Origin of the sequence: Maricaulis sp. (assembly GCF_039978735.1) — a bacterium.
In the GTDB taxonomy this organism is placed as follows: domain Bacteria; phylum Pseudomonadota; class Alphaproteobacteria; order Caulobacterales; family Maricaulaceae; genus Maricaulis.
Genome location: NZ_JBDWAS010000030.1, coordinates 1 through 54186, shown reverse-complemented (window position 1 = coordinate 54186; position 54186 = coordinate 1). Strand labels below are relative to the sequence as shown.

Sequence of the window (54186 nt, the reverse complement as noted above, 5' to 3'; positions counted from 1 at the left end):
GCCGTCAACTGGACATACCCGATACTGTCATCAGAATAGACAGCATCTACCGGAACAAAGTCCGCACCCGATGCTTGACCCATCATAGCCATCTACCGCTCTCTCCCCGGAGCGATCGTCACCCAAGAACGCAATTAAGGGTAACTTTGCCCTAACCCCGCTCTATAAGATCAAATCCCTCGACCGTTTTCAACAGCCTCGCGAGGTAATCCGGCGTCTTCCCCTGCCTGGAGGAGAAGCGGGCGCAGACTGTCCGCGGGGCTCTGAAGCCGGCTCGCAAGCCAGGTGCCAAGTTTTTCGACGTCGAGACCGGAGACGAGTTTCTTGATGGGACCGATGTTCGGGGCAGCCATGGAAAGACTTCGGTAACCAAGGCCTATCAGCACCGCAGCCTCCAGCGGCTTGGAAGCAATTTCGCCGCATACGGACACCGGTGTGTCGTGTTCGGCGCAGATATCGCGTACCCGTTTGAGAAGGTCGAGGGCCGCCGGGCTGAGCACATCGTACCGATCCGAGACACGCGAATTCTGCCGGTCGGCCGCGAAGAAATACTGCATCAGGTCGTTGGCGCCGACGGCGACGAAGTCGACCGTGTCGATCGCGTGCTCGAGCGCCCAGGCCATGCCCGGCGTCTCCAGCATGATGCCGACCTTGACGTCTGACGGCATGACATAGCCGGCCCGTTCGGCATGACGCAGCTCGCGGTCCAGCATGTCGCGCGCGGCACGCACTTCCCAGGGCGCCGAGATCATCGGGAACATGACTTTCAGGGGCCGCCCGGCGGCGGCCAGGATCAGTGAGCGCAGCTGGTAGCGCAGCAGACCGGGACGATCGAGCCCCATGCGGATAGCCCGCCAGCCCAGCGCCGGATTGGGTTCCTTGGTCGAGGGCGCAAAGGGCGCGACCTTGTCGCCGCCCAGATCGAGCGTGCGAAACACGACCGGCCGCTCGCCTGCTGCATCCAGTACCGACTTGTAGACCGCCGACTGGGCCGACAGGCGCGGCAGCGTCTCGGCGACCATGAACTGGAATTCGGTGCGGAACAGGCCGACACCGTCGGCACCGGTCTCGTCCAGCGCCATCAGCTCGATCAGCAGGCCCGCATTCATGTGCAGGCCGATCCGCACGCCGTCGGCCGACACCGCCGGCCCCCGCAGCTCGGCATAGGCCAGCCGGCGTTCCGAAAGGGTCTGGATGCGGGCGTCATAGGTTTCGGTGACATCGACCTGCGGCCGGATGTGCAGCACGCCGAACTCGCCGTCCAGAATGACCGGATCACCGTCCTCGGTCTGGTCGAGCGCACCTTCCAGACGGCCGACAAGCGGGATCCCCAGAGCCTTGGCCACGATGGCCGCATGCGACTGGGCCGAGCCTTCTTCCAGTGCGATGCCCTTGAGTTTCTCGCGGTCGAATTCCAGCAATTCGGCGGGACCGATATTGCGCGCGATGATGATCGCATTATCCGGCAGTTCCGCCGACGACTTGGCGCCGCCATTGAGGTGGCGCAGCAGGCGGTTGGCGAGGTCTTCCAGATCGTGCAGGCGCTCGCGGAAGGTCGGATCCGCCGCCTTCATCAACCGCGCCCGGTTCTCGTTCCGCACGCGCTCGACTGCCGCTTCGGCGGTCAGGCCGCGCCGCACCGCCTCGCGCAGGCGCTCCAGCCAGCCGCGGTCATGGGCGAACATGCGATAGGCCTGCAGCACGTCACGTGTCGGCCCGCCGAACGGGATGCGGCCGCTGTCCAGCATCTCGTCGATCTGGATCCGCAGCGAGGAGATGGCCGTGTCGAGCCGCTCTTCCTCACGGGCCGGGTCGTCGGCAATCAGCCGGGCGGACTCGACATGCGGTTCGAACAGCACGGCGACGCCGCGCGCGATCCCGCCGGAGAAGGCGCCACCCTGGAAGCGTTCGGGCCGCGACTGACGCACGTCCAGCCCGGCCATTTCCTCGGAATCGACGATATCGCCGGAAGCGACGATCTCGGCGAGCACCATGGCGACGGTCTGCAGCGTCTCGATCTCGTCGGTCGCGACCTGGCGTTCCTGGGAGGTCTGGGCGGTCAGCACCCCGACCATGCGGCCACCGCGCAGGATCGGCACGCCGACGAAAGTGTTGAAGGGCTCCTCGCCCGTCTCCGGCTTGTAGGAGAAGGCCGGGTGCGCCCGGGCGTTCGAGGTCGAGAGCGGCCGGGCCCGGCGTGCGACCAGGCCCACGAGGCCCTCGCCCGGCTGCAGGCGCACATGGTGCACGGCCTCGGCCTTCAGGCCGAAGGTGGCGCACAGCTCCAGCGCATTAGACTGGCGGGCCAGATAGATCGAACAGACATCCCACCCCGCCTCTTCCGCGATCATGGCGGTGAGGTGGTCCAGGCGCGCCTGGGCGTTCTCCTGCACCGCCATGAGCTCGCGCATGCGCTTGAGCAGGCGGCGCGGATCGCGCATGGGAGGGGTCTTCAGATCGTCCATGCGGCTATACCCGCTCCAGTCCGTAGGCCGTGTGCAACGCCCGCACGGCGCGCTCGACGGCGTCATTGTCGATAAGGGCGGAAATCTTGATTTCCGAGGTCGCCAGCACCCTGACACTGATCCCCTGCTCGCCCAGCACTGCAAACAGGGAGCGCGCGATATCGGCCCGCTGGCGCAGCCCCGCGCCCACAATAGAGACTTTTGCCAGCCCCGTCTCCGACGAGATATCGGCGCCCGGCAGCCCGGCCTCCAGCGCCGCCTGGGCGCGGGCCAGGTCGCGGTGGGCGACGGAGAACTCGATATTCACACGACCCGGCGTGCGGGTGTGCGCCTGGACGATCATGTCGACCCCGATCTCCGCGTCCGCGAGGATGGCAAATGTGCGAGCGGCGAGCTCCGACCGGTTCGACGCCCCCAGAAGCGCAATCCGCGCCTGGTCCCGCGCATAGGCAACGCCGGACACGATGCGGCGTTCCGCGATGTCCTGCGTCTCGACCACATCCGTGCCGCGGCTTTCGCCGGCTTCGAGGAAGGAGGACAGGACCCGCATCGGCACGCCGCGCGATTTCGCGAACTCGACCGAACGGGTCTGCAGCACCTTGGCGCCCTGAGCGGCCAGTTCCAGCATCTCGTCATGGCTGATCGCATCCAGGCGGCGCGCCGCCGGCTCGATACGCGGATCGGTTGTGTAGACGCCATCGACATCGGTATAGATATCGCACCGCGCGCCCAGCGCCGCTGCCAGCGCGGCCGCCGACAGATCGGTGCCGCCGCGCCCCAGCGTGCGGATCTCGCCCTGCGAGGTGATGCCCTGGAAACCCGCGAGCACGGGAATGACCCCGGCCTGCATCGCCGCCTCCAGCACGGAGACATCCATGCCGGCAATCCGCGACGCACCCGGCGGACCGTCGGTCACCACCGGCAATTGCCAGCCCTGGAAGGAGCGCGCTTCGAGCCCCGCCTCGCGCAGGGCGAGCGCCATCAGTGCAGAGGACACCTGTTCGCCGGCCGCCAGGGCGACATCGGTCTCGACATCGCCAAGCCCTGCGCCGAACGCGCCGGCCAGGCCGAGAATACGGTCGGTCTCGCCGGCCATGGCCGACACGACAACGGCCAGGCTCTCGCCACGGCGCACGGCCTCGGCCACGAGCCCGGCAGAATGCCGGATACGCTCGATCGACCCGACCGACGTGCCGCCGAATTTTGCCACGACGCGTGTCATTCACCCGCCATCCCGAAGCCGTCCCTCAACCTGTCCCTCGCGCTTTTCCTTGCCGGCGGGTGCGCCCATAACGTCGCACCGGGCTCGATTAGCGGCATCGGCAAGGCCATATTAAGACCGGCGCCCATGTCGTCGCGCTCGCGGTTAGGTAAGCGCAGACGGCCGGGCACGCAACGCTCGAACGCAATCGCGGGCACGCTCGCCTGCAAGGAGAAACACGGATGGCAACGGCGACAGCGCCCGACACCCTCACCCGCCCCTCGGTCGATCCGGAGGAAGTCGAGAAGTTCTCGCGCATGGCGGCAGACTGGTGGGATCCGGACTCCAAGTTCAAGCCGCTGCACAAGTTCAACCCCGTACGCTTGGGCTTTATCCGCGACACGATCTGCGAGCATTTCGGCCTGTCCGGCGCGACGCCCCTTGAAGGCCTGCGCATTCTCGATATCGGCTGTGGCGGCGGGCTGGTCTGCGAACCCATGGCGCGGCTGGGCGCACAGGTGACGGGTGTCGATGCGGCCGAAGCGAATGTGAAGACCGCCTCGGTTCATGCCGAGGAACAGGGTCTGGACATCGACTACCGGCACGGTGTCGCCGAACAATTGCTGGAGGCCGGCGAACCACCCTTCGACGTCGTGCTTAACCTGGAAGTGATGGAGCATGTCGCCGACCCGCACGCTTTCCTGGTCGACTGCACCAGGCTGGTGAAACCCGGCGGGCTGATGATCTGCGCGACGATCAACCGCACGCCCAAGGCCTTCGCCATGGCCATTGTGGGGGCCGAGTGGATCATGGGCTGGCTGCCGCGCGGCACGCACCGCTTTGCCAAACTGGTCAAACCGGCCGAAATCCGCACCGCACTGCGCGAAGGCGGGATGCAAATGAGCGAACCGGTAGGTGTGCTCTACAATCCGCTCAACGACCAGTTTTCACTGGGTGAGGATATTGCAGTCAATTACATGGCGGTCGCACAGAAAGCGGCTTGAGACCACGCCCATAGGCTCCTGTACCGCGCCAGCCGTTCCACACACCTGGCCCCGCAGCACCTTTGCACAACGTCGAAACCGCACCGGCCTGATACGGCTCGGAGGTATCAGCGGCGACCCTATGCACAACTTGACTCAGCATTTTTTCGCCACCACCATCTTTGATGGCAAAGCTGTGGGGGATAGCACGTGCGAGACGACACCGGCGGGGCTGCGCCTTTCCCATTTCCAAGGATGGAACTCGCATCGGAGTACCGCCAACTGCACACGCAGGCACACAGGCGGTATCCCGATCAGATCGAGCCACCTTTCCTGACATGGCACATCGTAACGTCATTGACGCAGCACTACGATTCTGATCGCAACCGGAATGCGCCGGACAATCTGGATTCAGCATTCGCCAAATTCGAGGCTGACCAGCAAGCCCGGATCGATGAGGTCAACATCTTCGTAAAATCGATCACTAAGAACACGAGCAGAGTGATCGAACTCGGCTCCAGAGCTGCCGATTCTGCGCGGGCGCCTTTCATCAAGCGGGACGTGATTAGTCACGAGAAGGCCAACTTCAATCATGCGGTCGTTTTCCGGTGCGAGTATCATCGTGAGTTCGTAACATTCTGCTTTTTTCTGCCGATCCAGCACCCCCTGCTCGGTCTGCGGGGCGACCATGCAGAACCACCCGCGGTCGACGAGCCCCCGACTAATGTCGGCCGCCCGTTCAGCAGACGCGACCCGGAAGTCGACAAGCTGGTCTCCGAGGTGTTCACCAACACTTTGATGCAGGACGCAGAGGCCGGAGATCGCCTGGCTTTCCGGAACAGGTCTGCCATCGAATGGGACAAACTCTATGACGAAGCCTGGCGCATCGCATTCCGCAACGCGCCGGGCGAAATAGCCAACAGGATACCGGGGCAGATTCTTGGGAATTTCCGTGGAATAGTTTTGCCACGCATATGGCTGACCAACGCGTACGGACGGCGGGAAGCCGAAATCCACCAGTTCGAATGGAAAGGGCATCAGGACCGGTTCGTCCCAACCGACATTGTAGGCGAGCCTGCCATCACCGATCACGATACACCTTCCCATCATGTCGATGAGCACACACGTCCCAATTCGCCGCGCCGCTGGAACCGGGTGAGTGCCGGTCGCTGCCTGCGCGACAATGAAGGGCTGAGACACGCGATGCATTGGCCCGGCGGCCTCTCTGAAAACGAATCCTCCATGGATCCGTTGGCGCGACGGCGAACTGTCGCTAATCTTGTCCTGAACGGGCGCGCCCTTTATGCGTCTGCCCTTGCCCCGCCCCTTCCCGTCTCCGAGGACGCCTCCGTTGTGGAAGACGCCGCCGCCTTTTCCAATTCAATCAGCCGCTTTTGTGTTTTCTATTGCGAGGAGCACGCAGGACGAGCCCAGGATGGCATCTCGGCGCGGCTCGACCGGCTGATCCTGCGCCTGCACAACCTTGCAAATAACAGGCTGATGGCTTTGCGGGGCATGCAGCACATGTGGAAAGTGATCCAGCGCCTGGACTGGGTCGACCAGAAACTTTCCCGCCTCGAAGCCGAGGCGCGAACATCCAAGCCGCTGCCGGAGCGCGAGATAAAACGGGTCTATGGGGAGCTCACGGATGCCACCTCATCCGAGCTGTTGCCAGGTGGCCTGCTGCTGCGAGCCTCCCGCTCGGATCTTTATGCTTCCAATTTCAAACGCCTACTCCCCTCACTCCACATTCACAGGATCGAAGGGTGGGAGCCCTACGACATGTTTGTGTCCCGCAAGCTCTACGCCCAGTTTGACAATATCCGCAAACTCGGCGAGCGCGCCGAGGCGCTCAGGACCCGGCTCGACAGAGTGGTGGAGCTTGCACAGCTTGAGGCCAGCATCCGGCTGAGCAACCTCAACACAGCTATTTCACGCAGAATGTTCTGGGTCTCTGTGTTCGCGCTAGCAGCTGCTTTCATAAGCCTCATCAAGAACTAGCTCTTCCGGGATTGGCATTGTCGCCCAGACACACGGAAAAGTGGCGCATCCAAGCGGGCGTTCGAGCGGCTTGCCGATCTGGAAACGGCGAGCCAGGAAGTCCTGCGCCTGCTCGACTCGCTCGCCGAGGCACTCGACACCGACCTGCATGACGCGGACAGCCGCAGCTATGCCCGCCGTCCCGTTGAAGGCGTGACCGGGCGCTTCACCTCGTCGGAAAAGGCTGGCGAGATCGTCATTCGTGACATCTCCGAAACCGGTATCGGTGTGGCCGGTCCCAATCTCGGCGAGGCCGGGCGCGCCATGCAGCTGGAAGTCAACGGCCAGACCGTGCTGGGCGAGATCGCCTGGTCGAACGGCCAGGGCGCCGGCATCCGCATCCTGAAAGGCGAAGTCTCGCTCTGACCGGCCCGGCTCCCTGCCGGGCGGTTGACGCGTGTTTCGGGAATTCCGAATGTCGACGGTGACCACGCCGCGAAGGAATTCGTCATGAGCGCCAGCGTTGCCCCATTTCTGATGTTCGAGGGTCAGGCCGAAGCCGCCATGTCCCTCTATACCTCGTTGTTCGAGAACTCGCAGATACTGGACGTCGAGCGTTACGGACCGGAGGGTCCCGGTCCCGAGGGCAGCATCGTGAAAGCCGCGTTCACCCTCAATGGCCGCCTGCATCACTGCATCGACTCGCCGTCAAAACACGACTTCTCCTTCACACCGGCGATATCGCTGTTCGCCGAGTGCGAGACAGAGGCTGAACTCGACCGGTTGTTCGAGGCCCTGTCCACCGACGGACAAATCCTGATGCCGCTCGACACCTATCCCTTCGCCCGCAAATTCGCCTGGATTGTCGACCGGTTCGGCGTGTCCTGGCAGCTGCGCCTGTCCTAGGCCAGGCACTCAGCCGGTCTGCGAGGCCGTGTCCGGCTGCAGGGCCTCGCGCTGGTCGGCCCATTTGAGAAGCGCATCCAGTGCCGGGCAGAGCGCCTGGCCCCACTCGGTGAGGCGGTATTCGACCCGGGGCGGAACCACGGGATAGACCTTCCGGAACACCACGCCATCGCTTTCCAGCTGGCGCAGCTGCTGGGTGAGCATCTTTTGCGTGATGGCCGGTATCGCGCGCTCCAGTTCGGAAAAGCGCATCACCTTGCCGTCGAAGAGATGGAAGAGGATCACCAGCTTCCATCGCCCCTCGACGATGCGCAGCGTGTTGACCACGCCTTCGGCGGCCGTCTCCGCCGTGAAGGCCTCTAACTTACTTTTTGGTGCGTACCAGACTTTATCGTGCGTACTTGTCATTTCCCCAGTGTCGCTCCACTTGCCTTGCAGATCAATCCGGAGGCTTGGCCTCCACCAGCAAGGAGACGGCCATGACACAGACACTTCCCGCTTCCATCGCCGCATATTTCGACGCCGCCAATCGCCGCGATTTCGATCGCGCCGCCGCACAGTTTTCCGCGGATGCCCGCGTCCGGGACGAGAGCCGGGATCATATCGGCAGGGCCGCGATCGAAAACTGGCTGAAGCAAACGGTCGACGCATACGACTTCCACGCAGAACCCGGCCCGGCAGAACACAGGGATGGCGCCGTCTTCGTGTCGGCCAAAGTCTCCGGCAGCTTCCCGGGCAGCCCGATTGCTTTGACCTACCGCTTCGGGATGGACGCCGACCGGATCGCCGCGCTGGAGATTGCCTGATGCCGTACGCCACAACGACTGAATTTGCCGGCAAGCGGGTCCTGGTGACCGGCGGCACCAAGGGAACGGGCGCGGCCACTGTGGACCTGTTCCGCAGTCGCGGAGCCCGCGTCGCCACGGCCGCCCGCTCGACACCGCCCGGCGATGTGAATGCCGACCTGTTCGTGCAGGCCGACCTGACGCGTCCGGAGAGTGTCGGCCCCTTGGCCGATGCGGTCACCGACGCCTTTGGCGGTATCGACATCCTGGTCCACTGCCTGGGCGGATCGACAGCGCCGGCCGGCGGTTTTGCGGCACTTTCGGACGACATCTGGCACGATGAGCTGCAGCTCAACCTGCTCAGCGCCGTCCGGCTGGACCGGGCCTTCCTGCCCGCCTTGCTCGCCCGCCAGGAGGGCGCGATCATCCACGTGACCTCGATCCAGCGGCGCCTGCCCCTTCACGACTCCACCACGGCCTATGCGGCCGCAAAGGCGGCGTTGAGTACCTATTCCAAAGCGCTGTCGAAAGAGGTCGGTCCGGCCGGTGTCCGGGTCAATGCCGTGGCACCGGGATGGATCTATACCGAAGCCGCCGAGGCCCTCGTACAACGCATTGCCGGGAATGCGGGGACCGACGAGGCCGCCGCAAGGCAGAGTATTCTGGACGCGCTCGGCGGGATTCCGATCGGCCGTCCGGCCCGGCCGGAAGAGGTCGCCGAAACCATCGCCTTCCTCGCATCCGACCGCGCCAAAGCCATCCATGGGACCGAAGTGACGATTGACGGCGGCACTGTCCCGACGGTCTGACTACGGTTGGCCTCGCCTGGACACACGGAAAGACGGCGCCGCGTGGGGAGCGGCGCCGTCTTCCCTGCCGGCACGAGGATCAGCGGTGCCGGCCCTCATAGTGCCAGCCCCCCGACCCGTCGCGGCAGCTTTCAAAACCGAAGCTCTGATAATTGCCGTGACTGTCGTAGATCTCCGCTTCACCCGAAGCGCATTCGCGGCCGTGCGAATGATAGCGGCGGCCCGGCTTGATCACACCGCGACGGCCACTGTCCGGATTGTGCCAGTAGGCCGGACGGCCATGGTCAAACGCATCGTACTGGGCGTAGGCAAACTGGCCGCGGTCGCATTCGGTCCAGCTCGAACCGCCGACATTGGCGCCAAGCAGCTCGCTGCCGCCGAGGCTGAGACCCAGCCCGACCCCGCCGGAGGAGCGTGTCCGGCACGCATCGCGATAATAGCGGAAATCATGCCGGTCATAGCCACGCTCATAGTACGAGCTGTGATATTCGAACCGGGCCGAGGAATGATGATGTCCCTGGGCCTGGGCTGTTCCGGCGAGGCCACCGGCCGCCGCAAGGGCGGCAACAGCGCCAAGCGCGGGAATGATTGTCTTCAAGCAGGTCATGTCGTCCTCCTTTTTATCCCTCACACCCTGAAAACGTGCCGGCCGGCGGTTTTCTTCCACAGCGTTCGAAAAAAGTTTCGCGACGGCCGGCGGCGGGGCCGGCACAGCCCGAAGGCTGCGCCAGCCCCCATGGAGAGACAGGGATCAGTGCCTGTCCGGCCCCTCGACGCGCGCCTCGGCGCGGCCATCGACCCGCGTACGGGTGCTGGTATTGCCATTGCCGTCGGCGCGGACCGAATTGCTGGCGCTGGCATTGGCATCGGCCTCGACGGAGGGCGAGGCATTGCGCGCCCGCCGCACTTCGGCGCGGGCACGATTGGCCTGGCGCTGCACTTCCCGGCGGGCCGGACGCGTGTCCGGGGCCGTAATCTCGGCTGCACCGTGCACGGAACCGCGGGCCGCAGCCTGACCGCTCCGGGCGGCCGCACTGCCTGCGATACCGGCATCGGCCCGGCTGCGCGCTGCCGCGCGCTCGGCCTGGCGTGCCTGACGCTCGGCCCGCTCGAGACGCATCTGCTCGATCCGGCTCATGGGCCGGCCGGCATCGAGACGCTGGCGGGCATGACCGCTGACGTCGGTGCGGCTCTGCAGTTCGCCCGGACGCACAGTGTCGAGCCGGGTGTCCTGGGTGGTTCTCGCCGTGGCGTCGGTCACGGAGGACAGCTGGGCGTATCCCGCACCCGTTGCCAGGGCCAGAGCGAGAAGGCTGGCGGAAAGGGTCTTCATGGTTATCTCCCTCATTCAGCGCCGGGTTGGACCGGCTGACAGGAAGACAACGAGCGGCGGACCGGATTTATTCCGTCCGGGATGATTTATTCCCGGCTCGACGCCGTACGCAGTGTAGATCGCCCCACGATTCCATAGCCATAGGTATCGTCGCGGCCACGCCGGCCGGCGTCTTCGGCGCTGGCCGCCAGTGTCTCGATCGCGGATTGCGCGCGCGCCGGATCCGGCCGGTCGACCCAGCTCGCCAGGAGGGAGGCCACTACAGGCGCGGCATAGGATGTGCCGCGCACCCGCACATGCCCGCCGCCTGTTCCGGCGGCCCGGTCGAACGCGCCCGGCGCGGCAAAGTCGACATGCGGCCCCCGGCCCGCCTCCGGCAGTACGCGTCCGCGCTCGCTCACACCCGTCACGCCGATCACGCCGTCATAGGCAGCGGGATAAAGCGGGCGGGCCGAAGCCCCGTCATTGCCCACGGCCGCCACGACGATATGGCCGCGTGCGGCCAGCGCGCCCACCACGCGCTCCAGCAACCGGTTAGGCGGTCCGACCAGGGAGACGTTGATCACCGCCACTCCGCTGTCGGACATCCAGCCCAGCGCCGCAATCAGTGCGTCGGCCGACCCGCCGGTCGGGCCGCCACCATAAATGTCCGCCGAGACCAGCGTCCCCGACACGCTTGTCATCAGCGAAGCGACCGCCGTTCCGTGTTCTGCCGGCTGGTAGGCGCCGCCGTGAAAGGCCTCGCGTTCGAGCCTGAAACCGGCAAGGGCGGGATGGCGGGCATCCACCCCGGTATCCACCAGGCCAATCCGCGCATGCCGCGCCGTGGCATAGCCCTGCAATGCGGCTGCCGAATGCAGCGCCGGACCGCCGGATCGCGTATAGATATGATTGAAGTCGTAAAGCCCCGCCGGATCCAGCTGACGGGCAAGATCGAGCGCGCGGCGCGTCGTCAGGCCCGGCGGTGCCGAAAGCACGAACAGGCTCAGCCCCAGACTTCCCAGCGGCCGTTCGCGCACCAGGCCGAATCCCTGGCCGAGGAGCGGGCCGAGCCCGGAACGGTCGTCTGCGAGGACGGTGATCTGGTTGCGGACGATGACCGATCTGTCCGGTCCCCGCTCTAGTATGTCACGGTTCTGCCGCAACAGGGTATCCAGTGTGTCGCGTCTGACATCGCGCAGCGTTTCCTGAGAGCGCTCACGCGTCCGGTCGACCCGGTCGCGCACGACACCGCCGAGCCGGTCGGCCGTGGCCGGCACATCGGGCACGTCGACCGGCAATTGTGCCCGCGCCCCGCCGGCAGACAGGACTGCCATCGCAAGGGCGGCACACCCGATACGCAACACCCGACCAAACATCGCCAGCCTCCATCGGCCGCAAAAACATTGCTGTTTCAGATAACGCATGGAAGAAACGCTTTCTTCCAGTCGTTGTCGGTACGTGGCATGGGCGCGAGAAACCCACGCGTGGAAAACGAGATCATCAGCTATCTGCCCCGGCTCCGCCGGTTCGCGCGGTCCCTGACCCGCGATGCCGCCGATGCGGACGATCTTGTCCAGATGACGCTGGAACGCGCTATTGCCCGCCTGGATCAATGGCGTGACGGCACGCGCCTGGACAGCTGGATGTACCGTATCATGAAAAACGCCTGGATCGATGAAGTCCGGTTTCGCCAGCGCCGCGACACCCGGTTCGCCCCGGAGGAAGCCGGCGCGGCCGTCGGCCGGGAAGACCCGGAATTCGACAAGCGGATCCGGGCCATGTCGGTGGAGCAGGCAATGGAAACCCTGCCCGAGGACCAGCGCCTTGCCGTCGCCCTCGTTCTTGTCGAGGGCCTGTCCTACAAGGAAGCCGCGGCGGTGATGGACGTGCCGATGGGCACCCTCACGAGCCGTCTCGCACGCGGCCGCGCCGCGCTGGAAGCCATTCTCAACCCGCAACGGGAGGCATCTTCATGACTGTCGAGGACGAGACCCTGATGGCCTATGTCGACGGCGAGCTGGACGCGGCAGAGAACGCCCGCGTCGAGGCGGCCCTGCGAGACGATCCCGCCCTGCGCCGCCGGGCGAAGACGATGCAGTCCCTGCGCGGAACCCTGGCCGGTCATTTCAATCCGGTGCTGAGCGAACCTGTCCCGGACCACCTGGAGGCACTGGTACGCAAGGCCAGCCCGGACCGGGCGCCGGCCGGAACGGATGGCGGGCCAAGCTGGTTGGCCCGCCTGCTGCAGGGCTGGCACGCACCGCATACGATCGCCGTGGCATCGGCGGTCGCGGCAGGCATTCTCATCGGCACCCAGTTAACCGCGCCCGGGTCTCCCGGCGGCCCGTTCGCGTTCGAAAACGGGCGCATGACGGCGGGCAGCCGCCTCGCCTCTGCCCTTGACCGTCCCGGCGCACAGAACGCGTCCTCCCTGGCGGTCCAGGTCAGCTTCCGGCACCAAGACGGCCGCTATTGCCGCACCTTCACGGCATCGGGAACCGCCGGCGTCGCCTGCCGGACCGGCGGCGACTGGCAGATCGATCTTGCGGCTCCGGCAGCGGGAGAAGCCGGAACGGAAGTCCGCACGGCGGGCACGGCCCTGCCGCTGACAGTGCTGGACAGCGTCGACACCTGGATGTCCGGGGAAGCCCTGTCGGCAGCGGAGGAAGAGACGGCTGCCGCGCGCGGATGGCAGCCGGAATAGGCGCTTTCAGTTCGCCTTCTTCGGCGGTGTCGGCGCCATGGCATCGGGGAGCGGGGCGACCGGGACACCGTCATCGACGAGCTTGCGGCTCTCTTCCGGCGTGGTCTCGCCATAGATCAGGCGTTCCGGCTTGTCGCCCGCATGCATCGCCCGGGCCTCGCGGGCGAAATCACCGCCGACATAGTCGTAATTCTTGCGGATATGCGCCTTCACCCGGTCGGCAAGATCGCGGAACTGTGCCTCAGGAGACGCCGCCTCGCGCTTGCGGGAAGTCGAGACAGCCGGCGCCATGAGCGCCTTGTGCACGTCGCTGGATCCGCATTCGGGGCATTGCACCAGATCGCGTTCGATCTGGTCGTCGCAGGCATCGGAATTGGAGAACCAGGCCTCGAATTCATGGTCCCGGTCACAGCGCAGCGCATAGCGGATCATGTCGGCGACGGCATGTCCGGACCGGTGAGATCACGGTCATGTTCCAGGGCGGGAATGCGGCGGCGGGCCTCGGCGACCTTGTCGAGATCGATCCGCGCACTCAGCACGCCCGGCTCGGCATCCTTGCGGACCGCAACCACCTCGCCCCAGGGGCCGATGATCATCGAATGGCCCCAGGTCTTGCGGCCATCCTCATGCAGACCCGACTGCGCCGGCGCGATGACATAGCTGCCCGTCTCGATCGCCCGCGCCCGCAGCAGCACTTCCCAGTGCGCGCGCCCGGTCGGCCGGGTGAAGGCGGCCGGAACGGTCAGGATCTGGGCGCCCGCCTTGGCCAGCCGCCGGTAGAGATAGGCGAAGCGCACATCATAGCAGATCGAAAGGCCCAGCCGGGCGCCGGCGGTATCGGCCACGACCAGCCGGTCGCCGGGCGCGTAATTGTCACTTTCCCGGTAGGTCTCGCCCTTGCCCAGGCCGACATCGAACATGTGCGCCTTGTCGTAGGTCGCCAGCAAAGCGCCATCGGGGCCGAACAGGAAGCTGCGGTTTGCCGCCCGGCCGTCCGGCGTGCGCACGGCGAGCGAGCCGATCAGCAGGGTGATGCCCAGTTCGCGCGCCAGGGCCGAGAAGGCCGGCAGGGCCGGTTCGGTCTCCGGCGCGTGCAGCACCTTGAAGGCTTCTGCGGCATTCTTCTGCACGAGATGCGTGGTTTCCGGCGTGGCGACAAGCTGCGCGCCGGTGGCCGCCGCATCCCGGATCAGGCGGATGGCGTCCTTGATGTTCGCTTCGGGGTCGATCCCCGAGCGCATCTGCACGAGGGCAATGTCGAGTTGGCTCATCAGGCCGCGAGCATATCATCCAGCTTGCCGGCCCGTTCAAGAGCCATCATGTCGTCGCAGCCGCCGATATGGATATCGCCGACGAAAATCTGCGGGAAGGTGCGCCCGCCGTTCGAGCGCTGGATCATCTCGTTGCGCCTGGCCTGATCGAAGCCGGCATCGATCTCGTTGAACGCCACACCCTTCTGCTTCAGCAGGGATACGGCGCGGGCACAATAGCCACACATAGGGCGTGTATAGATTGTCACTTCGGCCATCAAACTACTCCATTACGGGCCAACCGCTGCGGGCGGACGGCCGGAAAATGCGTTCTGCCTATCTAGATAGTGGGATCGGTGGACCTGACAACGCGGCACAGTGTCATAACCGATACATGCGTAGCACCCGCCCGCTTCAGCGTCCGGGCACAGGCCGTCGCTGTCGCACCCGTGGTGAAGACATCGTCGACCAGCACCATGCGGCGCCCCTCGACATGGCTGCGATCCGGCACATGGAAGGCGCCCGCGACATTGCGCTTGCGCGAACGGGCGCTCTGCCCGGCCTGGCTGGGAGTCGCCCGCCGGCGCAGCAGCCAGCCGGTTTCCATCGGCACACCGGACAGCCGGGCCATCGCCGCAGCCAGCAGGGCCGACTGGTTGTAACGGCGCGCCAGAAGGCGCCGCCAGTGCAGCGGCACTGGCAGGATGGCGTCGGCACCGTCAAGGCCGTCACCGCCCGCCGCGATCATCCAGCGGGCGAACTGGTCGATCATCTCGCGCCGGCTGCCATGCTTGAAGCCCAGGACCAGCGGCCGTGAGGCATCATCATACGCCAATGGGGCACGGACGAGGTCGTAAACGGGCTGTTTTGCAACACACAGGGCGCACAATGTTGCAGATGTGGACGCGCTGCCGCCGGGATAGGGAAAGGGCAAACCGCACACGCCGCACAAGGGCGCATCCAGAAAGGTCAGCCGCGCCCAGCCCGCCGCCTGCAGCCGGCCGCTGGCATCGACAGCACGGCCCGTTACCGGGCAGACCGGCGGCCAGGCCAGGTCGGCCAGACGGCTGGCAATCGCGCCAATCACACACCTGCCCCCTTTTCCCGGCGGCCCTTAGACGGCATATCCCGCACCATGAATTCCGACACGCCACCCCGCCTTTTCGACCGGACCCTGCTGCGCACGCGCCGCAACCGAGCTGCGGCACGCCTGGCAGATTACAACTTTCTCGTGCGGCGCGCATTCGACGATATCTGCGACCGGGTGGAGAGTGTCACGCGGGACTTCGAACGCGCCGCCATACTGGGCGGCGGACCGGGTCTGGCCGACGAGCTGATGGCGCGCCCCGCCGGCGGCAAGATCGGCTGGCTGACCAGCGCAGACCTGTCGCCGCAAGTGGCCGCAACGCTGGACCGCCCGGCCCTGGCGCTCGATGAAGAGGCCCTGCCCTTTGCCGAGGAAAGCCTGGATCTCGTCCTGGCGCCCTGGGGACTGCACTGGACCAACGACCTGCCCGGCGTGCTGGTACAGATCAATCACGCCCTCAAGCCGGACGGTTTCTTTGCTGCGTCGATGCTGGGCGGGTCGACCCTGAACGAGCTGCGGCGCTGCCTGATGACGGCGGAGAGCGAGCTGACCGGCGGTGCCGGTGCACGGGTTTCGCCCTATGCCGGCACGTTCGACATGGCTGCGCTGATGCAGCGGGCCGGTTTTGCCATGCCGGTTGCGGATATCGACCGGGTGACCGTGCGCTACAACAATGTCTTCGCGCTGATGGCCGATCTGCGCGGCATGGGTGAGACCTCGATCCTTGCCGACCGGCCCCGGAACCCGGCCTCCCGCGCGCTCTTCATGCGGACGGCAGAGCTCTACGCACAGAAGTTTGCCGACGAGGACGGCCGCATCCGGGCAAGCTTCGAGATCGTGCATGCTGCAGGCTGGGCCCCGCACCCGGATCAGCCCAAGCCGAAACGCCCCGGTTCCGCGACACACCGGCTGGCAGACGCGCTGGGCGTTCCGGAACAGTCGCTGGGAGAAAAGGCCGGCCGCTAGAAGGGCGCAGAGGCCTGGTCAAGCATGTCCATGATGGCCGGACCGATCAGGGTCAGGCCGCCGATGATCATGATCGAGATCAACGCGGCGATGATCGAGTACTCAATCGCCGTTGCGCCGCCCGTATCGTCGCAAAAAGCGGACAGGCGCCGGATCAGAGCCGGTCGCGAATTTCCGCGGCGAGCGACCGGTCCGCCGGCGAGAGCTGGTACTCGCCCAGCTTTTCCTTGCGGACCCAGGCGATCTCCTGCCCTTCCAGCGGACGGGCGAACCCGTCCCAGGTGCGGCACAGGAAGAGCGGCATCACGATGTGAAAGGTTTCGTAGGGATGGGATACGAAGGCGAAGGGATGCAGGCATCGCTCGCATGGCTCCACTCCCAATTCCTCACGGAGCTCCCGGACAACGGTCTGCTCCGGCGTTTCCCCGGGCTCGATCTTGCCGCCGGGAAACTCCCAATACCCCGCCATCGGTTTGCCTTCGGGCCGTCTGGCGATGAGGATCCGACCATCCGGGTCCAGCAAGGCACAGGCGGCGACATGGATCACCGGTTTGGGGCCACCAGCCGACATCGTGCGTGAACTCCTTTAAGATCGGGTGCAGAAACGCGGTGAATACCGGCTTAACCCGGCTCGTCGGGACTGTCGTCCTCGCCGGGCAGATCGCCGTCATGAGCGTCCGGCCCGGCATAGATGTCCGGCTCCTCCCCCGGCTGGGGCTCGATAACGATTTCCGGCCGTTCGATCTGTGCATCGGCCCGCAACCCGTCGATCAGCGCTTCCAGCTGATCGAAGGTGTAGAAGCGCACGATATTGGGCCGCAACGCCTCGATCGAGGGCGGCGGCTGGCGGCGGCGGTCGACCACTTTGAGCAAATGCCAGCCAAACTCGCTGCGGAAGGGCTCGGACACTTCACCCTCGGGTGTCGAGAAGGCCACGGAGCCGAAGGCGGGCAGAATGCCCTCGCGGGTGAAATAGCCCAGATCGCCGCCTTCCAGGCGTGTTGCCTGGTCCTGGCTCATCGCCACGGCAAGCTCGGCAAAATCCCGCCCCTCGGCCAGCAGCTGCGCGATGGCATCGGCCTCGGCGCGCGTGTCGACAAGGATGTGACGCGCGCGCACTTCCTCGCCGAGCGGGATCAGGCGGATCTGTTCGCGATAGATGCGCTGGATGGTTTCCTCGGTGACCGCATCGGCCAGCGCCGTCTCGACCAGCACATTGCCCAGGATACGCTCCTCGGCCAGCGCCATGCGGCGGCGCGCTTCCTCGGACTGGTGCAGGCCGCGCCGGCGCGCTTCCAGTGCCAGCAGGCGCTGATCGACCAGCTCGTCCAGCACCCGTTCGAACTCGACCTCACCCGGTTGCAGTGCCACCTCGTCATCGCCCGATTGCGAACGGGCTTCACGCTCGACATCGGACCGGCGGATCACTGTCCCGTCGACCCGGGCGACCACCGGATCGGCCTCGTCCGGTGCGATGCGCACCGCAGGCTCCACCCCCGGTTCCGCTGTCCGGCGCGGCTCCGGGCCACAGCCCGCGAGGCTCGCAGAGATCAACAACAGTCCTACAAAAAACCGCAGAATGGCCACGCTGACAGTCCTTTACGGGAATATGCCGCATGGCAGGCGCCGCGCGGCTTGATTGACACCCATCCCCCCCATCCTTAAGTCACCCTGACGTTTCAAAGCAATGTTGGCGTCTCCGGCGAGAGGGACGGACTCGAGCGCCGGACGCCGGTCCAGTTGTACGCAAAGCCAGAACACATGCTGTCTATAGCCCGCAAGATCTTCGGAACCGAGAACGACCGCAAACTTCGCCGCATGCGGCCGATGGTCGAAAAGATCAACGCCCTGGAGCCCGACTTCCAGGCACTCTCCGACGACGCCCTGAAGGGCAAGACCGCGGAATTCCGCGAAAGGCTCGACAAGGGCGAAAAGCTGGACGACCTGCTGCCGGAGGCGTTTGCCGCCGTACGCGAGGCCGCCAAGCGCGCTCTGGGCCTTCGCCCGTATGACGTGCAGCTGATGGGCGGCATGGTGCTGCACGAAGGCTCCATCGCCGAGATGAAGACCGGTGAGGGCAAGACGCTGGTCGCCACCCTGCCGACCTATCTCAATGCGCTGACCGGCAAGGGCGTGCACATCGTCACCGTCAACGACTACCTCGCCACACGTGACGCCGAATGGATGGGCCGCGTCTTCGCCCAGCTGGGCATGACCACCGGCGTGATCGCCCACGGCATGACCGATCCGGAACGCCGCCAGGCCTATGCCTGCGACATCACCTACGGCACCAATAACGAGCTCGGCTTCGACTATCTGCGCGACAACATGAAGTACACGGTCGACGAGATGGTGCAGCGCGGCCACGGCTTCGCCATCGTCGACGAGGTCGACTCCATCCTGATCGACGAGGCGCGCACGCCGCTGATCATTTCCGGCCGCACCGAAGACCGGACCGAGTTCTACCAGACGATCGACCAGCTGATCCCGCTTCTCGACGAGGATTGCTACGAGATCGACGAGAAGGCCCGCTCGATCCTGTTGACCGAAGAGGGCAATGAGAAGATCGAGGAGCTGCTCAAGGCCCGCGATCTCCTCAAGGAAGATGCCGACCTCTACGACGTCGAGAACATCGCGACGGTCCACCACGTCAACCAGGCGCTCAAGGCGCACAAGCTGTTCGTGAAGGACAAGGACTACATCATCAAGGACAATGGCGTTGTCCTGATCGACGAGTTCACCGGGCGCATGATGCCGGGACGCCGCCTGTCCGACGGCCTGCACCAGGCCATCGAGGCCAAGGAAGGCACGGACATCCAGCCGGAAAACCAGACCCTCGCCTCGGTCACCTTCCAGAATTACTTCCGCCTCTACGACAAGCTGGCGGGCATGACCGGTACGGCCCTCACCGAGGCCGACGAGTTCATGGACATCTACAAGCTGGGCGTGGTCGAGATTCCGACCAACCGGCCGATCGCCCGCGTGGACGAGGAAGACGAGGTCTACCGCACGGCGAAAGAGAAGTACGACGCCGCGATTGCCGATATCGAGGATTGCGTGAAGCGCGGCCAGCCTGTGCTGGTCGGCACGGCCTCGATCGAGAAATCCGAACTGCTGTCGGACATCCTGACCAAGCGCAAGATCAAGCACCAGGTGCTCAATGCGCGCTATCACGAGCAGGAAGCCTACATCATTGCCGATGCCGGCGTGCCGGGCGCGATCACCATCGCGACCAACATGGCCGGCCGCGGTACGGACATCCAGCTCGGCGGCAATGTGGAAATGCGCCTTGGCGCCTGGCTGAGCGAGCAGAAGGAACTCGGCAAGGAACCGACCGAGACCGAGATCGCCCGCGAAAAGGACAAGATCGCGGCCGACGTCGCCGAGAAGAAGAAGCAGGCCCTCGATGCCGGCGGTCTCTACGTGCTGGGCACGGAGCGCCATGAAAGCCGGCGGATCGACAATCAGCTGCGCGGCCGGACCGGCCGCCAGGGCGATCCGGGCCGCTCGAAATTCTACATCTCCGTGCAGGACGATCTTCTGCGCATTTTCGCGCCGGAGCGGCTGGACGGCATCATGCGCACGCTGGGCATGAAGGAAGGCGAGGCCATCCAGCACCCGTGGATGTCCAAGGCGCTGGAAACCTCCCAGAGGAAGGTCGAACAGCGCAATTTCGATATCCGCAAGAACGTCCTCAAGTACGATGACGTCATGAACGACCAGCGCAAGGCCGTGTTCGAGCAGCGTATCGAGTTCATGACGTCCGACGACGTCTCCGACGTCATCAAGGATATGCGCCAGCAGACGGCCGAAGACCTTGTCGAGGCCCACATTCCGCCGAAGGCCTATGCCGACCAGTGGGATGTCGAGGGTCTGACCAATGAGGTGAAGGATACGTTCGGCCTCGACCTGCCGATCGCCGACTGGGCGGCCGAGGAAGGCATTGCCGACGAGGAGATCCTGGAGCGCATCGTCGACACGGCCGACAAGGCTTATGCCGAAAAGGCGGTCAATGCCGGTCCGGACCTGATGCGGCGGATCGAGAAGTCGATCCTGCTCCAGGCCATCGACATCAACTGGCGCGAGCACCTGCAGAATCTCGACGCCATGCGCGCCATGATCGGCCTGCGTTCCTACGCCCAGCGCAACCCGCTGAACGAGTTCAAGACCGAGGCCTTCTCGCTGTTCGAGCGCATGATGGACAATCTGCGCGGCGAAGTGACCCGTCAGCTGATGCTGATCCGCTTCGAACGCGCCCCGGCTCCGCCGCAGGCGCCGCGGGACATCCAGGCCAGCCATATCGACGCGACGACCGGCCGCAACGAGATGGACGGGCCTGACCGCGAGCCGGTCGCCCCGCGCCCCACATCTCCCGGCCCGGCAGCTGTCGATCCGAACCGTCCGGAGACCTGGGGCCGCGTTGCACGCAACCAGCTCTGCCCGTGCGGCTCCGGCAAGAAGTACAAGCATTGCCACGGCGCGATCGGTCAGGCCTCGGCCTGATCCTCCATGAGCGCCGCATCGGACTTTCCCCGTCTTCGCCCGGCCCGGCCGGGTGAAGACGAGGCGCTGTCCCGCCTGTGTCTGAGATCCAAAGCCTATTGGGGATATGACGCGGCCTTCATGGCCGCCGTCTCGCCCTATCTCAAGGTCACACCCGAAGCGATCGAGGCGGGCTACACCACCGTCGCCGAGGCTGAGGACGGCACGCTCCTCGGCGTCTGCCAGATCGATCCGGACGGGCATGGCGGCACGCTGGACCTCTTGTTCATTGCTCCGGAAGCGATCGGCTCCGGCGTCGGACGCGCCCTGTTCGAGAGCGCCAAGGACCAGCTGCGCGCACGGGGCGACACGGTGATGACCATCCTGTCGGACCCCTATGCCGAGCCCGCCTATCTGCATATGGGCGCCCGCCGGGTCGCCATGCGCCCCTCCGACGTGTTCAAGGGCCGCGAACTGCCCTGGCTGGAAGTGGCGCTCTAGCCGCCATCGACGACATCGCGGACAGTGACAGCGAGCGCCTCACCCACCAAAACTGCCCCCGTACTGTCTGCAAGATGATTGTCGTCATAGTAGAGAGGACGACCATCTCGAACGAAGTCGCAACGGCGCGTGCCAGTCGTGTCGCAAAGAACCGTCGATGGGCGAAAATGGGTGAGATGTTCCGCCTCGATACCTTCAAAAACCGCTCTGACGCTTTCCGTTCTGCTTAGATAGACATCGTAGGATGTCGATTGCTCACAATTCGGGACATCAAAGCGGAGGCATTTGGACAGTCGGACCGAAGCATTCCATCCCACTTCCGGAATGGGATGAACCAGAACGACATTGAACTCCTCGGCAAGGTCGGAAAGCTGAGTCGCATATGCAGACAGAACCCTAGCCTGGCGCGCAGGATCATCAACGGACGACATTGTGGGCCACTGATCCAAGGTGTCGACGTAGAAAGGCGGGCCATATTCAACGCCGCCCTCCTGATTGTCGAAACGCGTCCCAAGCACGTAGATGGGAAAGCGGGAGGTCAGAATCAGCGTCCGGGCACCGATCTGCCGGGCGTAGGCTAGCATAGCCCGATTGTAGCCTGAGCATTGCTCATGTTGGCGTTGATCTACGCGGAAGAACCCTTCAAGCCCCACACATCCACTCATCGACACGGCATAGGAACTGATCCCCATGCCCTGCAATGCCAATTGCGTCTGGTAACTCAGCTCCAGCGAATGGCTGTCTCCGATGAAGACCACATCGGCACGACCGTCCTCCATGAAAGCCGCGCACGGGGCGACCGGATGATTCCAGTCTTCATGCGTTGGCTCGAAGTGGCAATCTTCGCGGAGCGGGTTACCGTCCGATGCAAAAGCCGCCGCTGCAGCTGCATCTGCGGGAATACGCCAAGGTAAACCATCATAAGCGCTTCCGGCTATACCGAAGACGACGGTCCCCGCGATCGCCAGCGCGCTAGAGCCTGCCAGCGCCGGCCCTATTGAAAAAGCGAACTTCCTGCGTCTAAAGGGTTGCTCGACCCAGAGCCAAGTTGCTACCGCCAATGCGAATGACATCAAGATCAGCCCGAACATGGCCAACGGCCCGGGCGGGTCAAGCAAGCGCAGACGGGCAAAGGCAAAAACCGGTTGATGCCAGAGATAGAGGCTATAGCTAACGAGACCTACGCCTACGAACGCAGAAGAACCCAGTAATCGCCCGGCTATGTTTTCCTGGGACGCAAAGGCTAGAACGAGTGCAGTGCCCAGAACGGGCATGACAGTGTAGAGACTGGGGAAAGGCGTCTGCTCGTTATAGACAAAAATCGATGCAAATATAAGCGCCAACCCAATGAGTGACATGGCGGAGCTGGGCGTTATAGGCCGCTCCCGCATGATGAACGCGAGTCCCGCGCCCACAAGAAGCTCCCACGCCCGGGACAGCGGCAGATAGAAGTTCGCTGTCGCGTGCTCGCGCCATCCCCACTCAGCGATTGCTAAGCTCACGGCCGCGCCCGCCAGGATCAGCCAAAGCGTATAGCGACGCGCGAACACCCAGACAAGAAAGAGGAACACGGGAAACCCAATATAAAACTGTTCCTCGACCGCGAGACTCCACATGTGAAGCATCGGCTGCTCTTCAGCGACTGGGGAAAAGTAATTGTTGGTTTTCCAGAAATATATATTTGAAGCGAATAGCGCGACCGAAATTATACTCTCCGAAAAATTCTCCAGTTCTGCGGGGTTCATCACCGCCAAGCCGGCGAATATTGAGCAAAGAACCACCACGAAAAGTGCCGGAAATATCCGTCTCGCCCGCCGCGCATAAAAATCCAGCAGGCTGAACCGGTCTTGCGCGAGGCCCTCCAAAAGAAGAAACGTGATCAGATAGCCGCTTATCACGAAGAATACGTCGACGCCTACAAAACCTCCTGAAAACAGATCATAACCGGCGTGAAAGAATAACACCGGAAGAACCGCAACAGCTCGCAGCCCGTCGATCTCGCGCCGATACATCATTTGTCGCCCCCCAAAAACACCCGCCCCTCAGGATAGGCGTGTCTACCACGCCATCACGATGCAATCCCGCCGAAAGCGGACGACCGAACAATGGCCATTGGATTAGCCACCACACACATCCCGACGATCTTGTTACTCTATGGGTTGGTGAATTCAAACACGGCCAGATGACAACCTAAGGCGGGTACTGGAAGACGTCTTCCAGGCCCACGCCGAAAATCCGGGCAATCTTGAAGGCGACCTCGAGCGAGGGCGAGTATTTGCCCTGCTCGATCGCGATGACGGTCTGCCGGGTGACGCCGACCTTCTCGGCCAGCTCGGCCTGGGTCATCTCATTGGTGTGAAAACGCAGCGTGCGGATCTGGTTGGTGATGGGCGTTGATTTTGCCATGCGTCACACCTCCCCGCGATAGGCGAACAGCTTGACGCCGATCGAGACCACGCCGGCGAGCATGCCGCCGACGAAGAGCGTCTGGGCGATCCAGAAGCTGTGCACATCCAGCACCAGCATCACCAGGGCGGCGAAGGCGACGGCATGCATGGCATGACCGCCCCAGGCATCGCCGCGCCGCTCGATGTCGCGATCCCGCTCGTCATCGATGATGCCGTCGGCCTTGCGCACAGCCGGGTCCGAGATCGCCATACGGACGGCAGAGATCACCAGGAGGACGATGAATATCCCCATCGCGATCGCCATCGGCCACTTCCAGGCAACATCGTCCAGCGGCACCTGGCCGATCTGTGGCACGATCCGGACCAGATACCAGCCCAGGGCCAGAACGCCTCCGGCCAGCGCCGCCAGATTGATCTTTTCCATGAAAGACATGCGCTACACTCCCTGGCGATAGCCGATCAGGCAGGCGACCGACTTGACGATCTCGCCGGCGACCAGGGCCAGCAGGACCAGGTTGGCGATCCAGAACACCGAAAATCCGGCCAGGGCCAGAACCAGCGATCCGCCGGCACCGGCCGAGACGACATAGCCCGCGATCTGGTCGCTGCGCATTGAAATCAGCTGATCGCGTTCGTCGGCCGGCGCGTCTGCATCCTTCGGCGCGGTCGAGCTGACGATGATCGTGCCGACAATCATCACGACGATCAGCAGCACGATGGTACTGATCATGTGACCCGCGCTCAGGACGGCCTCGCCGGCGAGCGCCGCCTTGGCGGTATTCCCGAAATACATCCCGTAGATCAGCACATTGGCGATCAGGGTCAGAACCGCGATTTTTTCACGGAAAGACATGTCAAACACTCCAGTCTTGATGTCGATTATCTTTGACATCGATGGATGTAAGATATCGCCGACCTGATGTCAAATTTTTCTTACTTTATGTCGCAAAAAGATGACCCGGCATGCGGGTCATCTCATGAAATCAGCCTTTTACGAGGTCACCGGCCAGGGCCTGCTCGATCAGGGCGATGGTTTCCGTGACGCCATAGATCGCCACGAAGGACCCGAAGCGCGGGCCCTGGGACTGGCCGAGGAGGACTTCGTAGAGCCCCTTGAACCAGTCGCGCAGATTGTCGAAGTCCTGGGTCTTGCCGGCGGCATAGACCTCGTCCTGGATCTTCGCGGCGTCGCGTTCGCCGGCATCCATGGCTTTCAGACGCTGCAGGAGGTCCTCCATCGCGGCCCGCTCGATATCGGTGGGCGCACGGAAGGCCTTGGTCGGCTCCACGAAATCCGCGAAGTACTGCACGGCGAAGCTTGCCAGATGGTCCAGCAGCGGATGCGTCTGCGGCCTCGCCCCGTCGACATAGCGGCCGATGAAGCCCCACATCACATCGCTGGAATGTGCACTGGCAGCCGAAGCCAGATTGAGCAGCAACGCGAAGGATATCGGCGAGGTCTCCGACGGCGGATTGCCGGTATGGATGTGCCAGGCCGGGTTTTCCAGCTGCTGGGCCTCATCCTGGCCGGGATAGGCCGCCAGATGCTGGAGATACTCGTCCACCGCCTTGGGAATGACATCGAAATACAGCCGCTTGGCCGTCTTCGGCTTGACGAAATTATAATAGGCCAGGCTCTCCTGCGGGGCATATTTCAGCCAGTCCTCGACCGACAGGCCATTGCCCTTCGACTTGGAGATCTTCTCGCCCTTCTGGTCGAGGAAGAGCTCGTAGACGAACTGCGTCGGCGGCTCGGCGCCAAGGATCTTGCAGATGCGCGAATAGATCGGCGCATTGGTCTGGTGGTCCTTGCCGAACATCTCGAAGTCGACACCCAGGGCTGCCCAGCGCATGCCGAAATCCGGCTTCCACTGCAGCTTCACCTGGCCGCCCTTCACCGAAAGGGTCGTCTCGGTGCCGTCCTCATCGTCGAAGGTGACCGTGCCGGCCTTCGCATCGACCGACTTCATCGGCACGTAGAGCACGCGCCCGGTCTTCGGCGAGACCGGCAGGACCGGCGAATAGGTCGCCTGGCGCTCGGCCCCCAGCGTCGGCAGCATCACCTGCATGATCTCGTCATACTTTTCGAGCGCCCGGACAAGAATGTCGTCATAGGCCCCGGAGCGGTAGAGCTCGGTCGCCGACTTGAACGCGTAGGTGAAGCCGAAACTGTCGAGAAAGCCGCGCAGGCGCGCATTCATGTGGGCGCCATAGCTGTCATGCGTACCGAAAGGATCCGGCACCACGGTCAGCGGCTCCTGAAGATGTTCGGCCAGCATCGCCTGATTGGGCAGGTTCTCCGGCACCTTGCGCATGCCGTCCATGTCGTCGGACACGCAGATCAGCTTCGGCTCGTAGGCGCCACCGGTCAGCACGTCGAAAGCGTGCAGCACCATCGTGGTGCGCACGACCTCGCCGAACGTGCCCATGTGCGGCAGGCCCGACGGCCCGTAGCCGGTCTCGAACACAACCGGCCCGGATTTTCGGCCGAGCTTGTCCAGACGCTTTTTCAGCAGGCGCGCTTGTTCAAACGGCCAGGCTTTCGCGTTTTGGGCAAGATCGGAGATCATCGGATCGGTCTTTCTGTTCTTGGAGTGCGGAAAAGCTGGCGAGGTAGAGGGGAAGCGCCAGAGCGTCAAGCCACACAGGCCGATCATGGTATTTCGTGCACCCCCCCTTTTATCGCGGGTCACGCTCGACGGGCAGAGGATTGCCGTACAGGTTCAGCACGGCCCGCCCCGGTTCAGGCCCGACGATCAGTTCGATCGGAGCCTCCCGGCAGAAGAAGTGGCGCGCCGACTGGGCGAACAGGCGCTGCGGTGGCTGCTGCGGCAGTTGCAGGCGCAACACGCCGTCGGCGTCAGCTTCAACGATCACGGTATCGCCGGACTCCAACACCCATCGCCCTCCGGCCGCCGAAATCATCTCCGGGGTCACGGGAATACCCGATCGTGCACCCTCCAGAGCACCTGCCTGCGGAGTGGCCGGCCAGGCGTCCAATGTCGTGCCCGAGACGAAGACGACACCCGGTGCATCCTCACGCGGCCGGATATGGGTCAAACTGTCCGGACGGAACAGGACGCCGTCTGCCGTCACGGCGAGTTCCTGCCAACGCCCACCGCCCAGATTATAGCGCGCGCCATCCTCGACATGGATCTGCAGCACGCGGCCATCATCCAGCACATACCGCCCTTCCAGACCGGCGAGTTCCGCATCAGGTACGAGCGCTGCTGTCAGCTCCGGCAGGGGAAAGCCCGCCAGAACAGCAAGCGCCCGCCGTGCCATGGCCGTGGTGTTGGGGCGGTAGTATCCATTCGACAGAACCGCGACCGCACGATCGCTGTCGGGCAGCATCAGCCATGCGGCCTGGAAGCCGTTGATCGAGCCATTGTGCCAGATGACGCGCTCACCCATGAGCGTGCCGACATTGAAGCCCAGCCCGTAGCCGAAGCCTTCACCGTCAGGCCCCGTGATCTCTCGCCATGCGCGCTCTTGCCAGGCAGGCGGCAGGAGCGTGTTGTTCATCAAGGCCCGGGTGAGACGGACCATGTCAGCCGCCGAGACCATCAGAGCCCCGGCCGCGTAGGCGTGCGAGGTGTCGAAGGTGATCGTGTTGAGCACACGTTCGCCGTCATGATCATAACCCCGCGCCCGGCGCGGCAGGATGCGGGACTGGCGGTCATAGTGGGAGTCCGTCATGCCAAGCGGTGCGAATATGTCGTCTTCGATGATGTCGCCATAGGCACGCCCCTGCGGATCGGTCACTTCCAGCACGCGCCCCAGCAGAACGTAGTTGAAGTTGGAATAGCTCCACGCCTGGCCCGGCTCGAACATGGGTTCGGCACCACGCATGCGGTCGATGATTTCGCCCGGCGTTGTCGGGTTGCGCATGATCGAGGGCGTGTCCGGCAAGCGGAAGTGATCCGGCAGGCCGGATGTATGCGACATCAGCTCGGCAAGGGTCGGCCGACCCAGTGTTTCATCGAGGCCGGGAAGATATGATCCGACCGGCCGGTCGAGATCCAGCGTGCCGTCTGCAGCTCGCTGGAGGATTGCCAGGGCCGCTATCGGCTTGGTGATCGATCCGATACGGAAGCTCGTATCGACAGTTGCCGGCACGCCCCATTCCACATCGGCCAGACCCGCCGCCGACAGCAGAACCAGACGATCCCCCTCCAGGGCCATCATTGCGGCACCGGGCTCGTCACCGCCATAGGCGCGCTCAAGCATCAGTTCCAGTCGCGCAGCGGCATCGCGCCCAACCGGATCGTGCGACGCCAAGACGTCCCGTGCGAGCACGGCGCAAAGGATAGCCGCGCCGGCGAGGCCGGCAGCGAGAACAAGAATTGGGCGGAGCATCATGCGCTCTCCTCCGTTCCGGCTGCCAGCGCACCGGCCCGCTGATCAGACAAGCGCTGGATCAGCGACCGCCGCGCCAGTGCGGCCTCCATTGCGAGCAGGCCTGCTTCCAGGTCGATACCGATTTCGTCCCACAGGGCCTGGTAGACCGCTTCGAACTCCCCCATCACAGCCACCGCCCGCGCGACAGTGGACTTCGCCGCATCGCCGATCCCGTAAATCGTGCGTCGGGCGTCATCCGGGTCAGGCCTGGACGTGAAAATGCCTCGCGCCACGCCGGGCTTCACCCGGCTTTCAATCACCTGGCGGGAATGCCCGATATGCTCGGCCAGCTGGGTCGAGGTCATCGGGCCTCTCGCATTGAGCGCCAGCACAATCGAAAGCCAGCGCGCGTCGAGCGCGATGCCGAGCACGTCGAATGCCTCGACACCCTGATCGCCAACAAGCTGTGATGCGCGAAACAGGATCGCGCCGAACTGCGGTTCTCGCGGGGCCATTGCCACCTCCATTTATGCAAATTTTTGCGCAAATGGAGGTGGCTGCGCAAGTTACGGATCGGCCACGTTTCGCGTCATCGCCGCAATTCGGCCCGTTTGCATCCGAAATGATGCCATGTGCTGTGCCTAGCCTCTTGAAGCGGGCGGGGAGCCATGCGTTAGTGGGAGAAAATTCGAGCATGTCGGATAGATCGATGGAATTTCACCGAACCAAGCGCCTGCCGCCCTATGTATTCGAAGAAGTCAATCGCCTGAAGGCGCGTTTGCGGGCCGAAGGTGCTGACATCATCGATTTCGGCATGGGCAATCCCGACCTGCCCACCCCGCAGCACATCCTCGACAAGCTCAAGGACACGGTGGAGAAGCCGCGCACCAATGGCTATTCGGCCTCGCGCGGCATTCCCGGTCTGCGCAAGGCCCAGGCGCGCTACTACAAACGCCGCTTCGGCGTCGATCTCGATCCCGACAAGGAAGTCATCGTCACGCTGGGCTCGAAGGAAGGCTTTGCCAATCTCGCCCAGGCGATCACCGCGCCGGGCGATGTTGTCCTGGCACCCTCGCCCTCCTATCCGATCCACACATTCGGCTTCCTGATTGCCGGCGGCACGATCCGGCATGTCCACGCGCCTTCGCCGGAGGAATACCTGCGCGGCCTGGAACACGCGGCGCGCCACACCGTGCCGAGCCCCATCGCCGTTGTCGTCTGCTTCCCGTCCAATCCGACGGCGCAGACTGCCACGCTCGACTTCTACAAGGACGTCGTGAAGTTCGCGCAGAAGCACGATCTCCTCATCCTGTCGGACCTGGCCTATGCTGAGATCTATTTCGGCGACGAGCCCAGCCCCTCAATGCTGCAGGTCGAAGGCGCCAAGGAACGCACGATCGAGTTCACCTCGATGTCCAAGACATACTCCATGGCCGGCTTCCGGGTCGGCTTCGCGGCCGGATCGGAACGCCTGGTCGGCGCTCTGGCACGCGTGAAGTCCTATCTGGACTACGGCGCCTACACGCCAGTCCAGGTCGCCGCCTGTGCCGCACTGGACGGCCCGCAGGACTGCGTTGACGAGGCGCGGGCGATCTATCGCCACCGCCGTGATGTTCTGGTGGAAAGTTTCGGCCGCGCCGGCTGGACAATCCCGAAGCCGGAAGCCTCGATGTTCGCCTGGGCGCCCCTGCCCGAGGGCTGCGAGGAGATGGGCTCGCTGGAATTCTCGAAACAGCTGATGGAGGAGGCCGGCGTCGCCGTTGCCCCCGGCATCGGTTTTGGCGAACACGGGGAAGGCTATGTCCGCCTGGCGCTGGTTGAAAACGAGCAACGCATCCGCCAGGCCGCGCGCGGCGTCGGCGAGTTCCTGAAAACCCGCCGACCCGCGATCCGGGCCGTCTAGGCCCGGCCAATCGCCCCTAGAAGTAGTGACGGATGCTCGTGGTGTGCGGCCATTTGGCGCCCGCCTTCGAGCGCAAGCGGCGGCGGCGCATGCGTGACTGCATCACATTGCGCGCTTCTTCCAGCGACGGCAGATCGGCAGCCGGTTCGGCCTTGAGCTCTTCACGGTGCGCGACGAAGTCGGCATAGGCCTCGAGCTCGGCCGACAGGCTGGCGGCGACGAGGTCGATCATGATCGCGTCGTCGACATAGCCCAGCACCGGCGTGGCATCCGGGATCAGGTCTTCCGGGTCGGCGAAGTAGGCCAGCGCGTCGATAACGTTCTTGCGGTCATCGCCTTGCAGCTTCCAGTCCTCGTCTTCCAGCATACCCAGAAGCGGACCAAGCTGGCGGATACGGGCCTTGACGAATTCCGGCGGATTGGACGCCAGCGCCTTGTCCATCATGTCGGAGACACCCGCCATGATCCGGGCTTCGTCCGTCGTGCCCAGTGAAGCGCGGGCCTGTTCGAGACGCTCCCGGAAAAAGTCGAGATCCGCGTCGGTCAGATCGAGCTCGACCTTGAGAGTGGGGGTGGTTTGTTCGGTCATGATGTCGAAGGCACCTTCCTGTTGCCGTTGATTGATGACGCCTTGTCGCATGACCGGCGTCCAGCACAAAGCGGGATCGGGTGCGCCTGCCGTCCCGGGGGATCGTCGTGAAGGCCGTCACCCTGAGGCGGCGGCAATGCGCGGTTAACCACGAACATGATTTCCGCTCCCTGCCAAGGTCCACGCGCGATAAGTTTTCTGCATGAACGTCGCTTTCAATACTGCCGTCACAGGCATGCTCGCCGCACAGTCCCAGGTCGCCACGGCCGGTTCGCAGATGGTTGCGAATTCGGCGAAGGGCCAGGACATCATCCAGGCCGCCGTCGCCATCAAGCGCGCGGAAGCCACACATGCTGCCGCAGCGGCGGTTGCCCAGACGGCAAGCGACATGACCGATACCCTGCTCGACATCACGGTCTGAGCAGATCCCGCTCGGTCGGTGGATGGCCGGTGGGCGTCATCTCCTGTGCCGGTTACCTCTGTGGGCGCAGTGCGGCACGGGAGATGACGATCCCGGGCGTCACCCATTCCCGCCTACAATCGCCCTCGCAATCTCCGGCAAAACAGCCTAACTGATGGGCCATGGCCCAGAAGATTTCCGTCGATATCGTCGCCGACCTCGTCTGTCCGTGGTGCTGGCTCGGCAAGCGCAACTGGGATGCGGCCATTGCCGCCGTGCCCGAGGTTTCGGTCGAGACGATCTGGCGCCCCTACCAGCTCGACCCGACACTGGCCCGCGAAGGCCGCCCCTATCGCGACTACATGAAAGCGAAATTCTCCAGCGCCGATGATGCCGGCCGCTGGAAAGCCATGCGCGAATACCTGGAGCAGGCTGCGCCCGGCGCCGGGATCGACTTCCGCTTCGACGCGATCGAGATGCGCCCGAACACGCTGGATGCGCACCGCCTGATGCGCTGGGCGCGCGGCCAGGATTGCGCGGACGCGATGGCGGAGAGCCTGTTTGCGGCCTTTTTCCGAGATGCCCGTGATATCGGCGACCGTGCCGTTTTGAGTGAGCTGGCTGGCGAAGCCGGCCTGGACACTGCGATCATTGCCGACCTTCTGGCAACCGATCGCGACGAGAAAGCCGTCTGGGAAGAAGAGGTCTTCTTCCGCAAGCTCGGCGTAACCGGCGTACCGACCTATATTTTCAACGGGCAGTTCGCGGTGTCGGGCGCCCAGGAGCCGGCCGTGCTGGCCGACGCCATCCGCCAGGCCGTGAACGAGCCGGCGGAAAGCTGACCGGACACAGATCCGGCGAGAGGGGAAGCATGTCTGCACTGCAAGCCGTCGGGCTCTATTCGGCACTCAATCTTCTGATCCTTCTGGTGCTGGCCGCCAATGTGTCGCGCCATCGCCGGCGCGCCAAGGTGAGCCTGGGCACGGGCACGGATCCGCAACTGGAACAGGCCATCCGCGCCCATGGCAATGGCGTGGAATGCGTGCCGCTGGCCCTGCTGGCGCTCTTCCTCACAGCCTCGCTGGGATATGGCGCGATGATCATCCACGCATTGGGCATCGGCCTGACGCTGGGCCGTTTCGTCTACAGCTATGGCCTGCTTTCCAGCCCGGGCCCCAGCATGGGCCGGATGATCGGCACCGGGCTGACCTGGCTGGTCCTGCTGGCCCAGATTCTGTTGCTGCTCGGCGCCGCGATCAGCTGACCCATTGCCCGGCGGCCGTTCCGGGCGCTATAGGCCTGCCATGACCCAAGCCCAATCCGCACCCGATGCCGCCCGCCTGCAGGAGATTGCCGCCGACCTGATCGCGCGCGCAAAATCCGCCGGCGCCGATCACGCCGAAGCCTCCGTCGCTGAATCGCGTCATACGGAGCTGTCCGTACGCGACGGCAATCTGGAAGACATCGAGCGCTCCGAATCGCTGGATGCCGGTGTGCGGGTTTTCGTCGGCCAGCGCCAGGCCGGCGTCGCCTTCTCCGACCTGTCCAAGCAGGGCCGCCAGTTCACAGTTGAGCGTGCCATTGCGATGGCCAAGGCCGCGCCGGAAGATCCGTTTGCGGCCCTCGCCGATCCGGAACGCCTGTGCACCAACCCGCCGCGCCTCGACCTGTTCGAGGCCGTTGAATGGTCGCCGGAAGAGCTGGAAGCCATCGCCAACCGCGTCGAGAAGGCGGCCCGGGCGATCGAGGGCGTCACGATGACCGACACCGCCTTTGCCAGCTATGGCCAGGGTGCTGCGGCCTACGCGACGACGACGGGTTTCAATTCAGGCTGGCGCAAGAGCCAGTTCGGCTATGGCGCCTCGGTGATCGCCGGCAAGGATGGCGCCATGGAGCGCGACTATGCCGCCACCAGCGCCCGCCGTGGCGCAGACCTGAAATCGCCCGAGGAAATCGGCACCGAAGCCGGCGAGCGCACCGCGCAGCGGGTCGGCCCGCAGAAGATCAAGAGCGGCGTGATGCCGGTCGTGTTCGACCGCCGCGTCGCAACGGCCTTCCTCAGCGCTTTCTGCGGGGCGATCAGCGGTCCCTCGGTGGCCCGCGGCGTATCCTTCCTGCGCGACAAGATGGGCGAGAAGGTTTTCGGCGACGGTATTGTCATCGTTGACGATCCGCACCGCGACTGGGGACACGCCTCCTGCCCCTTCGACGGCGAAGGCACGGTCAACGCCCGCAGCAACATCATCGAGGACGGCCGGCTGACGACCTGGTTCCTGAACTCGTCCGCGGCCCGCCAGCTGAAGCTGGAGCCGACCGGACATGCCCGCCGCAATATGGGCGGCCCGCCGGGCGCCGGACCGACCAATCTCCACCTGGAGCCCGGACAGGCCAGCCGCGACGCGCTGATTGCCCAGGCCGGCGACGGCCTGCTGGTGACCGAGATGTTCGGCCCTTCGCTCAACGCCAATACCGGCGACTGGTCGGTCGGCGTGTCCGGATACCGGATCGCGGGCGGAAAGATCGACCACCCGGTCAGCGAAGTGACCGTGGCGGGCAATCTGATCGAGATTTTTGCCCGCCTCGTGCCGGGCAGCGACCTGGAATTTAGAGGGGCCGTTAACGCCCCCAGCGTATGCGTTGACGCGATATCGGTGGGCGGTCTTTAAGGCCGCCGCAGACACGACCTCATCGGAGCCCATCATGAGCGAGACCCACATCAACAACCAGCTGCTCCACATCGTCATCGGCGGCGAGCTGGTCTGCGTCGATCCCAAGAATTGCGAGTTCAAGGATCTCAAGGCCGTCGATTTCGTCGGTGCGTTCGGCAGCTATGAAGATGCCCGCAAGGCCTGGAAGAATGCCGCTCAGCAGACCGTGGACAATGCCCACATGCGCTATTTCATCATCCATGCGCACAAGCTGCTCGATCCGGCTGCAGAGACGAAATAGGCCGGACCGCTGACCGCGACCGCGCCTCCTGCTTCATCCACCGCAAGCCTGGGCCGCCGGCTGTGGCGGGACTGGTTGTCGCGTCATACCGGCCTGGTGATAGGCGCCATTGTGCTGTCGGCCATTACCGCCGGCGCAGCTGCCTCCTATGTCTGGGTGGTCGGGCGGACATTCGACCAGCTTGAAGCAGGTCTCCAGAACGGCGTGATGTGGTTTGCGCCAGCCGCGATTGTCGGCCTCGCCATACTGCGGGCGGTCAGTCTCTATCTGCAGACCGTACAGACCAATCGCCTGGCCCTGACGGTGATGCAGGACCTGCAGAACGCGATGTTCGCCAAGCTGGTGCGCGCCGATTTTGCGCGGCTGCAGGGCGAGCCGGTCGGGTCGCTGGTGTCGCGCTTTACCAATGACATCACGCTGCTGCGCGAAACCCTGATCCGGCTGACCAATAACCTGCTGCGCGATGTGCTGCAGGTGATCGCGACGATCGGCTGGATGCTGTGGCTGGACTGGATGCTCACCCTGCTGGTGCTGGTCGTCTACCCGCTTGCCTCCTGGCCGGTGATCCGGATCGGCCAGCGCCTGCGCAAGACCTCCAACCAGGCCCAGTCCCAGATGGGCGCGGTGACCAGCCAGCTGGAGGAAAGCTTTTCCGGCACGCGGATGGTCAAGACCTATGGCCTGGAAGAAGCCGAGACCGAGCGCGCCGCCCGGTCCTTCGGCGACCGCCTGCGCTTCCTCTTGCGCATCGCCGAGAACAAGGCGCGGGTCGATCCGATCCTTGAGGCCGTCGGCGGCCTTGCCCTGGCCATTCTGATCACAGTCGCAGGACTGCGCCTGACGGCCGGGGAAAGCTCGATCGGCGATCTGATGGGTGTGCTCACCGGCGTTGCCCTGCTCGCATCGCCGATCCGCGCCATCGGCACGCTGAACGCCGTGGTGCAGGAAGGTTTCGCCGTGCTCGAGCGGGTGTTCGCCGTGCTGGACGAGCCGGAACGGGTCGCCTCGGCCCTCGACGCCCCGGCGCTCGACGTACCGGCCGGAGCGGTGGAATTCGACACGGTCGGCTTCGCCTATCCCGACGGCACCCCCGCCCTGAAAGGCATCTCCTTGAAGGCCGAACCGGGCCGCACTGTCGCGCTGGTCGGCCCGTCCGGTTCAGGCAAGTCCACCGTGCTGAATCTTCTGCCGCGGCTCTACGACCCGCAATCCGGCACGATCCGCATCGACGGAACCGATATCCGCGCGGTGTCACTGGCGTCATTGCGCAGCGCCATGGCCCTCGTGAGCCAGGACGTGACGCTGTTCGACGATACGGTGAAAGCCAATATCGGCTTCGGCGATCCCGGCGCCCCGGACGACGCCATCATCGCGGCGGCCAAGGCGGCCGATGCCCACGATTTCATCATGGATCTGCCCGGCGGCTATGACGCGCCGGTCGGGCCGCGCGGCAGCAATCTGTCCGGCGGTCAGCGCCAGCGCCTGTCGATTGCCCGCGCCATCCTGAAGGATGCGCCGATCCTGCTGCTCGACGAGGCCACCAGCGCGCTGGACACCGAGTCCGAGCGTCGTGTGCAGGCCGCCCTTGAACGCCTGTCGGAAGGCCGCACCTGTCTCGTCATTGCGCACCGCCTGTCGACCGTGCGCAATGCCGACTGGATCTATGTCATGGAAAACGGTGAGGTCTGCGAACAGGGCCGCCATGACGAGCTGGAAGCCGCGGGCGGTCTGTATGCCCGCCTGTGCCGCATGCAGTTCGGCGCGCAAGAGACGTAGGCTTCCCCTGCGAAGCGGGGGAAGTGGCCGAGCCCGGCCTCGGGCCGGGCAAGGTCGATGGGGGTGAGTCCGATGCGCGCTGCGCGCTCCGCACCGCTTCGCGTTGCCCCCTCAGCCCGCTGACGCGGACAGCTCCCCCGCAAACGGGGCGAGCCTTATTCCGCCGCGGCCCGGCTTTGCAGGACGGCCTGTCCCGGCAGGTGCAGCGAGAAGACCGAGCCGGCACCCGGTGCGCTTTCCACCCGGATATCCCCGCCCATCAGCTCGGCCAGCTTCTTGGCGATGGCCAGGCCAAGCCCCGTGCCGCCTACCTTGCGCTGCATCACCGCCTCGCCCTGGCTGAAGGGCATGAAGACCCGCCCGATCAGGTCGCGATCCATACCGATGCCGGTATCGGCGACCTCGAACATCAGATCGTGGGTGCCGTCGGCGGCCTGGTGGACCAGGCAGCGCACCCGGACCTCGCCGCGGTCGGTGAACTTGACCGCATTGGACAGGAGGTTCGACAGGATCTGGCGCAGCCGGGCCGGATCGCCCTGTGCCGTCATCTCGGCGACCGGGTCGATCTCGATATGCATGTTCAGCCCCTTCTCCATCGCCTTCAGGCGGTAGGGACCGGCAACCGAGCGGACAATCTCTGCCGGGTTGAAGTCGGTCGTCTCGACCTCGAAGCGGCCCGACTCGATATTGGCCAGATCGAGAATATCGTTGAGGATGCCCAGCAGCGCCTGGCCGGAGGCCTCGATCAGGCTGACCATCTCGCGCTGAGACGGCTCCAGATCGGTGCTCGCGAGCAGGCTGGACATGCCCAGAATGCCGTTCATCGGGGTGCGGACTTCATGGCTCATCGTCGCCAGGAATTTCGATTTCGCCCGGCTGGCCTCGGTCGCCTGCTGGCGCGCTTCCACGAGATCGTGGATATCGGTCATGGCGCCCACCATGCGCACCGGATCGCCTTCCGGCGTGCGCACGGCCTCGCCGCGGATGCGGAACCAGCGATGCTGGCCGCCGACTATGCGCAGGCGCACCGACAGGTCGAAGGGGCGGCCGCTCTTGAAATGTGCATTGAGGGCCGACTGGAAACGCGGCGTGTCGTCCCGGTGGACCAGCGAGAGAAACTGGTCGGAGACCGAGGTGTGCTCGCGGCCCTGATAGCCCAGCAATTCACGGCCGCGCGGCGAGACATAGATCTGGTCGGTGCGCAGGCACCAGTCGAGAATCCCGTCGGACGTGCCCTTGATCGCCAAGGCCGCGCGATCACCGGATTCGAGCGCGAGGATCTCTCCGGTCAGCCGGCGGCGATAGTGGTTGAACACGGCGAGCAGATCGTCTGCGATCTCGATCGGACGGCGGAAAGTCGCTACGACAATGCCGACCGTCTGGGCGCCGTTGAACAGCGGCAGGCCGACATAGGCCCGCGTCCCCATCTCCTCGAGCATGAAATCCCTGGGGAAGTGCGCGCTGACATGGTCTTCATAGACCGTCGCTCCGCCCTGCATCGTCTCTTCGCACGGCGTTCCGGCGATGTCGTAGCAGTAATTGTCGACGAGGGCGCCACCGGCCGCGACCTGCAGGGTCTGCATGCGTGTCTTGGTGGCATCGATCCGGCCGATGCTGACGCAGTCGGCAGCGAAGACTTCGGCGGTCTGGCGCACGAAGGCCTGCAGGAAAGACGGTCCCCACTCGCGCGAGAGCAGGAAATTCAGACGGTTGAGTTGTTCCTGCGTACGGTCTGCTCGAATGGCCAGATCCGGCATCAGCCCCTCCTACGTCGCCGGGTCGCCCCCCGGAGTCCAAACGTGGTTAACGGGCATTAATGTGACTCATTCCTGTGGATAGAGTCGTCATATCTGATGCATTCGCGGGTTATAAAGAATCAGCCGGTGCGGAATTGCTACCTTATTCGCGGCGCAGGATGCGCTCGGTCAGCATGTTGCCCCACCAGCTGGACATGAAGCTCTTCTGGACCGCCTCGCGGTCATAGACCGTCTCGACCCATTCCATGAAATCGATCGGCGTTTCGGCGTTGTAGGCGCGGTAGGTCTCGAAGAAATAATCCAGCACGCCGGTCTTGCCGGCCTTCACGTGAAGATACTTCAGCGACAGGTGCTCGATGGCCTCCTCATAGGGCAGTTTCAGATGCACCAGCCGGTAGAGCACCGAGATCAACCCGGCCCGGTCCGCCCCGGACTTGCAGTGGATGAGCGCGGGATATTCGATCGTCTGGAAAATCTTCGCGGCCCGCTGCATGCGGTCGACATAGGGCGCCTCGCGCGAGCCGAAGGGCATGTCGATCATGGTGAGGCCGAGACGCTCGCACGCCTCTTTCTCGAGATCGTAGTAGCAAACGCCCGGCTGGGTGCCGCGGATGTTGAGAATCGTCTTGAAGCCGTCGGCGGCCAGTTCCTCGAGCCGCTGCGGCGACGGCTGATTGGCTCGCCACATGCCGCCGCCCACCTCGTGCATGTTATGGAAGCGCTCCCGCAGGATGCCGTGATCCTTCCAGAGATAATCGTTCCAGGCGCGCTTGCGGTCCTGCGGGTCGTTGAGGTCGTAGGGCATGGGCTCGCTTTCCGTGTTCCGGGGCATTTAGGCCGACCGGCGCACGGACGCAACCGCGGCCCATGCTTGACCTTTTCCTCTGCGGAGGCGAGCTAGGGTGACCATGCTGAAACGCCTGCTCTCCCAGCCTTGGGCCCAGGAAGCCGTCGCCTTCCTTATCCTGCTCTATGTGGAGCTGGCGCGACGGAGCATTCGCTGGGAGGTGCGCGGCGATGAATTCGTGCGCAAGGCCTGGAACGAGAAACTGCCGCTGATCGGTTGCGTCTGGCACGGCCGGGTTCTGATGACTCTGCAGGGCTGGAAGCGCGAACGCGAGCGGATGGTCGCCCTGGCTTCGAAATCGCGCGAGGGCGAGATCGGTGCGCGCTGGGCCCGCTGGTACAAGGTGGGCGTGGTGCGCGGCTCCACCCGCAATCCGGACAAGCCGGGCGCCAAGGGTGGCGAGGCCGCCTACCGTGCCATGATCAACCATCTTTCTGCCGGCGGCTGCGGGGCGGTGACGCCTGACGGGCCGCGCGGCCCCCGCATGCGGGCCGGCTATGGCGCCGTGCGGATGGCCCGCGAGACCGGCGTTCCGATGGTGCCCTTCACCTGGTCCAGCCGTGGCCGCACCGTGCTGCATCGCGCCTGGGACAAGCACTGTCTGCCCCACCCCTTCTCGCGCGGCATCATCATCTGGGGCGAGCCCATTTACGTGCCGTCCGACGCCACGCCGGAACAGCTGGAAGCCGCCCGGCTGGAGCTCGAGACCCAGCTCAACCGCATCACGCGAGAGGCCGACGAGGCCATGGGGGTCGACGTTATAGAGCCTGATGAGCGCCGCCGGCCGGGAACGGCGCGGCCGCGCCGCAATCGTGCGGGAGGCGAGGTGTGAGCCTACCGCCTTCCCTCGGCCTCTACCGGACGGCGACCCGGATGGCAGCTCCGCTCCTGTCAGGACTGCTGGCGCGGCGGGCGCGCAAGGGCAAGGAAGATCCCGAACGCCGCCACGAACGCCTCGGCCGGCCCGACCGCCCGCGTCCGGAGGGCCTTCTGGTCTGGATGCACGGCGCCAGCGTCGGCGAAAGCCTGGTTGTCGCCAGTGTCGCAGAGGAGCTTCTCGCCCGCCGCCCGGACCTCAACATCCTGGTGACGAGCGGCACGGTGACGTCTGCCCGCCTGCTGGCCGCGCGCCTGCCGGAGCGGGCCTTTCATCAGTATGTCCCGGTCGACACACCGGCCGCAGCCCGTCGCTTCATTGCGCACTGGCAGCCCGATCTTGCTGTGTTCGCCGAGTCCGAACTCTGGCCCAACCTGATCGTCGAGACTGCCCGCCACGAAACGCCGATGGCGCTGATCAATGCCCGCATGAACGACAAGTCGATCCGCAGCTGGCGCCGGCGTCCGGATACGGCGCGCTGGCTGCTCGACCGGTTTTCCTGGATCGGCGCCGCTGACACCCGCACCCGCGACGGGCTGGAGGATCTGACCGGTGTCCCCGTGAACCTCGCCGGCAATCTCAAACTGGAAGCGCGCCCGCCAGCCCCCGACGCGGTCGAGCTGGACCGCATCCGCACCGCTCTGGGCAACCGGCCGGTCTGGCTGGCCGCCTCGACCCATGAGGGCGAGGAAGCGATCGTTCTGGATGCGCACCTGAAGCTGCTGGCCGCGGATCCGGCTGCCCTGCTCATCCTGGCGCCCCGCCATCCGGAACGCGCGGCAGCCGTCGCGCGCCTGGTTGCCGATCGGGGACTGACGACCGTGCGGCGGTCGGAACAGCGCCTGCCCGATGCGCGCTGCCAGGTCTGGCTGGCCGATACGCTGGGCGAGATGATGCTGTGGTATGCGCTGGCCCCCGCCTCGCTGATCGCCGGCAGTCTCGTACCCGGGATCGGCGGCCACAATCCTGTCGAGGCGAGCCGGGCTGGCACGGCCGTCATCACCGGTCCCCATGCCGCGAGCTTTGACGATCTGTTCGATGCCTATCGCCGCCACTCGGCCGTGATCGAGGCCACAGATGCAGACAGCCTGGCCGACGCGGTGCGCACGATCTGGCGCGGCGAAGGTCCTGCCATGGATGCCGCGGAGGCGGCGCTGGCGGACGCCTCCGGCGGGGCCATGAAGACGACACTGGAACAGCTGGAGTGCCTGCTCGACGGCAAGGCGGTGCGGCGATGAGGGAGCCGGCCTTCTGGCGTACCGATGGCGGGCGCGGCTCCGGTGCCCTGGCGCGGGCCCTGCTCTCGCCGCTGGGCCATGTCTATGCCTGGACCGTGGCGCGCCGCCTGCGGCGGACCGATCCGGTCAAGGCCGGCATTCCGGTCTTCTGTGTCGGCAATCTGACCGTCGGCGGTACCGGCAAGACGCCCGTTGCGGCCGCCCTCATGACCCGGCTGAAGGATATGGGCCGCACACCGGCGGCCCTGTCGCGCGGCTATGGCGGCACGCTGTCCGGACCGGTGCAGGTTGATCCCGCACAGCACTCTGCCCGCGAGACCGGCGACGAGCCCCTTCTGCTGGCGCGGGAAGCCGCCGCCTGGATCAGCCGTGACCGGGTCGCGGGTGCGCAGGCGATCGAAGCGTCCGGTGCTGGCGTGATCGTGATGGATGACGGACACCAGAATCCGGCGCTGGCCAAGGACTGCTCCATCGTCGTGGTGGACGGTGTCGCGGGCTGGGGTGCCGGCACGCTGTTTCCGGCCGGGCCGCTGCGCGAGCCTGTCGCGGCCGGTCTTGCCCGCGCCGACGCCGTGATCGTCATGATGCCCGGGCCCGACCACACGCCGGACTATCACCGGCTGGGCCTCGCCGATCTGGAAATCCCGGTCTTCCACGCCTGGCTGGAACCCGCCGCCCCGCCACCCGATGGCCCGCTCGTCGCTTTCGCGGGAATAGGCCGTCCGCAGAAATTCTTCGACGCCCTGTCTGCGGCGGGGGCGCGACTGGCCGAAATCGCCGACTATCCGGATCATCACCCCTATTCGCAGCGGGACATTGCGGCGCTCAAGGCGCTGGCCGGAGCCCACGATGCCCGCCTGGTGACGACAGAGAAGGACTGGGTGCGGCTGGACAGCGAGACGCGCCGCGATGTGATCGCCTGGCCAGTGAAGGCCGAGTTCGCCAATCCCGCGGCCCTGGACGGTTTGTTGCGCGATGTATTGGACGCGGCGAACACGGATCGCTAAATCCCTTTCATGATCGAAGCACAACGCAGAGCCTCGCTCCTGACCCGGATCGGCTGGCGCGTCGAGGCCGCCGCCTGGGACGCCTATGCGGCCTGGTACAAGATCAAGGGGATCGACCGCGCGTCCGACGCTGCGGGCGACCTGCTGCGCAGGATCGGTCCGCTGACGCCCACCCAGCGCATTGCGCGCATCAACATGCAGCGCTGTTTTCCCGAAGCCGCCGAACCGGAGATCGACCGGCTGCTGGGCGGCATGTGGGAGAATTTCGGCCGGCTGGCAGGCGAGATGCCCCATCTGGGCGTGTTCGCCGGGCCGGAGTTCGAGGAGCGGGTGGAGTTCATCGGACGCGAGCGGCTGGAAGCGGCACGCGATGCCGGCCAGCCCCTGGTGCTGATCGGCATGCACAATGCCAACTGGGAGATCGCCGCGGCCGCGATCAGCCAGACCGGCCTGCCCTGTCACATCACCTACCGGCCTGCCAACAACGTGCTGATCGACAAGCGCATCTCGAACATGCGCGTGGACTATGGCGTGAAGACGCTGACCGCCAAGGGCGGCGAAGGCGCCAAGCAGATCATGCAGGCTCTCAAGGCCGGCGAGTCGGTCGCGCTGATGAACGACCAGAAGATGAATGACGGCGTCGCGGCGCCTTTCTTCGGCCACCCTGCCATGACCGCGCCCGGCCCGACCCGGCTTGCCATGCGCCACAACTGCCCGCTGGTTCCGATGTCCGTGCGGCGCACCGAAGGTGCACGCTTCCGCGTCGAGGTGCTGGACCCGATCGAGATCTCGCAGAACCCGGATCGCAATGCCGCCATTGTCGAGACGGTGACCCGCATCAATCAGTGGGTGGAAAGCGAAATCCGCAAGGCCCCGGAACAATGGTTCTGGGTGCACCGGCGCTGGGCCAAGGACGTCTACCGCGCCTGAGGCTGGAGCGTGGCTCACTCACCCCCATCGCCTCACTGCGCTCGGCACTTCCCCCGCTTCGCAGGGGAAGCCTGATCGGGGCTCGCCCCGTTTACGGGGGAGCGGTCCGCGTAGCGGACTGAGGGGGCGGCGCACAAGCGACGCGGAGCGCGAAGCGCGTAATCAGTCGAGTGTGCGCGGATCCAGATCGAGCAGCGTCGCCGGATCGGCGTAGAAACTGTTGCGCAGCTTCACACGCCAGTCGAGATGCGAGCCGGTTGCCCGGCCACCGGCGCCCATGCGACCGATCAGCTGTCCCTGCTCGACCACGTCGCCGGCCTGAACATCGACCCCCGACAGGTGCAGGAAGGCCGAGACCAGGCCCTGGCCGTGATCGATGAAGATCAGCCCGCCTTCGTAATACATGTCCGGCTCTGCGAGAGTGACGAGGCCACCGGCCGGCGCATGGACGGGCGTGCCGACATCATTGGCCCAGTCGAGCCCCCAGTGCGGGCTGCCTTCATGGCCGTTATTGTAGACGCGGGCCGAGCCGTAGACGCCGGTCGTGATTCCCTCGGCCGGCGGAATGAAGCCATCCAGGAAACCGGTGCCGTCCCACACGGAATTGAACGCGTCCTGCTTCTGCGCGTATTCGCGCTGGCGGCGCGGCAGGGTGGAGGGATCCGGGGTCACGGTGGCCTGGGGCACGCCATTGACCTGCTGCAGATCGTATTCGCGCTGGGCGATGGTCAGACGTTCGGCGATCTCGCCGGGCGTGCCGTCGGCACGGTCATAGGTGATGCGCAGCGGCATCTCTTCCGGCGCCTGGCGCGGAATGGCCAGCACGACATAGCCGTCGGCGTCGGCACGGACATCCATCTCACCGAACTCGACACGTGCGTCCGGCAGGAAGCGGCAGACCAGGAAACTGCCTTCCCGGAAAGCCCCGCTGCAGAAGGACGCCGGCGCTGCCGCCATGCGCATCTCGCGGACACTGGTTGCATTGTCCTCGATGAAATCGGCAATCGGGTCAGCGGCTGGACCCGTGCTGCCAGCCTGCAGCGCCAGAGCGAGAACGGCGCCGATCATTGGCCCGGCTCCGCATGCAGTTCCAGCCAGCGCTGCTTGGCGATCATCGCGTCGCGATAGGCTTCCTGCTCATCGACATTCCAGTAGCGCAGCTCGGCCAGCGGGATCGGATCGCCCGTCACGGAACAGCGCACAAAGGCGCCGGCCTTCAGGATGATGAAGTCGCTGTCGCCATACTCCAGGATCGCTTCGCCCTGGAATTCCTTGTCGAATGTGAAATTGCTCATGAGGCCGACTTAGCATGCGTTGTCAAAAAGGGGGAGAGGTCTCTCGCGGTCCCGTCAGAACAGGGTTCCCTGTCCGGCAGCGGGCGGTTTGGCGCGCGGTTTCGGCCTGGGCTTGACCGCAGCCGGTTTGGCCGCAGGCGGCGGGGATGACGGCGTCTCGCCATCGACGATCGCGGACCGTCGCATGTCGGCAAATTCCAGCTCCACCTTGTCGCCACTGTCGAGCGCCTGGCCGGAACGAACCAGCTGACCGTCTTCCTTGCGCACCAGGACGAAACCGCGGCGCAGCACGGATTTGTGACTGAGCGAGGCCAGACGGGCACCCCAGGCATCCAGCGCCCGGGTTTCGCGCTGGAGAATGCGCTCGAGCGCCGGGGTCAGCCGGGCACCGCGATCGGCCAGCCGTTCCTGCTTCTGCCGGATATCCCGTTTCAGCGCGGCCGGCTTGAGGCCGGCCTGCAGCACCAGAAGGCGCGAGCGCTTGCCCGCCGCATTATTCTGCAGGGCCGGATCGAGCCGGTCGGCAATCGTGTCGAAGCGCTGGCGCTTGAGATCGAGCAGCGCGGCGGGTCGTGGCAGGGCGCGGGCCGCGCCGCGCAACTCGGTCCGCCGGCGCTCGATATGGCGCGACAGGGCGGAGACCAGACGCGCGCCCAGCGCATCGATATCCGCTTTCAGTTCTGCGCGGACCGGCACCGCCATTTCCGCCGCGCCGGTGGGGGTCGGAGCCCGTCGGTCGGAGGCGAAGTCGATCAGCGTGGTGTCGGTCTCGTGGCCGACGGCCGAGATCAGCGGGATCGTGCTTTCGGCCGCGGCCCGCACCACGATCTCTTCGTTGAAGCTCCACAAATCCTCGATCGAGCCGCCGCCGCGGGCGACGATCAGCACATCGGGACGCGGCACGCGGCCGCCTTCGGGCAGGGCGTTGAAACCGCGAATGGCGGTGGCGATCTGCTCAGCCGCCTGCTCGCCCTGCACCAGGACCGGCCACAGGATGACGTGGCGGGGAAAACGGTCCTGCAGGCGGTGCAGGATGTCCCGGATCACCGCGCCTGTCGGCGAGGTGACGACACCGATCGTGCGCGGCAGGAAGGGCAGCGGTTTCTTGCGCGCCGTGTCGAACAGGCCTTCGGCGGCCAGCGTCTTCTTGCGCTCTTCCAGCAGCGCCATCAGCGCGCCAGCACCGGCCGGCTCCATCGATTCGACAATCAGCTGGTATTGCGAACGGCCCGGATAGGTCGACAAGCGTCCTTCGATGACGACTTCCAGGCCCTCTTCCGGGCGGAAGCGGAAACGTGCCGCCGTGCCCTTCCAGGCGATCGAGGCTATGACCGAGCGCTCGTCCTTGACGTCGAAATAGACATGGCCCGACTTGGCGACCACGACCCGGCCCAGCTCGCCGCGTACCCGGACATGGCCGAACGCGTCCTCGACCGTGCGCTTCAGCGCGCCGGCCAGTTCGGAGACTGAGAATTCGTGGATGTTTCCGGGCGCGTCGCTCATGCCTCATCTGGTAGGATGTATCGCCCCGCATCGCAACGGTCCGGCGGACTCGCGATCCGGAACGCTTTGGGCTAGGCAGAGCCTGAACACACAGTCGGCGTCGGGACGCGCCAGGAGGCATGAGGTCAAGATGAAGGTTCTTCTTGTCGGTTCGGGCGGCCGCGAACACGCGCTGGCCTGGAAGATCGCGCAAAGCCCGCTCCTGACGGCCCTGCACGCCGTGCCGGGCAGCGATGCCATCGGCGAGCTGGCGACCTGTCATGACGGGTCGGTGTCCGATATTGACGGTCTTGTCGAACTGGCCCGGAAAATCGAGGCGGACCTGGTCGTTGTCGGCCCTGAGAACCCGCTGTGCGACGGGCTGGCCGACCGGCTGCGCCAGGCCGGCATTGCCACTTTCGGCCCGTCGGGCCTGGCGGCGCGGCTGGAAGCCTCCAAGGCCTATGCCAAGGATTTCTACGCCCGCCACAAAGTGCCCTCGGCCGGCTATGGCACCTTCTCCGATGCGGCCGAAGCCAAGGCCTTCCTCGACCGTGTCGAGCCGCCCTATGTGCTCAAGGCCGACGGTCTGGCCGCCGGCAAGGGAGTGGTGATCCTGGAGGATCGCGCCGAGGCGGAAGCCGAGATCGACGCCTTCCTGTCGGGCAAGTTCGGCGAAGCGTCCAAGACCCTGGTGATCGAGGAGTTCATGGCCGGCGAGGAAGTCTCCATCTTCGCGCTGTGCGATGGCGAGACCGTGCTCTATTGCGGCGCGGCGCAGGATCACAAACGCGTCGGCGAAGGCGATACCGGCCCCAATACCGGCGGCATGGGCGCCTATTCTCCCGCCCCGATCGCCACGCCCGAACTGATCGACACGGCGATGAAGACCATTATCGAGCCGGTCGCCCGTGGCCTGGCTGCCGAGGGTCACCCCTTCCAGGGCGTGCTGTTTGCCGGCCTGATGGTCACGAAGGACGGGCCCAAGGTCGTCGAGTTCAACATCCGCTTCGGCGATCCGGAATGCCAGGTCCTGATGATGCGGATCGACACCGATCTCCTGCCCTATCTGATGGCCACGGCCACCGGCGCGCTGGGCGAGATGCCGGCCATCACCTGGTCGCCGGACCCGGCGATCACCGTCGTGCTCGCCGCCAATGGCTATCCGGGCGACTACAAGAAGGGTTCGGTGATCAAGGGCGTCACCGAGGCGAACCGGATGGAGGGCGTGCAGGTGTTCGAGGCCGGCACGGGCCGCAATGCCAGGGGCGAGCGGATCGCCGCCGGTGGCCGCGTGCTCAATGTCACCGCCTCGGGCGAGACCCTGCACTATGCCGTCGAACGCGCCTATGCCGCGATCGACCAGATCGACTGGCCGGAAGGCTTCTGCCGCCGTGACATCGCCTGGCGGGCGCTGCGCACTCACTAGGTTCCCGCAGTTTTTCGACGTACAGGTACGCTCGCCGTTTGACTTCGCTGCCGGCTTGATCATCCTTTGCCCCACATATTCGAGGGGAGAGGATCATGCTGAGAACCATTGCAACGGCACTGGCCGCCACGGCGCTGGCCGGACTGGCCCAGGCGCAGGATGCCGAAGAGGCGCTCACCGTCATTCACGCCGGCTGGCTGCTGGCCATACCGGGCGAGGCGCCGCTGGAGCAGCAGTCCATCCTGGTCCGCGGCGAACGCATAGAAGGCATCCAGGCCGGCTATGTGACGCCCGACGGCGCGACGGTGATCGATCTGAGCGACGACTATGTCATGCCCGGCTTCATCGACAGCCATGTCCACCTGCAATCGGAACTCGGCCCGGGCCGGCGCTTCAACACCTTCACCGAAAGCCCGTCGGACCTCGCCTTTGCCGGCGCCGACAATGCCCGCACCACGCTGATGGCCGGCTTCACGACGGTGCAGGATGTCGGCGGCAATTTCGAAGCGGCGCTTGCCCTGCGCGATGCCGTCGATGCGGGCTTCGTTCCGGGACCGCGCATGCGGGTTGCCGGTACCGCCGTCACGCCGACCGGCGGCCATGCCGACGTCAACGGTTTCGCCCTCGACGTGCTGCACCAGTTCACCAGCCCCACCGCCTGCAACGGCCCGGCCCAGTGCCGCGAAGCCGTGCGCACGCTGATCCGCGGCGGCGCCGATGTGATCAAGATCACCGCCACCGGCGGCGTGCTGTCCGACACGGCGGCCGGCGTAGAGCGGCAATTCTTCGACGACGAGCTGGAGTCGATCGTCGAGGCCGCCCACATGATGGGCCGCCAGGTCACCGCCCATGCGCATGGCGTCACCGGCATCAACGCCTTCCTCGAGGCCGGCGGCGACTCGATCGAGCACGGCACCTATCTGGACACTGACTCGATCCGCCTGATGCGCCGCAATGGCGCATATCTCGTGCCGACCGTGCTGGCCGGTGTCACCGTGGCCGAGCTGGCCGAGACCGCCGATTTCATGACCGACAACCAGCGCGCCAAGTCGCGCGCCGTCGGTCCGCAAATGCTGGAGATGGCCCGCCGCGCCCATGATGGCGGCGTGACCATCGCGTTTGGCACCGATAGCGGCGTGTCCCAGCATGGCGACAATGCCCGCGAGTTCGAACTCCTGGTCGAGGCCGGCCTGACGCCGATGGAAGCCATCGAGACCGCCACGATCCACGCCTCGCGCCATGTCCGCATGGACAGCGATATCGGCACGATCGAAACCGGCAAGTATGCCGATATTGTCGCCGTCGACGGCAATCCGCTGGAGAACATCTCCGAGCTGCGCGACGTCGATTTCGTCATGAAGAACGGCACGGTGTATCTGAGCGAATGAGCAAGATCGACGAACAGTATTCCGGCACCAAACAGGTCGCCGACGCCCTCGCTTTCGACGAGGCCCGGCTGGCCGCCTGGATGGCGGAACAGGTCGAGGACTATGAGGGCCCGCTGACGGTGAGCCAGTTCCGGGGTGGCCAGTCCAACCCGACCTACAAGCTGGAGACGCCAGGGCATTCCTATGTGCTGCGCCGCAAGCCGCCGGGCAAGCTCCTGCCCTCGGCTCATGCGGTGGACCGCGAATTCGAGGTGATGAGCAAGCTGGGCAAGGCCGGCTTCCCCGCCCCGAAAATGCACGGGCTGTGCATGGACCGCGATGTCATCGGCACCGAATTCTACGTGATGGATTTCGTCACCGGCCGGATCTTCTGGGACCCGCTCCTGCCCGACCTCGACAAATCCGAACGCGGCCCGATCTACGACGCCGCCAACGCCACGCTGGCGCATCTGCACAGCATCGATCACGAAGCTGCAGGCCTTGGCGAGTACGGCAAGCCGGGCGATTACTTCCAGCGCCAGATCGGCCGCTGGTCCAAGCAGTACCGGGCCGCCGAAACGGGCACGGTCGAGGCGATGGACAAGCTGATCGAGTGGCTGCCGCAGGCCGCGCCGGAACAGGAACGCACCAGCGTCGTCCACGGCGACTACCGCCTGGACAACATGATCTTCCACCCGACCGAGCCTCGCGTCATCGCGGTGCTGGACTGGGAGCTCTCGACGCTGGGCGATCCGCTGGCCGACTTCACCTATCAGCTGATGGGCTGGGTGATGCCGCCGGAAATCCGCAATGGCCTCGCCGGTATCGATATCGCCTCCATGGGCATTCCGACCGTCGAGGAATACACCGAGGCCTATTGCCGCCGCACCCATCGCGACAGCATTCCCGAGCTGGATTTCTACTTCGCTTACAACATCTTCCGGCTGACCTCGATCATCCAGGGCGTCTATGCCCGCTCGCTGCAGGGCAATGCCTCCAACGAGCGCGCCAAGGAGATGGGAGCCGCGGTGCAGCCCATGGCCGAAGCCGCCTGGAGCTTTGCGGTGAAGGCGGGGGCCTAGCTCCCCGCCTCGCCGGCATACACGCCGGCTGCGCCTACCCTGCCCGGCCGCCGATATGAGCGAGCCAGGGCGCCATCAGGGCGAGTCCGACCACCAGCTCAAAGCCGACCGAGAACAGATTGTATCCGGTCCGCGTGCCATGCCTGGCATGATCCGCCAGCATCGACACGGTGCGCCCGATGGCCATGCCGAGCCAGGCGGCGCCGGCGGCAAAGCCGGCCGCGACCACGCTTGCCATGCCGGCCTGCTCGCGCATCACGATCGCCAGCAGCACCGCGCCATGCAGCAAGAGCAGACCGCCGCCATAGCTCGCCCGGAATTCGGCCCATCCACCCGGCTTGTCCGCCATCGGCTGCAGACGCACGACCGAGGCGCCCCAGGCCGGGCGGACCAGGCTGCCCAGTCCGAGAAGGGCGCCGATGAGCGCCGCGGCGGCGCTGATGATGACGGTAACGGTCATGCTGTTCCCCTGTATGGTGTCCCTCCCGCCATATAGCGCGAGAGAGCCCGTATTTCATGTCCGGACTGATCATCCTCACCGGTGTTTTCGTCACCGCCTTCATATCGGGCGTGTTCGGCATGGCCGGCGGGCTGATCCTGATGGGGATACTGGCGCTGGTCCTGCCCGTCTCGGCCGCCATGGTGGTGCATGGCGTGGTGCAGAGCGTGTCCAATGGCTGGCGCGCCATCCTGCATGCGCGTTGGATCGACTGGCGCATTCTGGGCATCTACCTGTTCGGCTCCGGCGCGGCAGCGGCCCTCCTCGTGCTGGCGACCTTCGAACTGTCCAAACCCTGGCTCTTCATCGTTCTGGGCCTGGTGCCCGGTGTGATCTGGCTGCCCAGGCGCTGGGTCCATTTCGACGCCGCCCGGCCGTCCCATGCCGTAGCCTGCGGCTTCACGGTGACCGGGCTCAACGTGGTCGCCGGCGTATCGGGACCGCTGCTGGACGTCTTCTTCGCCGACACCGAGCGCGATCGCCGCTGCATCGTCGCCACGAAGGCCGCAACCCAGGTCGTCTCGCACATCGTCAAGATCGCCTATTACGTCCTGCCGGCCCTGGCGGCCGAAAGCCTGCCCCAGGCACAATGGCTGCTCGTCGCCGCACCTCTCGCCATTATCGGCACCACGCTGGGCGCCCGCTTCCTGGCAATGATGAGCGATATCCAGTTCCGGCAGTGGACCAAGTGGATTGTCTCGGCGATCGGTCTTGTCTACATCGCCAGAGGCTTGGTTATCCTGACCGGAGTGGCGCCGTGAAGCTCGAACCTGCCGTGCTGGAAAACGCGTTCGTCCGTCTTGAACCGCTGACCGAAGACCATCGCGAAACCCTGCGCCCGCTGGCCCAGGAGGCCGAGCTCTGGGCACTGACCTCGCTGCGCGGCGATGGCGAGCACTTCGATGGCTGGTTCGACCTGATGCTGGAGAGCACCCGGGCCGGCGGCCAGATCTCCCACCTCGTCCGGCGCCAGCCGGACGGTGCGCCGGTCGGTCATTCCGCCTTTCTCTCCATCGTGCCCGAGCATGAACGCCTGGAGATCGGCTGGACCTGGTATGGCGCAACGGCCCGCGGCACCCAGGTCAATCCGGCCGCCAAACACCTCCTGCTCGACCGCGCCTTTGAATGCGGTGCCGAGCGGGTGGAGCTGAAGACCCACCACCGCAATCTGCGCTCCCAGGCCGCGATGACGAAAATGGGCGCGACCCGCGAAGGCACGCTGCGCCGGCACATGAAATGCTGGACCGGCGAGCGGCGCGACACAGTGTGGTTTTCGGTGCTGAAAGAGGAATGGCCCACAGTGGCCGCTGGGCTGGAAGCCCGCCTCACCGCCTAGCGCACTTCCGGACCGCGAAACCGGTTCCAGCTCTCACTGAAGAGGTCGGCGCTTCGATGACTAGCCGTTGCAGACCGGCATGATGCCGACAATGCGGCCGTCACGGATTTCCATCTCGACCTGGCCCGGACCGGTTTCCTCGGCATAGACCAGCAGGTCGGCCGGTGCACCCGGCATGACGAGTTCGCGGCGGCCCGCACGGGACGGGGCCCGTGTTGCGGTGCGGATATAGATCGCACCCGGCTCGGCTTCGGGACGCGGGCTGACGACGGCGCCCGGACGGCCCAGAACCGTCACGGCCTGGCCGGTTTCCAGCACCAGATCGGAGCCAACAGCGGAGATCCGGCCATTCTCGATGAAGATGTCCTGGTCGCTCCAGCGGCCCGACGCGTCGACGATGGTCACGTCCTGCAGCAGGAGCGGCGACGCGTCACAGCCGGCATCGGTCGCATGCGCAGCTGCCGCCAGGGCAAGGGCGCCGAGCGAGGCCGTCAGGCATTTGTTCAGGACACGAAGCATTCGTCACTCCAGATGAGTGCGCTCCTCTTCGTCCGTACACCGATTCCGTTCAAGACAAGGTTTTATGACAACGGCGTCTATACGCGTTTTATCAAATTATTCCGGGACTTGCGTAAGGCCTGCCCAGCGCGGCCCTGTCGAAGATGACAGATCAGCCGCCCTTGCGCCGGGCCCGGAAGAAGGACCGCAACAGCTCGGCGCTCTCATCCGCCAGTATCCCCGGCACCACATCCGGCCGCCAGTGACAGGTCGGCTGCTGGAAAAAGCGCGGCCCGTGTTCCACAGCGCCGCCCTTGGGATCGCTCGCGCCATAGACCAGCCGGCCGATCCGCGCATGGCTGATCGCCCCGGCACACATCGCACACGGTTCCAGCGTGACGTAGAGTTCCAGCCCCGTCAGGCGGTAATTCTCCCGCTTCTGCGCCGCCGCGCGCAGCGCCAGGATTTCCGCATGTCCGGCCGGATCATGACCGGCAATCGGCCTGTTGTGCGCCTCCGCGACGATCTCGTCCGTGGCCGGATCGACCACGAGCGCGCCGATCGGCGCCTCGCCGGCCACAGCGGCTGCCTGCGCCAGTTCTAGCGCTCGGGCCATAAAACGTGTATCGCGCGGGTCCGTCATCCGCTGCGGGTTAGAGTGGCCGCCAGAAAGGGTCAAGCGTGAGCGAAGCCTCCGATACGTCCGAACGCATTGCCAAATACCTCGCCCGGGCCGGCGTGGCCTCGCGCCGCGAGGTCGAACGCATGATCGAGGACGGCCGCATCACCCTGAATGGCAAGCGTCTGGACACGCCCGCCGTGAAGGTCACCCAGGCCGACCGGATCGAGGTCGATGGCAAGCCGGTCGACCCGCCGGCCGCCACGCGCCTGTGGCGCTATCACAAGCCGACCGGCCTGGTGACCACCCACGCCGACCCGGAGGGCCGCGAGACCGTGTTCGACGCCCTGCCGAAGGATATGGGGCGCGTGATCTCGGTCGGCCGGCTCGACCTGACGTCCGAAGGCCTCTTGCTGCTGACCAATGACGGCGCCCTCGCCCGCGCCCTGGAACTGCCCGCCACCGGCTGGATGCGCCGCTATCGCGCCCGCGCCTTCGGCTCGATCGACGAGGCGGCGATCGCGAAACTGCGCGCCGGCGTCACCGTCGAGGGCATCAAGTATGGCCCGATGGATGTCGAGGTCGAACGCGAAACCGGCTCGAATATCTGGCTCGATATCGGCATCCGCGAAGGCAAGAATCGCGAGGTCCGCAAGGCGCTCGACAGTGTCGGCCTGAAGGTGAACCGGCTGATCCGCACGGCCTATGGTCCGTTCCAGCTGGGCGATCTGCCGCGCGGCGAGGTGAAGGCCGTGCCGGGCCGCGTGCTGCGCGACCAGGCCGGGCATCTTGTCGAGATGGCCGCCACCACCGGCGAGGCCGTCGCGAAGAAGAAGCCCGCCCGTCCCGGCCGCAAGCCGGTGAAGCGCAAGATGGGTGGCGCCGGCCAGCCCGGCCTGCCCAAACCGGCCGCGGACGAGGATGGCGCCAAGCCGCTCAAGCGGGCCCGCGGCCGTCCTGCCGTGCGCCGTCCTGCCGGAAAAACGGCGGCAGCCGATCGCGACACCGCCCCCGGCCGGCCGCCGCGCAAGCCGCAGGGACGCCGCTAGGACATGCGGGTCGTCGGCGGCAAGTTCCGCAACCGCGCCCTGGTCGCGCCAAAAGGCCGCTCCACCCGCCCGACCTCCGACCGGGCGCGCGAGAACATGTTCAATGTGATCGAGCATGCCGACTGGTGCCCGCCGATCGAGGACGCCCGGGTGATCGATCTTTATGCCGGATCCGGTGCGCTGGGCATCGAGGCCGTGTCCCGCGGCGCCGCTTTCTGCCTGTTCGTGGAAATGGCCGCCGAGGCGCGCGGCGCGATCCGCGACAATGTCGACACGCTGCAGCTTTTCGGCGTCACCCGCATCCATCGCCGCGACGCCACGGCGCTGGGCGAGAAACCGTCCAATCTGGGTGCGCCCTTCGACCTGGCCTTCCTCGACCCGCCCTATGGCCATGGCCTGGGCGAAAAGACCCTGGCGAAACTGGTCGAGGGCAAATGGGTCAGCGAGGATGCCGTCGCCGTCCTCGAAGTCGGCGCCGATGAAAACCCCGCAACACCGGGCTGGCAATGCCAGACCGTCAAGGAATACGGCGCCGCCAAAGTCCTCTTCCTGACCCGCGAAAAGACCTGACCGCACGTTTTACACCCTCCCTCCACTTACACCCTCCCCCGCTTCCCCCGGCCTTGTGCCGGGGCCCGGTTGAGCCTCCTCCTGAAACGCCGGCAGGCCCCGGAACAAGTCCGGGGAAAGCGGAAGTGTGTATTTCAACCTCTTCCATTTCTCCCGGCCACCCGCTTTCGCGGGCGCAGGCTTCAGCCTGCGCAGGCAGGCTGCAGATCCGTGATCTACCTTGCTGCGTGAAGCGTGAGCCGCGTCCAGCCGGTCCCGGACAGCGCTGCGCGCTTCCGGGAAAAACTGTGTGTTTGCAGATGAGGAAGCACAAAACCCTCCACGGGCTTGCGCTCTGGAGCGATGAGAGGGGTGCGGGATGCGCGGCGGACATCGTGTCCGGATTTGAAGCTTTGGTGGTGATGCCCGAGGCATCCCGCACGCGGAGATTTACCCGGATCCCTTGCGGGACCGTCTCGAAACCTGCAGGCACGGGCCGGTCGAGCTTTTTGCCGGTGTCCCCGC

59 protein-coding genes (1 of these 59 only partly in view) are annotated in these 54186 nt (G+C 65.4%); 29 read left to right on the top strand and 30 right to left on the bottom strand.

Annotation, left to right across the window (positions count from 1 at the left end; all coding sequences use genetic code 11):
• The 3 genes from ABJO18_RS08265 to ABJO18_RS08255 form a co-directional block, all read right to left on the bottom strand.
• Positions 1–92: the 5' end (the start) of a RodZ domain-containing protein gene (locus ABJO18_RS08265; RefSeq protein ID WP_348507541.1), read on the bottom strand. The gene continues 769 nt to the left of window position 1, outside the view; only the first 92 of its 861 coding nucleotides appear in the window; the start codon lies at positions 90–92; its stop codon lies beyond the left edge, outside the window.
• Between the two features lie 78 nt (positions 93–170).
• Entirely contained in the window at positions 171–2465 is a 2295-nt protein-coding gene (gene ptsP / locus ABJO18_RS08260) for a phosphoenolpyruvate--protein phosphotransferase (RefSeq protein WP_348507540.1), read from the bottom strand.
• Between the two features lie 4 nt (positions 2466–2469).
• Positions 2470–3687: an aspartate kinase gene (locus ABJO18_RS08255; protein WP_348507539.1), complete on the bottom strand. Its 1218-nt coding sequence runs from the start codon at positions 3685–3687 to the stop codon at positions 2470–2472.
• Between the two features lie 221 nt (positions 3688–3908).
• Between ABJO18_RS08255 and ubiG the strand changes: the two genes are divergently transcribed.
• The 4 genes from ubiG (at position 3909) to ABJO18_RS08235 (ending at position 7535) form a co-directional block, all read left to right on the top strand.
• Positions 3909–4670 carry a bifunctional 2-polyprenyl-6-hydroxyphenol methylase/3-demethylubiquinol 3-O-methyltransferase UbiG gene (gene ubiG / locus ABJO18_RS08250; protein WP_348507538.1) on the top strand — a complete coding sequence of 254 codons (762 nt, stop codon included), beginning with the start codon at positions 3909–3911 and terminating at the stop codon, positions 4668–4670.
• Between the two features lie 189 nt (positions 4671–4859).
• Positions 4860–6650 (top strand): DUF3422 family protein, encoded by a 1791-nt coding sequence (locus ABJO18_RS08245; RefSeq protein ID WP_348507537.1) that lies wholly within the window; start codon positions 4860–4862, stop codon positions 6648–6650.
• A gap of 192 nt (positions 6651–6842) precedes the next feature.
• Positions 6843–7055: a hypothetical protein gene (locus ABJO18_RS08240; RefSeq protein ID WP_348507536.1), complete on the top strand. Its 213-nt coding sequence runs from the start codon at positions 6843–6845 to the stop codon at positions 7053–7055.
• Between the two features lie 84 nt (positions 7056–7139).
• Complete coding sequence (locus ABJO18_RS08235; RefSeq protein ID WP_348507535.1) at positions 7140–7535, top strand: VOC family protein; 396 nt, start codon at positions 7140–7142, stop codon at positions 7533–7535.
• Between the two features lie 9 nt (positions 7536–7544).
• Here the strand turns inward: ABJO18_RS08235 and ABJO18_RS08230 are convergent, their stop codons facing one another.
• Positions 7545–7943 carry a winged helix-turn-helix transcriptional regulator gene (locus ABJO18_RS08230; RefSeq protein WP_348507534.1) on the bottom strand — a complete coding sequence of 133 codons (399 nt, stop codon included), beginning with the start codon at positions 7941–7943 and terminating at the stop codon, positions 7545–7547.
• 71 nt (positions 7944–8014) lie between these two features.
• On the opposite strand from ABJO18_RS08230, the gene ABJO18_RS08225 reads away from it, so the two are divergent.
• Both ABJO18_RS08225 and ABJO18_RS08220 read left to right on the top strand, forming a co-directional pair.
• The gene (locus tag ABJO18_RS08225) at positions 8015–8341 is read left to right on the top strand and encodes a nuclear transport factor 2 family protein (RefSeq protein ID WP_348507533.1); all 327 of its coding nucleotides are present in this window, start codon (positions 8015–8017) and stop codon (positions 8339–8341) included.
• Positions 8341–9129, top strand: coding sequence for an SDR family oxidoreductase (locus ABJO18_RS08220; protein ID WP_348507532.1), 789 nt, complete (start codon positions 8341–8343; stop codon positions 9127–9129). Before ABJO18_RS08225 ends, ABJO18_RS08220 begins: the two co-directional genes overlap by 1 nt.
• A 79-nt stretch (positions 9130–9208) precedes the next feature.
• On the opposite strand, the gene ABJO18_RS08215 is transcribed toward ABJO18_RS08220, so the two are convergent.
• From ABJO18_RS08215 to ABJO18_RS08205, 3 genes are all read right to left on the bottom strand, one after another.
• Positions 9209–9736, bottom strand: coding sequence for a hypothetical protein (locus ABJO18_RS08215; RefSeq protein ID WP_348507531.1), 528 nt, complete (start codon positions 9734–9736; stop codon positions 9209–9211).
• A gap of 144 nt (positions 9737–9880) precedes the next feature.
• On the bottom strand, positions 9881–10462 hold the full coding sequence (locus ABJO18_RS08210; RefSeq protein ID WP_348507530.1) for a hypothetical protein: 582 nt from the start codon (positions 10460–10462) through the stop codon (positions 9881–9883).
• Between the two features lie 86 nt (positions 10463–10548).
• The gene (locus tag ABJO18_RS08205; RefSeq protein WP_348507529.1) at positions 10549–11778 is read right to left on the bottom strand and encodes a S8 family serine peptidase; all 1230 of its coding nucleotides are present in this window, start codon (positions 11776–11778) and stop codon (positions 10549–10551) included.
• Positions 11779–11928: 150 nt separating this feature from the next.
• Between ABJO18_RS08205 and ABJO18_RS08200 the strand changes: the two genes are divergently transcribed.
• Together ABJO18_RS08200 and ABJO18_RS08195 are read left to right on the top strand one after the other, a co-directional pair.
• Positions 11929–12420, top strand: a complete 492-nt coding sequence (locus ABJO18_RS08200; RefSeq protein WP_348507528.1) for a sigma-70 family RNA polymerase sigma factor — start codon at positions 11929–11931, stop codon at positions 12418–12420.
• Positions 12417–13148 (top strand): zf-HC2 domain-containing protein, encoded by a 732-nt coding sequence (locus tag ABJO18_RS08195; RefSeq protein ID WP_348507527.1) that lies wholly within the window; start codon positions 12417–12419, stop codon positions 13146–13148. The genes ABJO18_RS08200 and ABJO18_RS08195 overlap by 4 nt, the downstream gene beginning before the upstream one ends.
• A gap of 6 nt (positions 13149–13154) precedes the next feature.
• Here the strand turns inward: ABJO18_RS08195 and ABJO18_RS08190 are convergent, their stop codons facing one another.
• From ABJO18_RS08190 to ABJO18_RS08175, 4 genes are all read right to left on the bottom strand, one after another.
• Positions 13155–13580, bottom strand: coding sequence for a DUF1178 family protein (locus tag ABJO18_RS08190; RefSeq protein ID WP_348507526.1), 426 nt, complete (start codon positions 13578–13580; stop codon positions 13155–13157).
• Positions 13577–14419: a carbon-nitrogen hydrolase family protein gene (locus ABJO18_RS08185; RefSeq protein WP_348507525.1), complete on the bottom strand. Its 843-nt coding sequence runs from the start codon at positions 14417–14419 to the stop codon at positions 13577–13579. Before ABJO18_RS08185 ends, ABJO18_RS08190 begins: the two co-directional genes overlap by 4 nt.
• Positions 14419–14676: a glutaredoxin 3 gene (gene grxC / locus ABJO18_RS08180; RefSeq protein WP_348507524.1), complete on the bottom strand. Its 258-nt coding sequence runs from the start codon at positions 14674–14676 to the stop codon at positions 14419–14421. The genes ABJO18_RS08185 and grxC overlap by 1 nt, the downstream gene beginning before the upstream one ends.
• A gap of 62 nt (positions 14677–14738) precedes the next feature.
• Positions 14739–15485 (bottom strand): ComF family protein, encoded by a 747-nt coding sequence (locus ABJO18_RS08175; protein WP_348507523.1) that lies wholly within the window; start codon positions 15483–15485, stop codon positions 14739–14741.
• 48 nt (positions 15486–15533) lie between these two features.
• Between ABJO18_RS08175 and ABJO18_RS08170 the strand changes: the two genes are divergently transcribed.
• Entirely contained in the window at positions 15534–16451 is a 918-nt protein-coding gene (locus ABJO18_RS08170; protein WP_348507522.1) for a methyltransferase domain-containing protein, read from the top strand.
• On the opposite strand, the gene ABJO18_RS08165 is transcribed toward ABJO18_RS08170, so the two are convergent.
• From ABJO18_RS08165 to ABJO18_RS08155, 3 genes are read right to left on the bottom strand one after another with little or no spacing between them, the layout of a single operon-like run.
• Positions 16448–16597: a Flp family type IVb pilin gene (locus ABJO18_RS08165; RefSeq protein ID WP_348507546.1), complete on the bottom strand. Its 150-nt coding sequence runs from the start codon at positions 16595–16597 to the stop codon at positions 16448–16450. The two genes, ABJO18_RS08170 and ABJO18_RS08165, sit on opposite strands and share 4 nt — an antisense overlap.
• A gap of 8 nt (positions 16598–16605) precedes the next feature.
• Positions 16606–17022: an 8-oxo-dGTP diphosphatase MutT gene (gene mutT / locus ABJO18_RS08160; RefSeq protein ID WP_348507521.1), complete on the bottom strand. Its 417-nt coding sequence runs from the start codon at positions 17020–17022 to the stop codon at positions 16606–16608.
• Positions 17023–17072: 50 nt separating this feature from the next.
• Positions 17073–17933 carry a peptidylprolyl isomerase gene (locus tag ABJO18_RS08155; RefSeq protein WP_348507520.1) on the bottom strand — a complete coding sequence of 287 codons (861 nt, stop codon included), beginning with the start codon at positions 17931–17933 and terminating at the stop codon, positions 17073–17075.
• Between the two features lie 279 nt (positions 17934–18212).
• Here ABJO18_RS08155 and secA point away from each other — a divergent pair, with 279 nt between their 5' ends.
• Both secA and ABJO18_RS08145 read left to right on the top strand, forming a co-directional pair.
• Entirely contained in the window at positions 18213–20954 is a 2742-nt protein-coding gene (gene secA / locus ABJO18_RS08150) for a preprotein translocase subunit SecA (RefSeq protein WP_348507519.1), read from the top strand.
• Between the two features lie 6 nt (positions 20955–20960).
• Positions 20961–21434, top strand: a complete 474-nt coding sequence (locus tag ABJO18_RS08145) for a GNAT family N-acetyltransferase (RefSeq protein WP_348507518.1) — start codon at positions 20961–20963, stop codon at positions 21432–21434.
• Here the strand turns inward: ABJO18_RS08145 and ABJO18_RS08140 are convergent.
• From ABJO18_RS08140 to ABJO18_RS08110, 7 genes are all read right to left on the bottom strand, one after another.
• Positions 21431–23449, bottom strand: a complete 2019-nt coding sequence (locus tag ABJO18_RS08140; RefSeq protein ID WP_348507517.1) for an acyltransferase family protein — start codon at positions 23447–23449, stop codon at positions 21431–21433. The two genes, ABJO18_RS08145 and ABJO18_RS08140, sit on opposite strands and share 4 nt — an antisense overlap.
• Positions 23450–23624: 175 nt before the next feature.
• Positions 23625–23840, bottom strand: coding sequence for a helix-turn-helix transcriptional regulator (locus ABJO18_RS08135; protein ID WP_348507516.1), 216 nt, complete (start codon positions 23838–23840; stop codon positions 23625–23627).
• A gap of 3 nt (positions 23841–23843) precedes the next feature.
• Entirely contained in the window at positions 23844–24275 is a 432-nt protein-coding gene (locus ABJO18_RS08130; protein WP_348507515.1) for a hypothetical protein, read from the bottom strand.
• Positions 24276–24278: 3 nt separating this feature from the next.
• Positions 24279–24695, bottom strand: coding sequence for a hypothetical protein (locus ABJO18_RS08125; protein WP_348507514.1), 417 nt, complete (start codon positions 24693–24695; stop codon positions 24279–24281).
• Between the two features lie 130 nt (positions 24696–24825).
• On the bottom strand, positions 24826–26412 hold the full coding sequence (locus tag ABJO18_RS08120) for a lysine--tRNA ligase (protein WP_348507513.1): 1587 nt from the start codon (positions 26410–26412) through the stop codon (positions 24826–24828).
• Positions 26413–26521: 109 nt separating this feature from the next.
• The gene (locus tag ABJO18_RS08115) at positions 26522–28204 is read right to left on the bottom strand and encodes a serine hydrolase domain-containing protein (RefSeq protein WP_348507512.1); all 1683 of its coding nucleotides are present in this window, start codon (positions 28202–28204) and stop codon (positions 26522–26524) included.
• Positions 28201–28698, bottom strand: a complete 498-nt coding sequence (locus ABJO18_RS08110) for a MarR family winged helix-turn-helix transcriptional regulator (RefSeq protein ID WP_348507511.1) — start codon at positions 28696–28698, stop codon at positions 28201–28203. The genes ABJO18_RS08115 and ABJO18_RS08110 overlap by 4 nt, the downstream gene beginning before the upstream one ends.
• 194 nt (positions 28699–28892) lie before the next feature.
• On the opposite strand from ABJO18_RS08110, the gene ABJO18_RS08105 reads away from it, so the two are divergent.
• Positions 28893–30086, top strand: coding sequence for an LL-diaminopimelate aminotransferase (locus tag ABJO18_RS08105; RefSeq protein WP_348507510.1), 1194 nt, complete (start codon positions 28893–28895; stop codon positions 30084–30086).
• A gap of 16 nt (positions 30087–30102) precedes the next feature.
• Here the strand turns inward: ABJO18_RS08105 and ABJO18_RS08100 are convergent, their stop codons facing one another.
• Entirely contained in the window at positions 30103–30675 is a 573-nt protein-coding gene (locus ABJO18_RS08100) for a YkvA family protein (RefSeq protein WP_348507509.1), read from the bottom strand.
• Positions 30676–30877: 202 nt separating this feature from the next.
• Between ABJO18_RS08100 and ABJO18_RS08095 the strand changes: the two genes are divergently transcribed.
• From ABJO18_RS08095 to ABJO18_RS08070, 6 genes are all read left to right on the top strand, one after another.
• The gene (locus ABJO18_RS08095) at positions 30878–31096 is read left to right on the top strand and encodes a hypothetical protein (RefSeq protein WP_291889440.1); all 219 of its coding nucleotides are present in this window, start codon (positions 30878–30880) and stop codon (positions 31094–31096) included.
• Between the two features lie 161 nt (positions 31097–31257).
• Positions 31258–31917 carry a DsbA family oxidoreductase gene (locus tag ABJO18_RS08090; RefSeq protein WP_348507508.1) on the top strand — a complete coding sequence of 220 codons (660 nt, stop codon included), beginning with the start codon at positions 31258–31260 and terminating at the stop codon, positions 31915–31917.
• 29 nt (positions 31918–31946) lie between these two features.
• The gene (locus ABJO18_RS08085; protein WP_348507507.1) at positions 31947–32339 is read left to right on the top strand and encodes an MAPEG family protein; all 393 of its coding nucleotides are present in this window, start codon (positions 31947–31949) and stop codon (positions 32337–32339) included.
• Positions 32340–32379: 40 nt separating this feature from the next.
• Entirely contained in the window at positions 32380–33741 is a 1362-nt protein-coding gene (locus ABJO18_RS08080; RefSeq protein WP_348515830.1) for a TldD/PmbA family protein, read from the top strand.
• A gap of 34 nt (positions 33742–33775) precedes the next feature.
• A complete protein-coding gene (locus tag ABJO18_RS08075) occupies positions 33776–34024 on the top strand; it encodes a DUF4170 domain-containing protein (RefSeq protein ID WP_291889428.1) in 249 nt (82 codons plus the stop codon).
• A gap of 75 nt (positions 34025–34099) precedes the next feature.
• Positions 34100–35800 carry an ABC transporter ATP-binding protein gene (locus ABJO18_RS08070; RefSeq protein WP_348508197.1) on the top strand — a complete coding sequence of 567 codons (1701 nt, stop codon included), beginning with the start codon at positions 34100–34102 and terminating at the stop codon, positions 35798–35800.
• Positions 35801–35955: 155 nt separating this feature from the next.
• Here the strand turns inward: ABJO18_RS08070 and ABJO18_RS08065 are convergent, their stop codons facing one another.
• Both ABJO18_RS08065 and ABJO18_RS08060 read right to left on the bottom strand, forming a co-directional pair.
• Positions 35956–37557, bottom strand: coding sequence for an ATP-binding protein (locus tag ABJO18_RS08065; RefSeq protein ID WP_348508198.1), 1602 nt, complete (start codon positions 37555–37557; stop codon positions 35956–35958).
• 142 nt (positions 37558–37699) lie between these two features.
• A complete protein-coding gene (locus ABJO18_RS08060; protein WP_348508199.1) occupies positions 37700–38362 on the bottom strand; it encodes a sulfur transferase domain-containing protein in 663 nt (220 codons plus the stop codon).
• A gap of 103 nt (positions 38363–38465) precedes the next feature.
• Here ABJO18_RS08060 and ABJO18_RS08055 point away from each other — a divergent pair, with 103 nt between their 5' ends.
• From ABJO18_RS08055 to ABJO18_RS08040, 4 genes are read left to right on the top strand one after another with little or no spacing between them, the layout of a single operon-like run.
• The gene (locus ABJO18_RS08055) at positions 38466–39236 is read left to right on the top strand and encodes a lysophospholipid acyltransferase family protein (protein WP_348508216.1); all 771 of its coding nucleotides are present in this window, start codon (positions 38466–38468) and stop codon (positions 39234–39236) included.
• The gene (locus tag ABJO18_RS08050; protein ID WP_348508200.1) at positions 39233–40519 is read left to right on the top strand and encodes a glycosyltransferase N-terminal domain-containing protein; all 1287 of its coding nucleotides are present in this window, start codon (positions 39233–39235) and stop codon (positions 40517–40519) included. Before ABJO18_RS08055 ends, ABJO18_RS08050 begins: the two co-directional genes overlap by 4 nt.
• Positions 40516–41526: a tetraacyldisaccharide 4'-kinase gene (gene lpxK, locus ABJO18_RS08045; protein ID WP_348508201.1), complete on the top strand. Its 1011-nt coding sequence runs from the start codon at positions 40516–40518 to the stop codon at positions 41524–41526. The genes ABJO18_RS08050 and lpxK overlap by 4 nt, the downstream gene beginning before the upstream one ends.
• Before the next feature lie 9 nt (positions 41527–41535).
• Positions 41536–42456 (top strand): lysophospholipid acyltransferase family protein, encoded by a 921-nt coding sequence (locus ABJO18_RS08040; RefSeq protein WP_348508202.1) that lies wholly within the window; start codon positions 41536–41538, stop codon positions 42454–42456.
• 162 nt (positions 42457–42618) lie between these two features.
• Here the strand turns inward: ABJO18_RS08040 and ABJO18_RS08035 are convergent, their stop codons facing one another.
• From ABJO18_RS08035 to xseA, 3 genes are read right to left on the bottom strand one after another with little or no spacing between them, the layout of a single operon-like run.
• Complete coding sequence (locus ABJO18_RS08035; RefSeq protein WP_348508203.1) at positions 42619–43524, bottom strand: M23 family metallopeptidase; 906 nt, start codon at positions 43522–43524, stop codon at positions 42619–42621.
• Entirely contained in the window at positions 43521–43751 is a 231-nt protein-coding gene (locus ABJO18_RS08030) for a DUF2093 domain-containing protein (protein ID WP_348508204.1), read from the bottom strand. The genes ABJO18_RS08035 and ABJO18_RS08030 overlap by 4 nt, the downstream gene beginning before the upstream one ends.
• Before the next feature lie 54 nt (positions 43752–43805).
• A complete protein-coding gene (gene xseA / locus ABJO18_RS08025; RefSeq protein ID WP_348508205.1) occupies positions 43806–45254 on the bottom strand; it encodes an exodeoxyribonuclease VII large subunit in 1449 nt (482 codons plus the stop codon).
• Positions 45255–45384: 130 nt separating this feature from the next.
• On the opposite strand from xseA, the gene purD reads away from it, so the two are divergent.
• The 3 genes from purD (at position 45385) to ABJO18_RS08010 (ending at position 49111) form a co-directional block, all read left to right on the top strand.
• A complete protein-coding gene (purD, locus tag ABJO18_RS08020) occupies positions 45385–46662 on the top strand; it encodes a phosphoribosylamine--glycine ligase (protein ID WP_348508206.1) in 1278 nt (425 codons plus the stop codon).
• 95 nt (positions 46663–46757) lie between these two features.
• The gene (locus ABJO18_RS08015; protein ID WP_348508207.1) at positions 46758–48050 is read left to right on the top strand and encodes an amidohydrolase family protein; all 1293 of its coding nucleotides are present in this window, start codon (positions 46758–46760) and stop codon (positions 48048–48050) included.
• Positions 48047–49111 carry a phosphotransferase gene (locus tag ABJO18_RS08010; RefSeq protein WP_348508208.1) on the top strand — a complete coding sequence of 355 codons (1065 nt, stop codon included), beginning with the start codon at positions 48047–48049 and terminating at the stop codon, positions 49109–49111. The genes ABJO18_RS08015 and ABJO18_RS08010 overlap by 4 nt, the downstream gene beginning before the upstream one ends.
• 34 nt (positions 49112–49145) lie before the next feature.
• On the opposite strand, the gene ABJO18_RS08005 is transcribed toward ABJO18_RS08010, so the two are convergent.
• Entirely contained in the window at positions 49146–49571 is a 426-nt protein-coding gene (locus tag ABJO18_RS08005) for a hypothetical protein (protein WP_348508209.1), read from the bottom strand.
• A gap of 56 nt (positions 49572–49627) precedes the next feature.
• Between ABJO18_RS08005 and ABJO18_RS08000 the strand changes: the two genes are divergently transcribed.
• Together ABJO18_RS08000 and ABJO18_RS07995 are read left to right on the top strand one after the other, a co-directional pair.
• Entirely contained in the window at positions 49628–50371 is a 744-nt protein-coding gene (locus tag ABJO18_RS08000; protein WP_348508210.1) for a sulfite exporter TauE/SafE family protein, read from the top strand.
• Positions 50368–50946, top strand: coding sequence for a GNAT family protein (locus tag ABJO18_RS07995; RefSeq protein ID WP_348508211.1), 579 nt, complete (start codon positions 50368–50370; stop codon positions 50944–50946). Before ABJO18_RS08000 ends, ABJO18_RS07995 begins: the two co-directional genes overlap by 4 nt.
• Before the next feature lie 60 nt (positions 50947–51006).
• Here ABJO18_RS07995 and ABJO18_RS07990 read toward each other — a convergent pair whose 3' ends face one another.
• Both ABJO18_RS07990 and tadA read right to left on the bottom strand, forming a co-directional pair.
• Positions 51007–51465, bottom strand: a complete 459-nt coding sequence (locus ABJO18_RS07990; RefSeq protein WP_348508212.1) for a hypothetical protein — start codon at positions 51463–51465, stop codon at positions 51007–51009.
• 151 nt (positions 51466–51616) lie between these two features.
• Entirely contained in the window at positions 51617–52060 is a 444-nt protein-coding gene (gene tadA, locus ABJO18_RS07985) for a tRNA adenosine(34) deaminase TadA (RefSeq protein ID WP_348508213.1), read from the bottom strand.
• A gap of 65 nt (positions 52061–52125) precedes the next feature.
• On the opposite strand from tadA, the gene ABJO18_RS07980 reads away from it, so the two are divergent.
• Both ABJO18_RS07980 and rsmD read left to right on the top strand, forming a co-directional pair.
• Complete coding sequence (locus tag ABJO18_RS07980; protein ID WP_348508214.1) at positions 52126–53112, top strand: pseudouridine synthase; 987 nt, start codon at positions 52126–52128, stop codon at positions 53110–53112.
• Positions 53113–53115: 3 nt separating this feature from the next.
• Positions 53116–53682: a 16S rRNA (guanine(966)-N(2))-methyltransferase RsmD gene (rsmD, locus tag ABJO18_RS07975; protein WP_348515829.1), complete on the top strand. Its 567-nt coding sequence runs from the start codon at positions 53116–53118 to the stop codon at positions 53680–53682.
• Positions 53683–54186 lie beyond the last annotated feature (504 nt).

What these genes read in the sequence shown, in the direction of transcription:
- ABJO18_RS08030 (WP_348508204.1), bottom strand. Translation starts at nt 43,751, where the DNA reads ATGAGCAATTTCACATTCGACAAGGAATTCCAGGGCGAAGCGATCCTG.
- ABJO18_RS08195 (WP_348507527.1), top strand. Translation starts at nt 12,417, where the DNA reads ATGACTGTCGAGGACGAGACCCTGATGGCCTATGTCGACGGCGAGCTG.
- ABJO18_RS08115 (WP_348507512.1), bottom strand. Translation starts at nt 28,204, where the DNA reads ATGATGCTCCGCCCAATTCTTGTTCTCGCTGCCGGCCTCGCCGGCGCG.
- ABJO18_RS08060 (WP_348508199.1), bottom strand. Translation starts at nt 38,362, where the DNA reads ATGCCCTACGACCTCAACGACCCGCAGGACCGCAAGCGCGCCTGGAAC.
- tadA (WP_348508213.1), bottom strand. Translation starts at nt 52,060, where the DNA reads ATGGCCCGAGCGCTAGAACTGGCGCAGGCAGCCGCTGTGGCCGGCGAG.
- ptsP (WP_348507540.1), bottom strand. Translation starts at nt 2,465, where the DNA reads ATGGACGATCTGAAGACCCCTCCCATGCGCGATCCGCGCCGCCTGCTC.
- secA (WP_348507519.1), top strand. Translation starts at nt 18,213, where the DNA reads ATGCTGTCTATAGCCCGCAAGATCTTCGGAACCGAGAACGACCGCAAA.
- ABJO18_RS08125 (WP_348507514.1), bottom strand. Translation starts at nt 24,695, where the DNA reads ATGTCTTTCCGTGAAAAAATCGCGGTTCTGACCCTGATCGCCAATGTG.
- ABJO18_RS08015 (WP_348508207.1), top strand. Translation starts at nt 46,758, where the DNA reads ATGCTGAGAACCATTGCAACGGCACTGGCCGCCACGGCGCTGGCCGGA.
- grxC (WP_348507524.1), bottom strand. Translation starts at nt 14,676, where the DNA reads ATGGCCGAAGTGACAATCTATACACGCCCTATGTGTGGCTATTGTGCC.
- ABJO18_RS08100 (WP_348507509.1), bottom strand. Translation starts at nt 30,675, where the DNA reads ATGACCGAACAAACCACCCCCACTCTCAAGGTCGAGCTCGATCTGACC.
- purD (WP_348508206.1), top strand. Translation starts at nt 45,385, where the DNA reads ATGAAGGTTCTTCTTGTCGGTTCGGGCGGCCGCGAACACGCGCTGGCC.
- ABJO18_RS08090 (WP_348507508.1), top strand. Translation starts at nt 31,258, where the DNA reads ATGGCCCAGAAGATTTCCGTCGATATCGTCGCCGACCTCGTCTGTCCG.
- xseA (WP_348508205.1), bottom strand. Translation starts at nt 45,254, where the DNA reads ATGAGCGACGCGCCCGGAAACATCCACGAATTCTCAGTCTCCGAACTG.
- rsmD (WP_348515829.1), top strand. Translation starts at nt 53,116, where the DNA reads ATGCGGGTCGTCGGCGGCAAGTTCCGCAACCGCGCCCTGGTCGCGCCA.
- ABJO18_RS08215 (WP_348507531.1), bottom strand. Translation starts at nt 9,736, where the DNA reads ATGACCTGCTTGAAGACAATCATTCCCGCGCTTGGCGCTGTTGCCGCC.
- ABJO18_RS08110 (WP_348507511.1), bottom strand. Translation starts at nt 28,698, where the DNA reads ATGGCCCCGCGAGAACCGCAGTTCGGCGCGATCCTGTTTCGCGCATCA.
- ABJO18_RS08075 (WP_291889428.1), top strand. Translation starts at nt 33,776, where the DNA reads ATGAGCGAGACCCACATCAACAACCAGCTGCTCCACATCGTCATCGGC.
- ABJO18_RS08135 (WP_348507516.1), bottom strand. Translation starts at nt 23,840, where the DNA reads ATGGCAAAATCAACGCCCATCACCAACCAGATCCGCACGCTGCGTTTT.
- ubiG (WP_348507538.1), top strand. Translation starts at nt 3,909, where the DNA reads ATGGCAACGGCGACAGCGCCCGACACCCTCACCCGCCCCTCGGTCGAT.
- ABJO18_RS08065 (WP_348508198.1), bottom strand. Translation starts at nt 37,557, where the DNA reads ATGCCGGATCTGGCCATTCGAGCAGACCGTACGCAGGAACAACTCAAC.
- ABJO18_RS08005 (WP_348508209.1), bottom strand. Translation starts at nt 49,571, where the DNA reads ATGACCGTTACCGTCATCATCAGCGCCGCCGCGGCGCTCATCGGCGCC.
- ABJO18_RS08255 (WP_348507539.1), bottom strand. Translation starts at nt 3,687, where the DNA reads ATGACACGCGTCGTGGCAAAATTCGGCGGCACGTCGGTCGGGTCGATC.
- ABJO18_RS08035 (WP_348508203.1), bottom strand. Translation starts at nt 43,524, where the DNA reads ATGATCGGCGCCGTTCTCGCTCTGGCGCTGCAGGCTGGCAGCACGGGT.
- ABJO18_RS08210 (WP_348507530.1), bottom strand. Translation starts at nt 10,462, where the DNA reads ATGAAGACCCTTTCCGCCAGCCTTCTCGCTCTGGCCCTGGCAACGGGT.
- ABJO18_RS08130 (WP_348507515.1), bottom strand. Translation starts at nt 24,275, where the DNA reads ATGTCTTTCATGGAAAAGATCAATCTGGCGGCGCTGGCCGGAGGCGTT.
- ABJO18_RS08000 (WP_348508210.1), top strand. Translation starts at nt 49,628, where the DNA reads ATGTCCGGACTGATCATCCTCACCGGTGTTTTCGTCACCGCCTTCATA.
- ABJO18_RS08170 (WP_348507522.1), top strand. Translation starts at nt 15,534, where the DNA reads ATGAATTCCGACACGCCACCCCGCCTTTTCGACCGGACCCTGCTGCGC.
- lpxK (WP_348508201.1), top strand. Translation starts at nt 40,516, where the DNA reads ATGAGGGAGCCGGCCTTCTGGCGTACCGATGGCGGGCGCGGCTCCGGT.
- ABJO18_RS08235 (WP_348507535.1), top strand. Translation starts at nt 7,140, where the DNA reads ATGAGCGCCAGCGTTGCCCCATTTCTGATGTTCGAGGGTCAGGCCGAA.
- ABJO18_RS08225 (WP_348507533.1), top strand. Translation starts at nt 8,015, where the DNA reads ATGACACAGACACTTCCCGCTTCCATCGCCGCATATTTCGACGCCGCC.
- ABJO18_RS08230 (WP_348507534.1), bottom strand. Translation starts at nt 7,943, where the DNA reads ATGACAAGTACGCACGATAAAGTCTGGTACGCACCAAAAAGTAAGTTA.
- mutT (WP_348507521.1), bottom strand. Translation starts at nt 17,022, where the DNA reads ATGTCGGCTGGTGGCCCCAAACCGGTGATCCATGTCGCCGCCTGTGCC.
- ABJO18_RS07990 (WP_348508212.1), bottom strand. Translation starts at nt 51,465, where the DNA reads ATGCTTCGTGTCCTGAACAAATGCCTGACGGCCTCGCTCGGCGCCCTT.
- ABJO18_RS08080 (WP_348515830.1), top strand. Translation starts at nt 32,380, where the DNA reads ATGACCCAAGCCCAATCCGCACCCGATGCCGCCCGCCTGCAGGAGATT.
- ABJO18_RS08085 (WP_348507507.1), top strand. Translation starts at nt 31,947, where the DNA reads ATGTCTGCACTGCAAGCCGTCGGGCTCTATTCGGCACTCAATCTTCTG.
- ABJO18_RS08120 (WP_348507513.1), bottom strand. Translation starts at nt 26,412, where the DNA reads ATGATCTCCGATCTTGCCCAAAACGCGAAAGCCTGGCCGTTTGAACAA.
- ABJO18_RS08145 (WP_348507518.1), top strand. Translation starts at nt 20,961, where the DNA reads ATGAGCGCCGCATCGGACTTTCCCCGTCTTCGCCCGGCCCGGCCGGGT.
- ABJO18_RS08105 (WP_348507510.1), top strand. Translation starts at nt 28,893, where the DNA reads ATGGAATTTCACCGAACCAAGCGCCTGCCGCCCTATGTATTCGAAGAA.
- ABJO18_RS08220 (WP_348507532.1), top strand. Translation starts at nt 8,341, where the DNA reads ATGCCGTACGCCACAACGACTGAATTTGCCGGCAAGCGGGTCCTGGTG.
- ABJO18_RS08190 (WP_348507526.1), bottom strand. Translation starts at nt 13,580, where the DNA reads ATGATCCGCTATGCGCTGCGCTGTGACCGGGACCATGAATTCGAGGCC.
- ABJO18_RS08040 (WP_348508202.1), top strand. Translation starts at nt 41,536, where the DNA reads ATGATCGAAGCACAACGCAGAGCCTCGCTCCTGACCCGGATCGGCTGG.
- ABJO18_RS08205 (WP_348507529.1), bottom strand. Translation starts at nt 11,778, where the DNA reads ATGGCAGTCCTGTCTGCCGGCGGGGCGCGGGCACAATTGCCGGTCGAC.
- ABJO18_RS08185 (WP_348507525.1), bottom strand. Translation starts at nt 14,419, where the DNA reads ATGAGCCAACTCGACATTGCCCTCGTGCAGATGCGCTCGGGGATCGAC.
- ABJO18_RS08140 (WP_348507517.1), bottom strand. Translation starts at nt 23,449, where the DNA reads ATGATGTATCGGCGCGAGATCGACGGGCTGCGAGCTGTTGCGGTTCTT.
- ABJO18_RS08055 (WP_348508216.1), top strand. Translation starts at nt 38,466, where the DNA reads ATGCTGAAACGCCTGCTCTCCCAGCCTTGGGCCCAGGAAGCCGTCGCC.
- ABJO18_RS08010 (WP_348508208.1), top strand. Translation starts at nt 48,047, where the DNA reads ATGAGCAAGATCGACGAACAGTATTCCGGCACCAAACAGGTCGCCGAC.
- ABJO18_RS08095 (WP_291889440.1), top strand. Translation starts at nt 30,878, where the DNA reads ATGAACGTCGCTTTCAATACTGCCGTCACAGGCATGCTCGCCGCACAG.